This is a genomic window from Myxococcus sp. AB036A, assembly GCF_006547355.1.
Taxonomy (GTDB): Bacteria; Myxococcota; Myxococcia; order Myxococcales; family Myxococcaceae; genus Myxococcus; species Myxococcus virescens.
Map to the genome: position 1 here is coordinate 227,321 of NZ_VHLC01000001.1, position 53,843 is coordinate 281,163.

The following is a 53,843-nucleotide window of genomic DNA, read 5'->3' on the forward strand; positions in this document are numbered from 1 at the left end:
GTGCACCGCTCCACCACGGCGCGCTGGGTGCTGGGCGCCCAGGAAACCCTGCTCCAGCAGACGCGGCAACGGCTCACCGAGCGCCTGCGCCTCACGTCCTCCCAGCTCGACAGCGTGCTGCGCCTCATCTCCAGTCAGCTCGACGTGAGCCTCAGCCGCCTGCTGCGCTCGCGGATGAACGACTGACGCGCGCGTCCCATGGCCTGCCTGGATGAAAACACGTTCGTGGCGCTGCTGATGGGGGGCCTGCCTCCCGCGCGCGCGACGGAGGTGGATGCGCACCTGGACACCTGCTCCGCCTGCCGCCGCATGGTGGCCGAGGCCCTGCGGGCCCAGGCCCCCGACGAGGAACCGCCCGAGGCCACCACCGCGCTGACGAACCCCCGTCCGCCCTCGGGAAAAGGCCCCTCGCTGGAGCGAGGCACCGCGGTGGGCCGCTACCTGGTGTTGGAGCGGCTGGCCTCCGGAGGCATGGGCGTCGTCTACAGCGCCTACGACCCGGAGCTGGACCGGCGCGTGGCGCTCAAGCTGCTGCGCGTCGCGGCCCTGGGCCTGGAGGCGGAGCAGGGCCGCGCGCACCTGCTGCACGAAGCGCAGGCCATGGCACGCGTCTCCCATCCGCACGTGGTGCCCGTCTACGACGTGGGCACCTTCGGGCCGCAGGTGTTCCTCACCATGGAGCTGGTGGATGCGCGGACGCTGCGCCCCTGGCTGAAGGACGCGCCCCGGACGTGGCGACAGGTGCTGGCGCTGTTCCTGGACGCGGGCCGGGGACTCGCGGCGGCGCACGCGGCGGGCGTGGTCCACGGGGACTTCAAGCCGGAGAACCTGCTGGTGGGCCAGGACGGACGCGTGCGCGTCACCGACTTCGGGCTCGCGCGCAACGCCAACCCATTGGACGACGTGTCACCCCTCGCGGGAGGCACGCCCGCGTACATGGCCCCCGAGCAGATGGAGGCCCACGCGCCCGCGGATGCCCGAAGCGACCAGTTCGCCTTCTGCGTCACGCTATTCGAAGCCCTCTACGGCGAGCGCCCCTTCGCCGCCACCACCCCGTACGAGCTGCTGACCGAGGTGCGCGCCGGCAAGGTGCGGGCCGCGCCCCGAGGCACACACGTCCCGCCCTGGCTGCGGCGCGTGCTGCTGCGGGGGCTGTCCGCCAGCGCCATGGACCGGTACACGGACCTGAATGCCCTGCTGGCCGCGCTTCAGCACGACCCGGCCTCGCGCTGGAAGCGCTGGTTGCCCGCGGTGGGCGGCGCGGCGCTGCTGCTGATGGCGGTGGGCCTCACCCACGCAGTGCACGCCAGCCGGGCACGGGCATGCCAGCGCGCCGACGAGGCCATGGCCTCGGTGTGGGGGCCGGAAGCGCAGCAGACCATCGAGTCCGCCTTCCTCGCGACGGGCAAGCCCTTCGCGCCCGCCGCATGGCTCCGCGTGCGGCGCTCGCTGGATGCGTACACCGCGGAGTGGGCGTCGATGCGGACCTCCGCTTGCGAAGCCACGCGCGTGCGGGGTGAGCAATCCGAGCAGGTCCTCGCGCGGCGCATGCACTGCCTGGATGGGCGGCTGGCGGAAGTGGCCGCCCTCACGCAGCTCTTCACCCGGGCGGACGCGGGCACCGTGGAGCTGGCCGCGCGCGCCGCGGAGGCCCTGCCGCCGCTGGGCAAATGCTCGGACCTGGCGGCACTGGCGGCGCGTGAGCCCCAGCCCGCGGACGGCGCCTCCCTTGAACGGGCACGGACGCTGGTGCGGGTGCGAGCCCTGAAGGCCGCGGGCAAGTACACGGAGGCGGTGGCGCTGCTGGAGCCCGTGGTGAAGGCGGCGAAGGACGCGGAGGACCGCCACGGCGGCGCGGACGCCCTGCTGCTGATGGGACAACTGCGGGAGGAGACAGGCCAGCCGCGCGACGCGGAGTCCACCTACTTCGACGCCGTATGGAACGCGGAGGCCGGGCGCAACGACGTGGCGGCCGCGCACGCCTGGACGCGGCTGGTGCATGCCTCCGGCTATGTGCTGGACCAGCACGCCCTGGGCCACCGGTGGCGTGAGCGCGCGGAGGCCGCCATTGAACGGCTGGGCGGTGACGGCGTGCTGCGCGCGCAGCTCCAGGCCCGGGTCGGCGCGCTCCTCTTCGCGCAGGGGCGCTACACGGAGGCTGCCGAGCAGCAGGAGTCCGCCCTCTCGCGCTTGGAAGCCACCTATGGGCCCGACAGCCTGGAGGTCACCGACGTCCGGCTCGAGCTGGGTGCCACGCGCATGGCGCAACTGCGCGCCGACGAGGCGATGCGACTCTTCGAACAGGCGCTGAGCACGCGCCGCGCGGCCCTGGGGCCCAGCCATCCGGACGTGGCACGTGCCCAGTTGGAGCTGGCCTATGCGCACTGGCGCAGGTCTGACGTCGAACAGGTGGAAGCCCTGGCCCGCGGCGCGCTGGAGGTCTTCGAGCGCGCGCTCGGCCCCGAGCACCCGGACGTCGCCTCCGCCATCAATCCCCTGGCCGCGGCCCTCCAGCGGATGAACCGCTCCGATGAGGCGCTGCGGCTCCAGGAGCGCGCGCTGGACATCGCGCTCAAGGTCGAAGGCGCGGACGGCGCGGGGGCGCTCATCACTTCGGGCAACCTGGCCACGCTGATGGCGCGCGCTGGCCGCTCCGAAGAGGCCCTGACCCGCTTCCACACCATGCTCGCGCCGCTGGAGCAGCGGCTGGGCGCCCAGCATCCCTACGTGGCCCAGACGCTGCGGGCCACGGGCAGACTCTTGATGATGGACCAGCGCTACACCGAAGCCCTGCCCTACCTCGAGCGCGCCCGCGCCATCTTCGATGCGCGCGAGGACGATGCCTACGGCTACCGGACGGGGACGCTGATGGACCTGGGCCGCACGCTGCTGGCGCTGCACCGGCCGCTTCAGGCCGCCGAACTCCTGGAGCGGGTGGTGGCCAGCGGAGCCCGGTCGCCGCAGGCGCCCAGCGAGCAGGCACGCGCGCGTTTCTTCCTGGCGCAAGCGCTCTGGGACGCGAAGCGGGACCGGCCTCGCGCGCTTCAGTTGGCGGAGGAAGCCCGTGAGTCATTGGTGACGCTGGGGACGTCAGGACAGGAGGCGCTGGAGGAAGTGGATGCCTGGCGGGCACGCCTGCCCAGGCCCACACACATTCCCGCCGCGCGAGCCCCCTGAATGCCTGACACCCGACAGAGGGTTTCCGGATAGATGCAAAGCGCATTAAAGGGAGAGCGGATGCGAACGCTCTTCATTGGAGACGTGCACGGGTGCGCGGAGGAGCTGGACGCGCTGCTGACGCAGTGCGCCTGGCAGCCGGACGACCGCGTGGTGCTGGTGGGAGACCTGGTGGCGAAGGGCCCGGACTCCGCCGGTGTGGTGCGCCGTGCGCGTGAGAAGGGCTTCCTGGCGGTGCGGGGCAACCATGACGCCCACGTGCTGCGCTGGCACGCAGGCCGTGGGCCGCGCGGCAAGAAGCTGAAGCCCGAGCATCAGCAGGTGCTGGACACCCTGACGCCCGAGGACTGGGCGTGGCTGGAGTCCCAGCCGCTGTACCGCTTCTTCCCCGAGCTGAACGTGGTCGCCGTGCACGGCGGGCTGGTGCCGGGCGTGCCGCTGGAGGCGCAGAAGGAAGACGAGCTGCTCAACCTGCGCAGCATCCTGCCGGATGGGACGCCGTCGAAGCGCGTGGACGCGGGCGCGCCCTGGGCCAGCCTGTGGCAGGGGCCGGAGCTGGTCATCTTCGGCCATGACGCCATGCGGGGCATCCAGCGGCACCCGTATGCGGTGGGGCTGGACTCCGGCTGCGTGTACGGCGGCAAGCTCTCCGCCTACGTGATGCCGGAGGGCCGCATCGTGTCCGTCCTGGCGAAGCGCGCCTACGTGGATGTGGACGCCTCCTGATTGAAGGAAGCGTCCACGCGCGTCATCACGTCGCCGGGGGCCGCACCACCAGCACGGGCCGGTCCGTGCGCAGCAGCAGGGACTGCGTCACCGAGCCCAGCACGGCGCGCTTCCAGCCCGACCGCCCATGCGTGCCCATGACGATGGCGCTCGCGCCCAGCCGCTCGGCCGTCTGCGCCAGCGTGGCCACCACGTCCTTGCTGCCGGGGATGATGCTCAGCCGCACGTTCCGGTCGTTCGCGCTCTTGGGGACGAGCGCCGAGAGCTGCTCGCGCATCTGGGCCTCCTCCTCGAGCGACGGCTTCGATTCCGTGGCGTGCACCAGGTGCACCGTGCCGCCCGGAGCCGTCAACGCGAAGGCATGGGCCACCGCGCGGTTGCCCGTCTCCGAGAAGTCCGTGGCCACCATCACCTCGCGGTACTCCGGCAGCGGCGTGTCCGTGCCCACCGCCATCGCCTGCGCGGGCACGCACACCACCGACATCCGCGCCAGCCGCAGCGCATGGCGCGACACGCTCCACAGCCGCCCCAGCGCGCGGCGGTGGTGCGTGCCCACCACCAACAGGTCCGCGTGCTCCTGCTCGGCCAGGTCCACCAGGTGGTCGGCGATGCGCCCCACGCCCACCTCCACGCGAGAGCGCACGGGCGTTCCGCCCTGGGCCAGCGGGGCCAGCAACTCCGCGCTCTCCCGCTCCAGCACCTGCTGCAGCTCGGGCAGGGCCTCACCGTAGGCCAAGGCCTGCCGCAGCCCCAGGCGGCGGGCTTCCTCCTCGGGCCAGTAGACGCGTCCGCCCACGACGTCCACCCGGCCCCCCTTGCTCAACGTCAGCACCCAGTCGCGCGCCGCCTCGAAGGGCAGGGAGCGGTCCACGCCGAGGAACACCTTCAGGGACCGCTCGCCCCGGACCCACGCCTCCAGCGGTGCAGGGTCGCGCATGACGAGCAGGGGCACCGTCAGCGACTGCGCCATCCGGTCCACCGTGCCACCCTCGCCCCCGAAGGGCGATTCGTCCGCGGGTCGCGATGCCACCACCAGCGAGGCACCCTGCTCCCGGCAGAACCCCTCCAGCATCACCGCCGGCTCGCCGGTGAGGAGCACGGGCTCCACCTTCACCCCCAACTGCTCCAGGCGCTTCGTCTCGTCGCTCAGCACCGCCTCGGCGGACCCCAACAGGGCCTTGCCGAAGGCGCGCACGGAGTCGGGGTTGAGGACATGAACCAGCCACAAGGACGTACCGGCCTTGCGAGCCAGCTCCGCGGCCAGCGTGGAGGCCCGCCGCGCGGAGTCGGAGAAGTTGGTGGCACAGACAATGGACATGGCAGCTCCAGGTTCGAAAGGGCGTGGAGTGGAAATCAACGCGCGCGGAGCACCTGCTCGGCGCGCACCTCGTTCACCAGGGGCTCGCCACGCTCAAAGGCCTGGAGGCTCGCCAGGGTCGTCTCGGCGATGTTGGCGAGCGCCTCATGGGTGAGGAAGGCCTGATGCGACGTGACGAGCACGTTCGGAAAGGTGAGCAGCCGCGCCAGCACGTCATCCTGGAGCACCTGCCCGGAGAGGTCCTGAAAGAAGACGCCCTCCTCTTCTTCATACACATCCAGTCCGGCGCCTCCGATGTGGCCAGACTTGAGCGCGGCGACCAGCGCCTTGCTGTCGATGAGCGCGCCGCGGCCAGTGTTGACGAGCACCACGCCCCGCTTCATCCGCGCCAGCGCCGCCGCGTCCACCAGGTGGCGCGTGCCCGGCGTCAGCGGGACATGCAACGAGAGGACGTCTGACTCGGAGAAGAGCGTGTCGAGCGGGGCGTAGCGCACGCCCAGCTCGCGCTCGAAGGCCGCGTCCGGCGCCACGTCGTAGCAGAGAACGTTGCAACCGAAGCCCTTGAAGATGCGCGCCGCCACGCGGCCGATGCGGCCCGTACCCACCACGCCCACCGTCTTGCCGGCGAGGTCGAACCCCACCAGCCCGTCGAGCGAGAAGTTCCAATCACGCACGCGCGAGAAGGCACGCGGGATGTGACGGTTGAGGGACATCACCAACGCCACCGCGTGCTCGGCCACCGCGTGGGGTGAGTACTCCGGCACGCGCGTGACGCGCATGTCCAGCCGCCGCGCCGCTTCGAGGTCCACGTGGTTGTAGCCCGCGGAGCGCGCCGCCACGAGCCGCACCCCACCCGCGTGCAGCACCTCCAGCGTGGCCGCGTCCACCTTGTCGTTGACGAAGGAACACACGGCGGGGAAGCCCTCCGCCAGTGGCGCCGTCTGGAGCGTCAGGCGCGGCTCGAAGTAGGTGAGCGCATGTCCGAAACGTGCGTTGGCTGCCTCCAGCGCGTCCCGGTCGTATCGGTGTGTGTCGAAGACAGCCACCCGCATGCCCGCTCCCCTGCCCGGCGAGTCATTCTCGCCGCGTGCCACCAGCGTCAATGCAAGGCCTGCTCCATGCAGCCCCCAGCCCGTCGGACCTCGACAGTCGCGCAAAAGATGCGCAGCCAGGGGGCGTGCGGCAAAAGCTGCACGAGCGGCGGGCGCCTGCTCGCCGGGCAGCGGACTTGTGGGAGCGCGCATCGAGACCAGGGCCTAGCTTGAGTTTCAGGCGCCAGTGCCCCTTCGAGCGGAGCCCCCGACATGACCTGGCCGGAAGACACCGCGCTGCTGACGGACCTCTACCAACTGACGATGACGGAGGCGTATCTCGAGGAGGGAATGTGGGACGAGGCCGTGTTCAGCCTCTTCGCGCGCAAGCTCCCGCCCCGGCGGAACTACCTGCTGGCGGCGGGGCTCGACGATGCGCTGAGGTACCTGGAGCACCTGCGCTTCGGCGCGGAGGCGCTGGACTGGCTGGCATCTCGAGGCCGCTTCTCGGACCGGCTGCTCGGGTGGCTCGAACGCTTCCGCTTCAGCGGTGACGTGGACGCCGTCGTGGAGGGCACGCCGGTGTTCGCCCAGGAGCCGCTGTTGGAGGTCCGCGCGCCCCTGCCAGAGGCGCAGCTGGTGGAGACGTACCTCCTCAACCAGGTGCACTTCCAGACGACCGTGGCCTCGAAGGCCGCGCGCGTGGTGACGGCCGCCGCCGGACGCCACGTCATGGACTTCGGCTTGCGGCGCTACCACGGCACGGACGCCGGGATGAAGGTGGCGCGCGCGGCGTACGTGGCGGGCGTGGACTCCACCTCCAACGTGCTGGCGGGGAAGGCGTATGGGATTCCGCTCGCCGGCACCATGGCGCACAGCTACGTGCAGTCGCACGACGACGAACTGGAGGCGTTCCGCGCCTTCGTGCGCGTCCATCCAAATGCCACGCTGCTGGTGGACACCTACGACACGCTGCGCGGCGTGCAACACGTCATCCGACTGGCGCGGGAGCTGGGCGAGGACTTCCAGGTGCGCTCCATCCGGCTGGACTCGGGAGATCTGCTCGCGTTGTCGAAGGCGGCGCGGGAGATGCTCGATGAAGCCGGCCTGGAGCAGGTGCGCGTGTATGCGAGCGGCGGACTGGACGAAGACGCGGTGGAGAGGCTGGTGACGCGCGGGGCGCCCATCGACAGCTTCGGCGTAGGCACGGCCATGGGCGTTTCGTCGGACGCGCCCGCGGTGGACATGGCCTACAAGCTGGTGGCGTACGCAGGGCGGCCCCGAGTGAAGCTGTCATCGGGGAAGCTGTTGCTCCCGGGCGCGAAGCAAATCTACCGGCGGGAGGTGGACGGCGTGGCGCGCGGCGACGTGCTCACGTGCAGGCAGGACACCGCGCCCGGAAGGCCCTTGCTCCAACCGGTGATGCGCGGGGGCCAGCGGTTGCCCGAGGCGTCACCGACACTGGAGGCCATCCGCGAATTCGCGCGAAGCGAACGCTCACGGCTTCCGCCCGAGATTCGCGCCTTGTCCCCCGCCCGGCCGCCCTATCCCGTGGAGCTGGGACAGGCGCTGCTGCGGGCTCGCGAGCACGAAGTGGAGCTGTGGTCCGCGGCGACGTGAGCCTCGGTGATGCGCACGGAACGGAGTCACTTGCCGGCATTTCGCCAAGGCGGTAGGCAACGCCATGGCGACCAAGAAGACCGCTCCACCACGAGCCTCCGCGGCGAAGGCGAAGAAGCCAGGCAAGGCGCCGCCTGTCCCCATCGAGACCGCGTGGCAGGACCTGGAGGCGACGCTGCGGAACACCTTGGGACAGAACGCCGCGGGCCAGCACCCGGCGGACCTGGAACCCATGCACATGACCTTCGAGCATGCGCCCGACCTGAGCTCGCTCCTTCCGGAGGACTATCAGCGCTTCGTCGAGGCCTTGGGCTATCGCTGGGTGACCACCGGCAAGAAGGGCCTGAGCTTCCTGCCCCCGCGCTGGCGCATCCAGGCCTCGGAAGGCATGGGCGAACCTGGACGGCAGTGGACGACCGTCCGGGAGGAGCGCGAGGCGGGCCGGTACACCTACCGCTTCGTGATGTTCGCGTCCGAGGACCTCAATGACGTCAACGGCTACTGCTTCGGCAAGAGCGCGCACGACGACGCGCTGGTCGTCTGGTCCGTGGAAGACAGCCTGCCCACGCTCGAACTGGGGCCCTTCTCGCCATGGCTCACCAAGAAGCTCGCGGCGCTGAGCAAGGGCGCCTCCACGAAACCGAGCGGCAAGAAAGTCCCTTCGCTGGGAGACCCGCTGGGCCTGATGCAGGAGTCTCTCGGTGAAGCCGCCGCGAAGGCCCGCGACCAGGGGGCCGCGGCCATCCTGGACACCTTCCCCCGAGACACGAAGGACATCTTCCTCCTGGGGCGGAAGCTCGGCGTCGTCCCGGAGCTGATCGGCGAGTTCTCCGAGCTGGAGCGCCTGACGCTGAAGCACGCACAACTGACGCAGGTGTCCGGCGCGCTGAGCCGGCTCACGAAGCTGAAACAACTCGACCTCGCCTGGAACCCGAAGCTGGAGACGCTTCCTCCCGAGCTCGGGCAGTTGGAGGGGCTGGAATCCCTCAGCCTGGACAACACCGGCGTTCGCACGCTCCCGGAGGCGGTAGGCCAGCTCACGCGCTTGAGGTCCCTGGGCCTCAAGGCCACGCCCATGACGACCCTGCCGCCATGGCTGTCCCGGATGAGCAGCCTCAAGAGCCTGGACCTCTACCAGACCTCCCTTCCCCTCGAAGAAGTCGAGGCCCTGCGCAAGGCGCTCCCCGAATGCAACGTGGGCTTCCGGACGTGAAGCGCGAACCCACCAGGGAGGCAAGCGACGAGGTCCAGATGACCCCGGTGCGCCTTTCGGGTACTCCTGGGGTGGCTTCCTCTGAGGCCCAACCATCTGCCATGGTGAAGGGCCGTTTTCCGCTGGAGCGCAACATGAGTCGCCATCTCGGCCCCGCCGTCATCCTTGGCTCGACGCTGCTTCTGGGCAGCGCCTGCAAGAAGTCCGAGGACCCCGCCCCCGAGCCCTCCGCCACTCCGCCTCCGGCGCCCACCGAGCCCGCGCCTGGCTACACCCTGTCCTTCCTCGAAGCCGCGTCGCCCTCGGGATGTACTTGGATTCGCCACGAGTCGTCGGGCACACGCAAGCCGCTCGCCACCGTGGACGCGGTGTGCGAGCGGCTCAAGCTGGCCTGGGGGCCGCGTGGTCGGCAGGGCCTGGTGATGGACCGGGGCAACGGCGAGCTGCCTCCGCGCGCCTGGCAGGTGGACTTCGAATCCGGCCAGAGCACCCGGCTGCTGCTGCCCGAGCTCGGCCACACCGACACGCTGGGCTTCGACGAAGCGGGCCACGTCGTCGCGCTGGTGTCGCAGTTGGAGGACCTGCCGCGGAAGATGGAGAGCGGCAGTGAGTACTTCCTCTTCGAGGGCAAGCGCTTCCTCCTCCCGGAGGCGGACGGCAGCCCGGGTCTGGCGCACGCGTACCGCCACGAGGCCGGCCAGTGGAAGCACCTGGAGACGGTGGCCACGCTGTATGAGGTGGACGGTGCCCTGGGCACGGAAGCCCTGGCCACGGCCAGCCGGCTGACGTCCTCCACCTTCAGCCAGGACGCGGACCGGCTCTCCGAGTCGGAGCTGGAGGAAGGCAACGAAGACGCGGCCCGGCTGGACGCGGTGGTGAAGGACCGGGGCCACACGGCCTACGGCATGTGGGTCTCCATGGAGACGCACCAGGGCCCGCTCTACTCCTGGGAAGCCACGGGCGAGCTGCCCACGCTCATGCTCCCGCTGCGCTGGGAGGTGAACGACCGGCTGGTGGAGCCTGAGCAACTGGCGCTCGCGCCCACGTCGACCGTGGCGCTGCGGATGCGCGGACGCCTGCTGCTGGTCTCCGCCGAGCAGGCCGCCCGCGTCTACGACGCGAAGACGAAGAAGCGCATCGCCGCGTTGGAGAACGTCCACGGCACGCGCTTCTGGCCCCAGCAGCGGACCGTCACCGCGGCGGCGCCCGCCAGCACGGTGACGGAGCCGTAGCACCCGCGCGGCGAACTACCCGCCGATGCTGGCGCCCACGACCGCAATCACCGCGTAGGCAGCGAAGAACAGACCACAGGAGAGCAGCGGCACCGCCAGGGCCGCCACCGCCGCGGTGCTCCAGCCCGTGCGGTGCAGGCTCCGGTACGCGTAGATGCGCAGCCCCAGGGCCCAGAAGGGCGCGCCATACATGCCACAGAAGGGAATCAGCCCCATCATGTAGGGCGATAGCGACAGGGCATTGGCGCGCAGGGTGACCGCGAAGGGCCGACCAGTGCCATCCATCCGGAACACGAGGTGGTCCAGCGCGGAGTTGATGAGCGCGACGAGCATGCCCACGGCGGGCACCAGCACCATCGTCACCCCGAACACCCCGACTCCGGCCAGCCGGAACCGGCTCTGGGAGATGTTGTCGCCATCCATCATCTCACGCGGGATGGCGAAGAGGAGGGCCAGGTAGAAGAGCGCCGTGGTGAAGGAGGCGGCCAGGTTGGACAGCGCCACGAAGCCCAGGGAGCTGCCTACCGAACCCTCCGGCCGCGCGCGCTCGAAGGTGGCCGAGGGACGCAGCATCACCGCCACACAGGTCTGCCAGTACGCCCGCAGGGTCCCCAACTCATCGCGCCGGTCCCACGGCAGGGCATCTGCGGGCACGCGGTCATGACACGCTGCGCACAGGGGCTCGTCCCAGGGCCCCTTCCGCAGGCACTGCGCGCACGCGAAGCTGCCGCACCGGCCACACGCATGCAGGCTGAGCAGCTCCGGGTGGACGGCACACACGGGGTCCGCGGAGCCTGGCGTGGCCTCCTTCAGAAGAGACGCACCGCACCACGCGCAGCTCTGCGCGCCTGGGACGGCGAAGGCCTGACAACTGGGACACGGGATGCGCATACGTGCCCTCATCCTCGCATGGGTGCCCGCCGGGGCGTCAGGGTGTCGGCATCACGCTTTCGCCCCACCCCACTCACGCTTAAAGGAGGGACCATGCACATGCCCGGGCTTGTCTCCCTCCTCCTGCTGTCCGCGCCCGTCCTGGCCGCCGAGCCCGCGACGCAGGACAACGCGGCATTCGAAGCCGAACTCCAGCGCAACCTGGAGGCCTTCGAGGAGACCGTGGACCGCAGCCAGCCCATCCCCTGCGGCCGCCCGCCGATGCGCCCCGAGCGAATCAAGGGAGAGGACCTCCAGTTCGCCCCTTCGCGGCTCACCCGCGTCAAGGAGACCACCTATCAGCTCAGGTGCACCTTCCATCTCGACGGGACGGCCACCGACTGCCGGATGCTCAAGCCCGGAGTGGGCCTGGACGCGAAGAACCGCGAAACCATCAAGCAGTGGCGCTTCAAGCCGGCCACCTACAAGGACAAGCCCATCGCGACGACCTGCACCGTGTCCGGCAAGCTGAAGCCACGGCCGGAGAACTGAGCCGCCTCCGCCGGAGTCATGGGCTCCGGCGGTGATGCTCACTTCCCCGTGGGCACCAGCCCATGGTCATCCGGCACGGGGCCGCTGGCGCCCGGCACCTCGGGGACGGAGGGCGCCGGCGCGGCTTCCGGCCTGGGCGCCTCACGCGCCCGCTTCGCCTCACGCAGGGCCGCGGTGGCCGCCGCCTTCCGGCCCAGGGACTGCTCCCGCTTCGCCAACGCATCCCACAATTCGGGCGCATCCGGATGCAGCGCCACGCCCGCGCGCAGCAGACCCGCCGCCACCGCGGTGGACTCCGCGGTGATGAGGCGCTTCAGGAAGTTCCGAGGCGCGAGCGCCAGTGTGCCCTGCGGCGTGGCCACGGCCTCGCGCAGATGCGGCAGCACGGCCTCCTCGGGGTTCGCCGCGAGCAACGCCTCAGCCAGGGCCCAGCGCGCATCCAGGCCCCGGGGATGCAGCTCCACTGCCCGCTCCAACCAGCGCCGCCGCGCCGCGGGCTGCTTGCGCCAGGCGAAGCCCTCCGCGATGCGCAGCAACTCGTCTGAGTAATCCGGATGGAACCCCGGCGACGCGGTGACGGCCTTGCGCAGCGCGGCCCAGCGAGCCTCCGGGTTCTTCTCCTCGTCCAGGCGCAGGCGCTGGAGGTCGGGCAACTGCGCGCGCTTCCAGCTCGCGGCCAGACGGAGCACGTCCGCGCGCAGCGGCTCGCCGATGCGCTCCGCCTCTGGAACCTGCTTCGCGTCACAAGCGGCCAGGTAATCCTCGAAGAACGCCAGCGGTCCTTCGACGGTGTAGTCCTTCAGCCGAGCCGCGCCGTGGACCTTCTCCAACGTGCGGGCCATGTGCGCGCCCACGCGGATGAAGAGGGCGCGCAGACGCGGGTCATGCCCGCTTCGGACGCGCTCCAGCGCCGCCCGGGGGTCCCGGCCAATCTCCTTCCGGTTCAGCATCGCGGACACCTGGGCGAAGGCGCCGGGCAGGTCCGTCTCCTCCGGCAGCACGCCCGGGCCTCGCGTGGCCCACTGGAAATAGGACAGCCCATAGCTGGCGACGCGGCTGAGCCCTTCGTGCACCACCGCGTCCACCGGGTCCGCCACGTAGGCATCGCGGCGGGTGTTGCCCTCCTCCAGCACCTGCTCCATCAATCGGATGGACAGCCGGCGCATGCGCCGCGCCTCGCCCTCCACGTTGGAGGCCAGGGCAATCACCGTGTCCTCGGCGGGGAGCATCATCAGCAGCGTGGTCGTCTCGGGCTGGCCGCCCGCGTGGGCCACCACGTAGTGGCCGCGCAGCGGATACGTCGCGAAGCCCATGCCGTAGTCGGTGAGGCGCCCGTCGGCGGTGGACATGGACGTCTGCATGCGGCCCATCGTCTCGCGCGACACCAGGGTGTGCGCCAGCACGGCGCGGCCGAAGCCCAGCATGTCCCCCACCGTGGCGCGGGTGCCACCACCGGCGAAGCGGCTGGACACGTCGAGGAAGCGCGACGGCTTCAGCGCCGCCCCCTGGACGCGGTAGCCCTTGGCCTGGTGCTCATCGCGCGTGGCGGTGATGTCCAGGTCCGCGTTCGGCATGCCCGCAGGCTTGAAGATGTGCTCGCGCAGGTAGTCGCGGTAGGACTGGCCGGAGGCCGTCTCCACCGCCGCGCCCAGCAGGTTGTAGCCCCACGTCGTGTACAGGTAGCGGGTGCGCGGCTCGAAGGCGAGCGGCTTGCCCGCGAAGGCGGCGATGGCCGCCTCCGTGCTCACCGCCTTCACGTTGCGGGTGGACGCCACCCCGTCATAGGTGGGCACGCCGCTCACGTGGCCCAGCAGGTCCCTCACCGTGACGGGCCACTGCTTGGCCGGATAGGCCGGCACCAGGGTGGAGATGTCCGCGTCCAGGCTCAGCTTCCCCTGCTCCACCAACTGCAGCACCGCCACCGCCGTGAAGGACTTGGTGACGGACGCCATACGGTACGTGGTGCGCGGCGTCGCGGGCAGCTTGCGGCCCACGTCGCGAAGGCCATAGGCACACACCCAGCGCTCCGCGCCGCGTGTCACGCCCACGGACAGCCCCGCGACGGGCCCCTGTGACAGCTCCGCGCGGACGACCGCGTCCAGGGCGCCGCGCACTTTCTCGGAGAAGGCCCGAGGGGACTGCTCGGCGTCGAGGCTGGCGGGCTCACACACCATCCCCAGCGAGGCCCGAGGCGCCGCCAGGGACACGGGCCCCGCGAGCCCCAGGAGCACCGCGGCCCCATACCGCACGAACGCAAGTCTCATGGCGTGGCCTCCGCGCTGGGCTCGGACACCCCGGAGGGCACGGCTCCCGCCCCCGAGGGCGTGGGCATCACCGCCGCGACACCCCGCGCGGGCGGCGGCGTCTCCACATAGGCGCGCAGCAGCGCGTCGGTGACCAGGTGCCCCAACACGTCCAGGCCCGCGCCGCGCGGATGCACCAGGTCGTCATGCATGTAGCCGGACGCATGGAAGCGCGCGAGCGCCCCCTTTCCGCCCATGGCGGCGTAGAAGTCGAAGAAGGCACACCCTTCGGCGAGCGCGACCTCCCGCTCGGCGGCGTTGACCGCCTCCAGCGAGGGACGCTGCGTCAGCGCCTGAGCCTTCGCGCCGGGCCCCTTCACCGCGTCCATGGGCCCCACCAGCAGGCACGCGCTTCCGGGCGCCGCCTCCCGCGCGCGGCGGAGCAGCGCCCGCAGGTCCGTGCGCAGCTTCTCCATGTCCAGGCGCTTCCATTCGATGCGCTTGGACTCGTTGCCCCCCAGGAAGAAGACGAGCAACTGGGGCGAACGCTCCGCGAGCTGGGACGTGAGCGTGGCGCCGTCGATGCGTGCATAGAGGCTCGCATCCGACGAAGGCACGCCCAGCGTGTCCAGGACGATGCCGGGCCGCGCGTGCTGCAACACCACGCCCTGCACCACCGCGCCCTGTCCCTCGGCCACCACGTCCAGCGTCTGTGCGTCCTCGGGCAGCTCGAAGTGGGTGGCGCGCGACAAGCCGCTTCCCGTGGGCTCGGTCCGCGCCAGCACCTTGCCGCCACTGGAGAGGCTGACCGCGCCCGCGCCGGGCACGTCCAGCCACCACAGCGTTCCGCGCGGCTCGCCATCCAGCTTGAAGCGGCTGCGGGCCTTGGCGCTCGTGGCCACGTGATACACGCCGGTGATACCGAAGGCGTGCGGAGGCGCGCGCAGCTCGCCCAGGGTGCGCGGCTGCCACCCACTGCTGCTGGCGCTGGTGCGGCCTCGCCCGCCGTAGGGCGCCATGCGGTCCACGAGCAACACGCCCCGGCCCGCGCTTCCGAACGCCGTGGCCAGGTCGTCGCGCAGGACGTCCACGATGCGGTCCCCGGCAATCAGCGAGTTGCCAAAGGCCTCGATGACGACGGGGCGGGTGGCGGTGCCCGCGGCCAACGCATCCAGCGACGCGAAGAAGGGCGCCAGCGCCGTGCGCGCGCAGCCGTTCCCCAGGGGTGCCACGCAGGGGTCTTCCACCTTCGCACCGGGCGCGCCCAGCTTCTCGGCCAGGGCCTGGACCTCGGCGGTCCGTTCGGGACGCACAGGCATCCGCCGGCGAACCTCTGGTACGGGGGACGGTCGCGGCGGTTCAGCGGGGCGCACGACCGGTGCCTCTGGCGCGGAAGCAGGGGGTGTGGCGGCGCGAGGAGAGGACCCGATGTCACAGGCGGTCAACAGGCCACCGAGCAGGACCGGGAACCAGGTCCGCCGGCCGCTCCGCCCGACTTCCGAATGCGTCATGTAGTCGGCAGCGTAGACGAAAGCCCCTGCGTGCGCATGTTCCCGGCCACCGTCTCCCCGCCTGCTGGAGGAGCAGCCCCAGCGCCCACCCTCCGCGGCCCTGGCAGCGGTGGAGTGGATGCCTGTGAGTCAACGGAAGTCGCGGGAGAAACAGCCCGGCGCAAATGCAAGGTCAAGCCCCGAACATCCTCCCTTCACTTGCGACCGAGATACCCCAAATTATCCGCTCCCTCTTATGGAGAAACGGAACAACAGGGTCGCGAACTGGACGCGGTTGCACCGCCGGTTTGGCGACCACGTGCGCAAGCTTCGGGCGGCCCGGGAGCTTACGCAGGAAGCGCTCGCGGAACGCAGCGACCTCTCCGTGGACGCCATCCGCCGGATTGAGCGCGGTTCGTTTTCTCCGTCCCTGGACACCCTGGGCAAGCTCTCCAAGGGGCTCGACGTCTCCTTGAAGACGCTCTTCCAGGGCTTCGAGCGCGAGCGCTCCAACGCCGTGGCGGAGATCTGCGACTTCCTGTCCCTGCGGTCGGGCCGCGAGGTCGAGCTCGCCTGGCGCGTCATCCAGGCCATGTTCGAGGAGCGCTGAACCGCACAGGGGTTCCCAGGGGGTCAGGACACGCCCATCCGTCCTGACCCTCCGGGGTCCGCAACCCAGACCCCGGGGACTTTTGAGAGCACGCCAACCGCGATGGTAGCGTGCGGCGCCTCATGACCCCGCTGATGAATCGAGTCGCGAGCCTGCTGTGGGCCCTGACGGTCCTCGTGGTGGTGGGCGGCGTCGGCATGTGGGCCTACCGGCATTCGTCGCTGGGCGCCGCCACGTTCCTCCAGGAGGGCGGGCGCTACCTCCAGGCCGTGCTGTCGCCGCTGCTCGCGGGCAGCGTGGCCTTGGCGTTCGGTCTGAGCTACGCCTCCGGCGTGGTGGCTCGCCGCGCACGGCACCGCGCCCCCCGGCCCAAGCCACTGCCCAAGGGCCCCAGCATCTCCCCGCTCGAGGTGCTCACCCATGACACGGCCACCGCCGTCAGGACCCTGCTCAAGGACCTGGGCCAGCGGCTGGGCCGCATCGCCGCGAAGCCGGACCCAGACATCATCGCCTTCATGGGCCAGTTGATGGACGGCGCCATCCGCCTGGGCGCCAGCGACATCCACATCCATCCGCTGGAAGCAGGCACGCGCATCGCGTTCCGCCTGCACGGCGTGCTGGAGGAAGTGCTCTCCTTCCCGCGCGAGCACCACTCGCGGCTCATCAACCGCGTCAAGGTCCTCGCGAAGCTGGCGCTGTACGACCTGGACAAGCCCCAGGACGGACACTTCCCGTGGACCACGGACGACGGCCCCGCGGACATCCGCGTGTCCATCCTCCCCACCAACCACGGCCCCGCGGTGGCGCTGCGCATCGCCCGCACCGGCGTGCGGCTGCCCCAACTGCCGGCGCTCGGCTTCCCCGACGCGTTGCTCACGAAGTACCAGGAGCTGCTCGCGCTGCCGCAGGGCCTCATCCTGGTGGCGGGCGCCACCGGCAGCGGCAAGACGACGTCGCTGTATGCCTCGCTGGGCCACATCCAGCAGTCGCGCGGCGAGCTCACGCGAATCGCCACCATCGAAGACCCCATCGAGTTCGACGTCCCCCTCTTCGCGCAGACGCAGGTCAACGCCGCGCAGGGCTTCACCTTCGCGCAGGGCCTGCGCGCGGTGCTGCGGCAGGACCCCAACGTCATCATGGTGGGTGAGATTCGCGACTCGGAGACGGCGCGCACGGCCATCCAGGCGGGCCTCAGCGGCCACCTGCTGCTCAGCACCATCCACGCCAACTCCGCCGCGGGCGCGTTCAACCGCTTCATCGACATGGGCGTGGAGCCCTTCCTACTCGCCTCCGCGACGGTGGCCACCCTCTCGCAGCGGCTGGTGCGCAGCCTCTGCCCCCACTGCCGCGCGCCCCTGCCCCTGACGCCCGAGGAAGCGGTGCGGCTGGATGCCGCCGGAATCCGGCGCGGGAACTTCTTCGGCCCCGTGGGGTGTGAACGCTGCGAGGGCAGCGGCTACCTGGGCCGCACCGCCCTCTACGAAATGCTCGTGGTCTCCCAGGGCATCCGCGACGCCATCAACGCCAAGGTGCCCAGCTCCCGCATCCAGGAGCTCGCGGTCCAGGAGGGCATGGTGCCCCTGCTGGCCGCGGGCGTCGAACGCGCACGCACGGGCGACACGTCGCTGCGCGAAGTGTTCCGCGTCGTTGGCGGCTGAGCCCTCTCTCCAGGAAGCGACCTCACGTGAACACCCCTCCCTTTCCCCGCGGCCCCGTCACGGAAGCATCATCCGACTCCGATGCCTGGTCCCAGTCACTGATGGGGCGCACCGAGGAGTTGGCCCACCTCCAGGCGCAGACGCCCCAGGAGGCCGAGCCCGCCGAGCCGCCCGCGCCCCAGGCCCAGCCCCGGAGGCGGACCTTCCAGGCACCGCCACCGCCGCCGCCGCCCAGCCCGCTGGCCGCCGTCCTCAAGCTCTGCGGCGCGGCCGCGGGCCTGCTGGCCGCGAGCCTCCTCGTGCTCCCCGCGCTCCGGCAGGCCGGAGAGCCCCCCGTCACCCCGGAGGAGGTGGCCGCCGCCCGCCCCGAGACGACGCTGGCCCCGAGCTTCGACCCACCTTCGGGGGTCCGCGAGGGAGAGGTCCGTGAGCAGCGCGCGTTCATGGAAGGCGCCAGCCTGCTCATGGTCGACTCCGCTCCGTCGGGCGCGACAGTTTCTGTGAACGGTCGAACCGAAGGCACTACGCCGCTGTCGGTGACGCTGGAGTGCGTGACAGACGCGCCGGTTACGGTGAAGCTCACGCGCCGAGGCTTCAGCTCCCTGGAACACACGCTCCCATGCCGTCACGACACCATGACCCAGCTCTTCGGAAGGCTGCGCAAGGGGAAGAGCAGCGCGAAGCCGTGAGCGCCGCGTCCCCTACCGTGCTCGTCGTGGACGACGACGCCGACATCCGAGAGGCCGTCCAGGACATCCTGTCCTTCGAAGGCTACGCCGTGGCCCAGGCCGCCAACGGCCAGGAGGCCCTGGAGCTGCTGACCGGGCCCCACGCGGTGCGGCCGTGCCTCATCCTGTTGGACCTGATGATGCCCGTCATGGACGGCGAGGAGTTCGTCGGCCGGATTCAGCAGGAGCAGCGCCTGGCGGAGCTGCCCATCATCCTCGTCACGGCGAGCGGCCGCGCCCACCTGCCCGGTGTCCGCGCCGTCCTCAAGAAGCCCTTCGACATGGACGTGCTGCTGAGCACGGTGGGCGAACACCGCCACTGACGGACGTCCCCTTCAGGAGCGCCGCTCTCCCATCAACATCGCGGCCACCTGCGGGTCCAACTGGAAGGACTCGAAGAAGCGGTCCGCGTCCTGGGGCGGCTTGCCCTCCGGGTGCAGCAGCAACTGCTGGTAGAGCCGGGGCCCCACCAGGAAGAAGCGTCCGCGCAGGTGGCGCGGGCCGGACACGCCCTCCACCTCCCAGCCCGGGAAGCCACTCAGCACCAGCGGCCGCGCGGACAGCCCGGTGGCGCCCAGCGCCTCCAGCGCCCCGTGGCTGGCTCGGGCCACCACGTCACGCGGGTCCGCCTGGGACACCGCGGCCGCGGGGAAGTCCGTGTAGGAGACGTAGTAGGCGGTATCCACCTCCGGCCGCACGGCGATGAAGGTGTGGAGTGTCACCGCGCCGACATCCGTCTCCTGCGAACGGCGCTCCTCGCTCACCGGCCCGGGAATCGCGACGGAGAAGCCCCCTTCCGTGGACCGGACGACAGGCTCGGCGGCCCGCGGGGCTTCGGGCTTCGCGGCGGCGGTCGGTGCCTGCTGGCGGGAGGCACACGCCCCCAGCCCTCCCAGGGCCAGGAGGGCGGCGAGCGGCGCGGCGCGGCGCGGGGTCTTCATAAGGGCAGGCGACTCCTGAAGGTTGGACCCCGAAGGTACGTCGGGCCTTGCGGGAACGCATCCGCCGTCTACACGCGGACGCGCGCCATGCGACGCTTCGCGCCAACCTGGGGGCAGCCCCCTCAGTGCAGGGTGTCCTCGGGGGACGTCAGCCCCGCGTCCTCTTCGGCATGCCGAACGGCCTCGGTGGCCACGGCCAGCCGCACGCAGAAGACGGAGCCATGGCCGGGCTGGCTCGTCACGTCGATGCTGCCCCCATGCCCCTCGACGATGCGCCGGGCCACCGACAGGCCCAGACCCACGCCCGGGGCGCGCTGACGGGCGTTGCCGGTGCGCTGGAAGGGCGCGAAGAGCAGGCGCATCTCCTCCTCGGAAATGCCGATGCCCTGGTCCGTCACGCAAAGGACGGCCGTGTCCTGTTCGCGGCGCACGGACACCTCCACGGTGCTGCCCGCTGGCGAGTACTTCAGCGCGTTGCTGATGAGGTTGTGGAGCACCTGCTCCAGCCGGGCCGGGTCCGCGCGAACCGGCACGGACACGTCCGGCAGGATGAGACGGAGGCCATGGCCGGTGTCGCCGGAGCGGTAGAGTTCCACCACCTCGCGGGCCAGCTCACGTGCGTCCCGCACCTCCGGGCGCAGCTCCAACCTGCCGGCTTCGATGCGGGTGGCATCGAGCAGGTCGCCCACCATGCGGTCCAGCCGCTCCACCTGCCGCCCTACCAGGGCCAGGGTGCGGTCCATGCGCTCGGGCGTGAGCTGGGCGCGGCTGCGGTCCGACAGGGCTGTGGACAACTTGAGGGCGGACAGCGGATTGCGCAGCTCGTGCGCCACGCCCGCGAGGAACGCGAGCTGCTGCTCCTGCTGGTGGGCCAGGCTGTTGGCCATCTCGTTGAACGTGCGAGCCATGTCCCGCAGCTCGGTGGGCCCGGCCTCCGGGGCCCGGGCGCGCCTGCAGCCCGCGCCGAAGCGGCGCATGGACTGGCTGATGTCCCGCAGCGGCTGGAGCGCCACGCGCCGCAGCAGCACGCTCACGACGAGCACGCCCAACAGCAGCAAGCCGCAGAGCACCACACCCACGGAGTCCGCCATGTTGTTCCACCGCTCCGCTTCCGAGCGGGCCACGCGCGCGCGCTCCACGTTGATGGAGCTGACCTCCTCCAGGCCACCCAACGCGGCGTCCAGCGCCGGGCCCGCCTCCTGCTCCGCGCGCACCGGGTCCCATTGGGCGGAGAAGTAGACGTCCACGTCCTCGCGGACAGCGTCGAGCCGCTGACGCTCCGCCGCCGTCGAGGCGATGCGTCGCAGCTCCCCCATCTGCCGGTACAGTGAGGCCTCCAGTTCGAACCGCGACAGCCCGTCCGGGCCACGGGGCACCTTGGCGGGGCCTTCCCGGACCATCCGGTCATGCGCCAGCAGACCCACCTCCAGCTCCTCGGACACCCGGATGCCCCCGAAGGCGACCCCCAGGGTCGCGGCCGAACGGTCGAGCACGCTCGTCAGGACGATGAGCAGGGTGGCGGCCGCCAGTGTCACCAACGTCAGCACCCCCATGGTGGCGGCGAGCCAGGAGCGCAGGCTCATGGAGCCGCCCCGGGCGGAACGAGGGCCATCTGAAACACGGGGCAGACCCGAAGGGACCTTCACGCACGCTCCTCACGGGGTTCCCAGACACGAGGGCCACCCCCATTGCTGAGAGGAGCAACACCGCCAATGCCCACGGGATTCGCGGACCAGGCAGCAAGCGGGCACGCCTGACCCGTTCCCTGAAAGGGGACATCACCGGATGGCGCCAGCCGTGCTAGGGAGGGGCGATACGTGGCCGGCAAGCGCCCTGGCCGACGAGCGAGAGGTCTCCATGGACATCATCTCCCAGCCGGTACGCACCTTGAAATTCGATGGCTTCTGGCGCTGGCTCCAGGAGCACACGCACTGCATCCTGCGGTGCGGCTCCGTGGACGCCATGCTGTATGACCACGACGACTTCCACTGGGCCCTCCTGGAAGAGGAGCGCCAGCACATCGTGCAGGTCCTCAAGGGAAAGGTGCTGGTGGGCGAGCTGGTCATCCCCGGCCGCGAGGTGACGGAGGTGAACATCGCCCCCGACCCGGACACGGGCGCCCAGGGCCACTTCCTGGTGGAGCTCATGGGCGGGCCCAAGGAAGACCCGCAGGCGCTCTACCACTTCATCATGGCGCACGGCATCGACCCGGCGCCGGGGCACAAGGACCTCAAGCACTGAGGACGGTGCGCTCGATGAGCGTCACCGCGTCGTCCGTCCCGTTGACGTAGGGCCTCGTGCTCCGAGCCGGTCGGGCACGAGCGAGCCCGGCGGCGCGCGTCACCAGCGCCTCCACGGAGCCCGCCCGCTCCTCGGGGCGCAGCCGCAGGGCCTGCCTGTCGTAGAGCCGGGGCCGCGCGAGCGCCACGAAGGGCGTCCCGGTGACGCGGGCCTCCTGCACGGTATTGTACCCTCCCGCGCCGACGAGCACGTCCACGCCAGGGAGCACCGCCAGCGCGGGCCACGTGGCCATGCGCAGGGCCAGGCCCTCCTCCAGGGAAGCCCCGGCCCGGCTGCCCTGCTTCGCGCGCGGCGCGGGCACATCCATCGCCGCTCCGGGCGGCACCAGCCACCGGACCGCGGCCTCTGGCCCCAGCATCGCGTCCAGCCGGGCGGCGATGTGCCCCGCCTCCCCCACTTCCTCGGGGGTGCCACAGCCCATCACCGCCACCAGGGCGCGCGTATCCTCCGCGGGCACGCCCAGCCGCGCGCGGGCCTTGTCGCGGGGCAGCAGCTCGCTGGCACGCAGGAGCAGCCAGGGCGCGGTCCTCACAGCGCGAGGATGGTTCGCGAAGGGCGCGGCCTCACCTGGGACGAGCAGCAGGTCGTACGCGTCCACCGCCCGCGCCAGGCCGTACTGCTTCACGTAGGTGGGATTCACGTCGCGGTGAATCAGCACCTTGCGCGCGCGCACGGAAGGCAGCATCGGCGCCAGCTCGCCTCCGAGCCCCCGGGGGAAGGTGTCCACGACGAACAGGTCCGGGCGCACGTCCGCCAGGCACTGCTCCACCACTTCGCCCACGGCCTCGCGCCCCAGCGCGGGGTTGAGCCGGAACACCTCGACACCGGTGCCCAGCACGTCCTCCAGTGGGAGCCCGCTCGCGAACGGGCTGTTCGTGAGCAGGACGACGGCGTGCCCTCGGCGCGAGGCCGCACGAGCCAACGCGGAGGCGCGGGTCAGGTGCCCCATGCCGCCTCCGAGCGCATAGACGAGCCAGCGGCCAGCCATCAGCTCCCGCCCATGTCCTCCTCGAAGGAGGCGTCGTCCTCGTGGCGGAGGCTCTCGCCGTCAGCCTCGGTGAAATCGTTGGCGTCGTGGGCCCTGCCGCTCCCCGACGAGGCGGAGGCGCCGTAGTACCCGTAGTTGTCGTAGTAGTAGCTCGGGTGGTCCTCGTCCACGCCGCTCCGGTCGCCCGAGTAGTCCTCGTGTTGCCGCGCGCACGTCGCGCAGAGCATCTCCGCGCCCACGGACGTCACGTGCTGCTCACACAGCGGCATCGCGCACTGCATGCACGTCATGGCGGCGGGGCTCCCGCAGCCATGGGAGAACAGGAAGCCCACGTTCTCCTGGCAGACCAATCCACTCATGGCTGGGCCAGCTCCTGGGACGGCGGCGCCTGGAGGTGGAAGAGCAGCGCCATGCGCAGCGGCAGCTCCAGCGCCTCGAAAGCGAGACACGCGGCGGCCTCCGCCGCCAGCAGCGACTTGGTGGCGAGCAGCGTGCGCCCCTGCGCATCACGCAGGGAGACCTTTCCCTCGCGCACCTTCACGCGGGCCACGTCCGCGCCAGCGCCGTCCTGGATGCGAGCACCGTCGTCCTCCGGCCACACGGAGTACAGGAGCGTGCCCTTCATGTCGTTGAGGCGCCAGCCCGGCCCCTGCCGCGCGAGCGTGAACAGCACCTGCCGCTGCTCACCGTCCCGCACGGTGAGCGCCCCGCCCGCGGAGCCGACGACATACCCCAGCGCCACGTCATCCGGGCCGGAGACCTTCAGCGCCGCGCCCTTCCACTTGTAGCGCGCCAGCTCGCGCTCCTCGCCATCCACCAGCTTGGCGCCGTCATCCTTCGGCTTGAGGGAGAAGCGCTCGCGGTCGGCGTCGTCCTTGAACTTGAGCTTGCCCTCGAGGCCCTTCACGTCCGCGGCGGCGACGGGGGCGACAGCGGCCTCCTGAGCGCGAACGGCTCGCGGCGCCTCGGCGTCACCGGGCTTGGAGCACCCGGCGGCGCCCGTGAGCGCGACCAGGGAACAACAGAGAAGGAACCGGCCCATGCCCATCATCACGAAGCCTTCGCCTGCTGACGCAGTTGTCTGGAGTAGTTGAGGACCTGGTAGAGGCTCAGCAGCATCATCACCACCGTCTTCGGCGCATCCACCGCGTCCCCCTGCACGTTGGGCCCGGCATCCCAGTCCTGCTCCACGAGGGTGCGCAGGACCATCCGGTCCTCGCCCAACTGGAGCTTGTCCACGGCGACGTCCTCCGGCAGGCGCATCGCCCGACGGGCCTCCGGCTCGAGCAGCGCCAGGTCCTGGTGACGCGCCGCCTTCACGCGCAATTGGACCTGGAGCAACGCCCAGCTGTCCTGCCGGTGCTTCGTCTTGTACTTGCCGCTGGCGCTGCGCCGGGTGCGCGACCGCTTCATGAGCCGCTGCACCATGGCGATGCGCAGGTGCGTGCCGTCCAGCAGCCGCGTCTGGAGGGAGAACCACGGGTCGCTGAAGTTCTCCGCGTTCCAGCCGCTGGGCGTGGTGTGCTTGCCGAGCAGCTTCTCCGAGCTGTCCGCGGGCGTGAAGTCGAGCTCCAGCCTCACCGACGCGTCAGGGCCGATGTCACGGCGCAGCCGATGGATGACCTGAGAGGCCAGCGTGTACCGCCGGTTCTCCAGGTCCAGGCGCCGGAAGCGAAGGTACACGACGAAGCACCCCACGGTCCCCGCGAGCAGCACGAGGCCCGGCCACAGGGTGAGCCGCTGCGCGAGCGCGTCCTCGAGCCCCTCATCCAGCATCATCCGGTAGATGAAGATGGCGACGGTGGCGGCCAGACACACCCAGGCCGCCTTCCGCCACTTCCGCCGCGACCGCTCCACATCCATGTCCAGGAGGCGCAGCCGCTCGAGGTCTTCCTGCAACTCCCTGATGGGGCCGCTGCATCTGTAGACGCGTTCCTCGCGGAAGCGGTCGATGTTGAATGCCACGGTGAGTCGCGCCCCCTCGGCGGAACGAAAGAAAGGGGAAGCGTAAGGGCCCCTGCCGTAGGGGTCAAACCCTCCTGTTTGCCGGCCCGGCCGAGCCGCGATAGCAACACGAGTGTGTCTCCCCATCCCGGCACCGGCATCGTCTACGCGTCGTTCGACCGCTTCCCTTCGCCCAAGGGCGCCGCGGTGCACATCCGGGCCTTCGTGGAGTCGCTGGGCGCGGCCTTTGGCCGAGTCGACCTGGTCGCGCTCCGGGACAGTCCCACCGCGCCCACCGGGCCGCTCGCGCTGATGGAGGGCGTGACGTACCACCCGCTGGAATCACGCGGGAAGGACCTGATGGCCCAGGCCCTGTCGTTCCGCTCGCACCTGGCGGCATGGTGGCGCGAAAGACCGCGAGCCTCCGTCGTACACGTGCGCTCCATCTTCGAGGGCTACCCCGTCGCCTGCCGGAAGGAAGCGCTGACGGACGCGCTCGTCTTCGAGGTGAACGGCCTGCCCTCCATCGAGCTGAAGTATCACTACCCGGACGTGGCGGATGACGCGGAGCTCTTGCGCAAGCTGGTGGCGCAGGAGGACGTCTGTCTCTCGCGCGCGGACCTGGTGGTGACCCCGAGCACGGTGACGGCGGAGTACCTCGTGACGACCCGGGGCGTGGACCCCTCGCGGGTGCGGGTGATTCCGAACGGCGCCGACCTGGAGGTGTTCCGGTACGCGCCGTCGCGCCCTCGGGAGCCCGGGCGCCCCGTGCGGCTGCTGTACAGCGGGACGATGACGTCCTGGCAGGGCGTGCACCATGCCATCGAGGCCTGCCGGTTGCTGCGGCGGGACATGCCCACGGTGCTGACGCTGGTGGGCCCGCTGCGCCGGCACACACGACGGGCGCTGATGGACCGGTGCGGTGACCTGCTGTTGGAGGGCACAGTGGAATTGTTGGAGCCCCTGCCCCAGGCGGAGCTGGCGGCGCTGCACCATGCCTGCGACGTGGTGCTGGTGCCCCTGCCCTTCAACGACCGCAACTGCGTGCAGGGCTGCTGTCCGCTGAAGCTGCTGGAGGCCATGGCCACCGGGACGCCCGTGGTGGCCAGCAACCTCCCCGTGGTGAGCACCCTGGCGGCGCCGGACGAGGTGATGCTGATTCGGCCGGGCTCCGCGAAGGCGATTGTGGAAGCGGTGAAGGCCCTGCGGGCGGACCCCGCCCTGGGCCCCGCGATGAGCGCGAAGGCACGGGCGCGAGTGGAGCGCGACTTCCCATGGAGCCGCGCGGGCGAAGCCCTGGTGAGCGCCTATGAGGAGCGGCTCGGGATGGCGCGGGCCAGCACGCGACGGAGCACCTCTGCCTCCGCGTGCGCCTGAAAGCGCTCCTCGATGCGCTGACGGGCGGCGTCGCCCATCGCGGCGCGCTGTTCGAGCGGCAGGGAGAGGACATCCAGGCACGCCTGCCCCAGGTGATTGAGCAGGGCCTTGGAGACGATGAAGCCGTTGCGTCCGGCGTCCACGGCCTCGGGGATGCCGCCAGCGTCGCTGGCGATGACGGGCCGGGCACAGGCCATGGCCTCCAGCAAGGCGTTGGGCATGCCCTCCCACAGCGACGGCTGGAGGTAGACGTCACACAGGCGCAGGTGCGCGGCGATGGCCTCCGGTGTGTCCAGCGGCCCGGAGATAAGAATGCGCGCGGCGTCCTCGGGGTGCTCGGCGCGGAAGGCGACCAGGTGCTCGGCGTCGCGCGGCCGCACCTCGCCGATGACGAGCAGGCACGCGGGCCGGACGCGGCGCACCTCGGTGAGGGCGGAGAGCAGGAAGGGCAGCCCCTTCTTGTGCCGGAGCTCACCGGAGAAGCCGAGCACGGCTTCGTCTGGGGCGATGCCCAACCGCTCCCGGAGCGCCGGGTCCGCGGGGCCGGGGGAGAAGATGCCGGTGTCGACGGCGTTGGGGATGACCTCCACGGTTTCGTCCCGCCCCAGGAGCATGCACATCTTCCGGCCCAGGTCCGCGGAGGCCGCGGTGAGGACGCGGGCACGTTGCAGCGTCCACAGCAGGCGCGCGAAGTCGCCCGGAGGGAACATGAGCTGGTCCACGTCATTGCCCCGAGCGCTGACAGTGGAGGCAATGCCCACGGACTCGGCGAAGGCGACGGCGAGGAACCCGGGCGGAGACAGGTAGTGCCCCCACACCAGGTCATAGCGTTGCTTCGCGTGCAGATAGCCGAGCACGTCGAGCGTGTGCTGCATGGACAGGTCCGTGCTGCCGAACAACCCCAGCCGGTGGAGCGTCACACCCCGCGCGAAGGGTGAGACGTCCCCGGCGTCCTCCACCGTCTGGAGCGCGCCTGGCGCCGCCGTGCGCGTCCAGGCCAGCACGTCCACCCGGGCGCCCAGCTTCACCAGCGAGCCCGCGGTGCGCGCACCACTGCGGGCCAGGCCGCCAATGTCGGGAGGAAAGCGTTCAGCGATGAGGAGGACGCGCGGGCTGTCGGACATGGCCGCGCAACGCTACCTCCATCAAGCGCCATCGCCACCCGCAACCTGGGCCTGGAGCCGGTGTCTTGCGTGAGACGCCCAGGAGCACGGCCCCCCTGGGTGTGCCCCTCACTGCCCGAAGCCCCCCAGCGCCGTCCGGCTGAAGCTCGCGGCCCCCTGACTCACCCGCGCGGCGGACTGGCTGAACACCTGGAACGCCGCGCGAATCTCCTGTGCGCTCTGCCCTGGCGTGAGAATCCACTTGTCGTCGATGCCCATCTCGCGGAACACGCGCCGGAAGTCCGTGCTCCCGTCGTTGATGCCCATCGCCGCGACGATGTGATTCTCCGCGCGCTTCAGGTCATTCACCAGCGCCGCCACGTCCTTTGCCTTCGCCGACGTCGAGTGCTGGTCCGAGCCATCCGTAATCAACAGTGTCACTGTCCGCACCGGCACGCCGTTGGCGCTGAACTCCTGCGCCTTCGCCAGCACCGTGCCCAGCAGCACCACCGACTGGTCGTACAGCGGCGTGCCATGGTCCGCCCGGTAGTTCCTGGCATGCATCCGCACCACGTCCTCCACCGGCCGGTACGGGTTCAGCACGAACCCGTTGAGGTAGCGCGTGTGAAAGAGGACGCCGTCCTTCTGCTTGCTCGCCAGCAGCGCGTCCAACACCAGGTTGTGCCCGTCACACACCGTCTTCGAATGCCCGGAGTAGTCGATGCTCCCCGAGTCATCCGGCATCACCGTCACCAGCACCACCTCGCTGGACTGCACGTCCTCCACGCAGACGCCGAGCCCCGCCTGAATCTGCGCGCCCAGGTCCACCACCGTCAGCGCCTGCAATCCCGCCGGGCTCAGCACGCCCTCCGCGTGTGCGTCATCGAAGAGCTTCCGGATGCCACTGCCATTCGCCTTGCTGCTCATGTCCCGTGCTCCTTCTCCCTCTCCCGAGGGCAGGGCTCCGCCTGTCCCGCTCGCGCGAGCGCAGGCGAAGCGATTGCGGTGTGTCGTTGCGCCTCGCGCCGCGAGGCTCAGGCGATGCGCAGGTCCGGCCAGCTCGCCAGCGGGTCCGTGGACTTCACCAGGTGCATCCCCGCGTCCGCGAAGCGCTTCAGCGAAGCCTCCGCCTGCGGAGTGAAGTCCGCCGCGAAGCCCCCCTTGCCGTCCGGCACCGTCACCGACGACATGCAGTCCGTCAGCAGATACACCTTGCGAGCCAGCGCCGCGTCCTGCGCGACAATCTCCCCGAGCAGGTCGTCGATGGAGCTCTTCACGCAGTGGCTCGCCGCCTGCCCTGCAATCACCACCGCGTCCGCGGTCATCAGCGTCTTGAGGAACTGGGTATTGCGCTGCGCCAGCGGCTGGCCGTCATGCCGCCCCAGCACCTCCGGGCGCAGCACCGAGTAGTTCTCCGTCAGCGGATTGCCCCCCTTCACCTCCGCCCACGACTGCATGCCACGCGCGAAGGAGTGGAACAGCCGCGCCTCCTGCACCACCCCCGCCAGCGCGTGCCCGTCGCTGCCCAGCAGGCAGTGCGGCGGCCACAGGTACAGCGTGTACTTGCCCGCTCGCTCCAACTCCTCGCAGTAGTACTTCACCTGCTTGAGCAGCCAGGGGTAGTTGCCACCGCACAGCCACTTCGCCATGGCGGGGTTGGGCCGCGCCTGCCCACGCTCAATCTGCTCGCGCGTCACCTCGCGGTACGGCGTCAGCGGCTGGTCGTCCTGGTCCACCCAGAAGGACGGGAAGAAAATCTGGTATGCGAAGTGGGTGTCGAGCGTCGCCGTCACGTTCGTCAGCGCACCGAGGTTGCTGTAGATGAACTCCGCGATGCGACGGCTGTCATCCACGGCGCCGCGCCCGCTGCGTCCCGCCACGTAGAGCGAGCCCTCCGGGAAGCAGAAGTCCTTCTGCACGTCGATGAGCAACAGGTGCAGGTTGAACGCGTCCGTCGCCGACATGGAGACGTCGTTCGCCGCGCGCCAGCGCTGGGCCTCCACCTGGAGCTTTCCCGCGTCAGGGCTGTATCCGAACTGCCCGGCATGGGCCGCGTCGTAGAACCTCGGAAGCGGAAGCGCCTTCACTTGCGTCTTCATCGTCCTACCTCCTGTGAGGCGTGGAGGCACCCGCTCCACGCGGTTGAGCAACGTCCCTTCAGTTCATTCGCAGCACGGTGATGTCCTGCCGCCCCACCACCGCCAGCCCCTGCCGCACGAGGTAGAGCGAGCAGCCCGCGTCCACGAAGGGCTCGGCATCCGGGAACTCGCGCACTGCCTCCAGGCGGCCCTGCCGAAGCTCCACACGGGTGAGCCCCGTATCGGTGGCGCAGAACAGCGCGTCGCCCGCCGCGCACCGTCCACGTGGCGCGCTGCCCAACCACGAGCCGTCACCGGCCTCCGCCACCGCGCTCGCGCGCACGGCCCCGTCGTGGCCCACCACCACACAGTGATGCAGCGTGCGCCCACCGGCTTCCTCCACCAGGAACAGCCAGGCGGAGGCCCCATCGAAGACACAGTCCACGTCCACGAGCTTTCCCGTGGGCCAGGGGAGCGACAGTCCATCCTTCAAGCCCAGGCGCTCCGCATCGAAGACGAAGGCGCCGCGCAGGCCTCCCGCGCGATGGAAGCCCAACCCGAAGCGTGGCCCCACGAAGAGCCGCGTCTGTCCTTCGAGCACCGCCCCCACGCGCTCCGGCCCCAATGCACCGTCCCGCCACAGCCCGCCGCCCACGGCCCAGTACCGGTGCCGCGCGTTGGTGGCGAAAGCGGACTGGCCCTCCGGCGCATCCACGCCCATGCGGTCCGGGGGCCGGCCGGGCGCCAGCACCGCCACCTCACCGCCCCGGCCCACCAACGTCACGTCCCCTTGCAAGGCCCAGCGCAGCGACGGGTCCAGCTCCCCGCGCAGCACCACGCGTCCGTCCTCGCGCCGGTACGCGCCTTCCGCGTGGTAGAGCCAGCGAAGGATGCCCGCCTCGTTGCTCGCGTGCACCAGCACGCCTCGCGTGGAGAACAACCGCGTCGCCGTCACCTGGCCTCGGACCGACGTCACCGGCGTGGCAGTCGCTGTGGCGTGGGGCTGACACGTCGGACAGGCCGCTCGCGCATGTTCCACGCCGCACGACGCGCAGGGGGTGAAGCGCAGCCCCTCCAGCAGCGGATACGGAAAGACGCCGCGAAGGTCCTCCACGAAGACGCGGTGCAGGTGGTGCAGCACGTCGTCCGGCAAGGTCGCCAGCGGCAGCGCAGGCTTGGGATACTGCACTTCCGGATGGAACACGGTGATGCGTTGGAGCACCCGGCCCGCGGACGTCGTCCGAGCAGCCGCGCTCCTGGGCTTGTAGACGCCTCCGTGCGGCCCCACGCACAGCAGCGACTGCATCACCGCGACGGCATAGGCATACCAATCACTCTCGATGGAAGCGGGGCGGCTGGGTACCAACCCTTGCGTGCCCGTGCTCCCGAGCCGCAGCGGGTCGAGGAAGCGCTCCGTGAACACCGGACAGAGGAACCCGCCGAACTGAAAGCTGTCCGCGTCGATGAGGTACGCCTCCGACGTCCCCGCCACGAGCACGTTGAGGTCGTTGAAGTCCCCCACCACCACGCCCGACGCATGCACCGCGTCGAGCGTCCGATGCAGCTCGCGCAGCAGGTCCACCACCCGCCCGGACGCCGCGCCTGCCCTGCGGAACGACGGCTCTCCGAAGCGCCGCAAGGGCTCCACGCCGTCCAGCTTGCGCATGGCGTAGCCCAGGACCTCGCGCGCCTTCTTGTCCGTCGCCAAGGCCTGGGGCACCACCACCCGGCCGGGCAGTCCTGCAGGGAAGGCGCGCAGCTTGCGCTGGTGCTCGTCCAACCGGACGCGCGCCGCGGCCTGCTCCGCGGGCAGGCCCGTGTAGTCGGGGTGCTCGGGTGGCTTGAACACCTTGAGGGCGCGGCCATCCCCCAGGTCGAACACGTCCGCCTCGCCGCCCTTGCCCAGCGCTCGCGCGGGGTTCAACCGCACCTTCTTGCCTTCGAGCCAGACGTCCATGGCCTCACGCCCTCCCCATGCGGCGGCGCAGCACCACCAGCGTGGTGTCATCCGGCAGCAAGCCCGGCGTTCGCGACAGTTGCTGGGAGGCGAAGTCCGCGCGCACGGCTTCTCGGTTGAGCAAGGCCAACCGGCGGCGCAGGGCATCCGGGTTGGCGAAGTACCGGTCCTCCGTCCACAGCCGCGACAGCGGCCCGACGAGTTCATCCCCCGCAGGCATGCGCGTGGTGGCCAGTCGCTCCAGGTCCGCCACACCATCGGTGCCCAGCAGCAGTGCGTGGACGTCCTCCGTGGGCACCAGGGCCCGCGTGGTCAGCGCGACGTCCTCTCCGTGCATCAACGCATAGGCGAGATAGGGCGGCGCGTTCCCCGGAAACGGCCCGAGCGGATGCACCTCGCCATTGAGCGCCCACACGCCGTCTCCCGCGGAGAAGACGAGCGTCAGCGAGGGCGTTACCACCGCGCCCACCACGGTGAAGAGGAAGTCCCCCATCACCTCCCGCCCCAGGTCCGCCCGGAGCTCACTGAGCAGACACAGCACATCCTCACGAAGGCCTGGGAGGAAGGTGGGCTCGTCCACGCGCTCACCGTCCGCGAGCCGCACCAGCGCGGCCCGCGCCAACCTGCGCGCGCCCAGCTGCGCACCCAGCTCACTGCAGGGCTGGCTGCCACAACCATCCGTCACCACGGCCACCAGGCCATGCTCACTGGCGCGGATGCACAGCGCATCCTGGTTGTTGCGACCCGCTCGGGCGTGCTCCCGGCCCAGCACCGAGGCAGCGGCGACGTCGAAGGGCAGCGCGGACATGGCTCTCCCGTGGCCCTGAAAGGGCACGTGCGGCGAGACAGGCGGCGATACGGCGGCACGCTTCAGCCAGTGGACACCCCACGGGCAGCGGCCTCTCACGAACCTGGGTCGCGCCCATGTTCGTGTCTCAATGACACCAACATAGTGTCCAAATGACACGATGTCAATGTCACGAGCTGCCGGGGCCTCCCTCGAGCCCGCAGCGGGTCAGAGCTCGAAGTTGAAGCCCGCCTTCTCCAACTGCTTGTACTTCTTGTGGTCGAACCGGTAGAGGCGCGCTGCCCGGTGGGAGACGTCCTGCTCCACCTCGTCCAGCTCCTCGAGCAGGTCCATGGCGAGGATCTTCTTGCGGAAGTTCCGCTTGTCGAGCTCCCGCTCCAGGATGACCTCGTACAGCCGCTGAAGCTGCGTCAGCGTGAACTTGGGAGGCAGCAGCTCGAAGCCGATGGGTTGATAGCGGACCTTGCCCTTGAGCCGCTGTAGCGCCGTGCCGAGCACGTCCACGTGGTCGAAGGCCAGCTTCGGCGTATCCCAGACGGAGAACCACGCCGCGTCCCGCGCGTCCGTCGCCGCATGCGGCACATGGTCACTGAGCTTCACCAGCGCGAAGTACGCCACCGTGACGACGCGCCCGCGTGGATCTCTCCCCGGGGCGCCGAACGTGTAGAGCTGCTCCAGGTGGTTCGGCCGGATGCCCGCCTCCTCATCCAGCTCCCGGCGCGCGGCGTCGTCGAGCGACTCCTCCATCCGCACGAAGCCCCCCGGCAGTGCCCACCGCCCGGCGAAGGGCTCCACCCCGCGGCGAATGAGCAGCACCTTCAGGTCCTCGTCATCCAGACCGAAGACGACACAGTCCACCGTCAGCGCCGGCCTGGGGTACTCATAGGTGTAGCTCACGGGTCCCGGCATAGTGTCCGGAACACACCCGGGTCAAGTCGCGGACGGAGTGGCCGCCGGGCCCGCGCGGCCTAGGTCCGGACCATGCGCGACAACTGGCGCCAGTCGACGAGCTGAACGCTCTCCTCGGCCAGGTCGAACTCCAGCGAGCGCCGCATGCCGATGACGTCGCCACCCATCTGGAAGGGCACTTCCCGGTCGAAGTCCATGCGCAGGCGCTGGACGAACCAGTCATGCATGTGGGGCATCGGGTGCTCGCCGCGCCAGAGGCGGAACATGTTCCGGGTGGCCTCGACCACCCCGGCGCCATAGACGCGCACGGACAGCCGGTGGGGCACCGCCTGCGCGAAGGGGAAGGCCTTGAAGCCGAAGCCCCACTCGGGCGTGGTGGCCGCGCCGGCGACGCCCGCGGGCCCTCGGTACAGGAGCGCGCCCTTGTCCCCATGCGGCACGGGCTGCACGGAACCCCGCGCGTCCACCGTGAGGGCGGGGTCGCCCAGGTTGTAGACGGACACCGTCGGGTTGCCCTCGCCGAAGAGGTGGCGAGGCACCGTCCGGGTGAACATGGCGCCCAGGTAGCCGCGCAGGCCAGCCTGGGTGCTGCGCAGCGGACCGGAGGCGGCGAGCTGGTTCTTGAAGTCCTGAATCATCTCCGCGTCCCAGCCGGTGCCGGCGAAGGGGGCCACCTTGCCCTCCACGCGGACCAGGGCGAAGGGGCGCAGGGGCGGCAGGCGCTCGCCCACGGCGGCGATCTGCTTCAAGGCCTCCGCGGGCCGGGGCGCGCCGGTGACGCGGGCCCAGGCGTTGCCGGTGCCCATCGGGAGCACGCCAATGGCCGGCAGGGCCACCCCCGCGGTGCGCAGCTCGTTGAGCAGCCCCGTAATCGTCCCGTCACCACCGCCCGCCAGGAGGAGGGAGGGCGGATTGGGCCGGAGCGTGTCCGAAATCCAGGCACGGGCCTCGTCGAGCGAACGGGTGAGCGCCACGCGTGCCCGGGGCAGGAAGCGCTGGACCAGCCCTCCCATGCCTTCGGAGCCCCGGCGTGCACGCAGGTTGACGAGGACGGCGATGTCATTCATGGCGAGCGGGACTCTCTCCACGCTTTGTCATGGCCCGGTCACGGAGCAGCAACCGGTGACGCGTCGTGACGCAAAAAGGACCCTCATACTCCCAGTGCATGGGCGAAACGGGCCTTCAGCCCCCGTGCCTCCCGCTTCTTTCCGAGGGAGAACGCCGCCGCGGCCACGCCCCCGGCGACCAGCAGCCGGCGCAGCCATTGCTTACCCGCCGCGTGGTGGCCCCCCGAGGTCCCCGTTCCCTCCGCCATCGGACGGAAGAGCGTCCCAGAGGTGTGGCCCTGGCGCTCCTTCTCGAAGTGATGGGCCTCGGTGACGCCGTTCATGGTGCGCTCGAAGGTGCGGGGCAGCAGGCCGTGCATGGCGGCGAAGCTCCGAGCTGCGGGACCGACGAAGACCTCGTGCCTGGGGCTGCGGAGGACCCGGAGGATGGCGCGCGCGACGCGCTCCGGCGTGTAGACGGGCTCCACGGGACGGATGCGCCAGCCGGTGTAGTTGGCGGTGTGTTGCCATAGCGGCGTGTCGATGGCCGCGGGAAGCACGGTACACACGTCGATGCCGGTGCCGAGCAGCTCCTGGCGGACAGACGCCGAGAAGCCGCGCACGGCGTGCTTCGAGGCCACGTAGGCGCTGACATACGGCGCGGCGACCGCCCCAAAGGTCGAGGAGACATTGACCAGTGTGCCGTAGCCCTGCCGGCGGAACTGGGCCACGGCGGCGCGAGCGCCGCTGACAGTGCCGAAGAAGTTCGTCTCCATCACCTGTCGGAAGGCGTCATCCGGTGTCTCTTCGAGACGGCCCATGAGGTAGACGCCCGCGTTGTTGATCCACGCATCGAAGTGGCCGAAGACGTTGCGCGCCTCGTCCGCCAGGTGCTGCACGGCGGCCACATCGGACACGTCCGTGGGCACGACGTGGGCCTGGACGCCGAGCCCCCGGCACTCGCGAGCCAGGTCCTCCAGCGGCTCCTCGCGCCGGGCGGCCAGGACGACGTGGGCCCCCTTCTTCGCCAGGGCCAGCGCGGTGGCGCGGCCAATGCCACTGGACGCGCCGGTGACGACGACGACTTGGTTCTTCCAGGCTCGCTTCATGTCCGCGTTCTCCTTGTCGGGCCGAGCCCCACCGCATGGCCTGAGTTCCCCTCGCGAAGATGGCGATTGCACACAGCGACGCACCGGGTCATCGAGCACCTGGTTGGAGGGTAGGCGGTAGAGCGGCGCGAGGGTCCACGTCCCAGACCGCCGCCGGGGATGGGGGTCCACTGCCGGGACGGGGGGCTGGGCGCGAAGCGGTGCGTCCGCACGGGACGTGGAGGCGGGGTGGCACGCGGGTAAAGGGTGGAGATGGCTCGGCTTTTCGCGGAGCACAGGTGGGTTGGAGGAAGCGGAGCGGGCTTGGTATGTGCGAGCGACTGTCGGGCAGGAAACGGAACGCAACCTGCACTCGGCCCGCGAGCCATGAACATCTCCGAACGCTTCCTTCCGCCGCCCTGGACGGCGGCCGTCGTCCTCCTGTGTGCGTCCGCGTGCATCAACGTGCCGGCCGTCGAGCCCGCACAGGCAGAGGTGCGAATCACCGCGCCGGCGGGAACGGCCTACACGAATGGTGTGGTCGAGGTCCGACTCGACGTGACGGGCCATACGCCGGACCGCGTGGAACTGCTCAAGGACGGCGAAGTGATGGCGGAGCTGGCGCCGCCATACACGTACACCTGGGACACAGCGGGAGAAGCGGAAGGGACGTACCGGCTGGAGGCGCGCGCGGCGCTGGGAGATGTCGCGTACGTGAGCGCGAACCGCGAGGTGGTGGTGGACCGGACGCCGCCGCGAGTGGTGTCACGCGTGCCGGAACCGGGCGCCCAGGAGGTCTGGGTGCAGAGCCCCATCCGCGCCGAATTCTCCGAGCCCGTAAAGCAGAGCACCGTGACGACGGAGTCCGTGCACCTGACAGTGGGCGACGTGGCCGTGGCCCACACGGTGTCCCTGTCGGAGGATGGGAAGACGGTGACGGTGGTGCCCGTGACACAGGTGACCGCGCCGAGCACCGTGACGCTGGCCTTCTCAGGGACAGTGACGGACCTGGCTGGGAATGCCGCCGTGAATCTGGGGGAGGCGTGGAGCTGGGCTGTTCCTGAGTTCGTGCCGTATCCGACGCACTCAATCGTTCCACGCCATCCCTATACGGGAGTTACTGCCTACCTCAAGCTTGGCCCAAGCGGGCACCCTACAGTTCTGACACATCGATTTGATGGTCAGGCCGGGAACCTTTTCGTGAGCCGATGGGATGGCGACTCCTGGGAACAGCTCGGCGGCGGGCTGAAAACGAGTCCAGAAGAATTCACCATCTTCTCCCCCAATCTCCAAATCCTCCCAAATGGAAATCCAATCATCGCCTGGACGGAGAACCTCGGCACAGAGTCAAGCAATTACATTCACGTCGCGCAATGGAATGGCGAAACATGGGAACGACTTGGAGGCAGCGAAGGAATCGTTCCTGCACGACCCCATGCATGGGATGTCGCACTCGCGCTCACCAGCGACGGTCGGCCTGTCGTTGCAACCAACATGGACCCAGAAGACGCCGAGGGCGGTATCCAAGTCTATCAATGGACCCATGAGCAGTGGCAGCGAATTGGTCCTCCTGTGTATGACTCCCTCTACTCAGTACGGACGCCCCAGCTCGCGCTAGACTCTCTTGACAACCCCACGATCGCCCTTGCGCATCCCGCAACTGAGATGCAGGGACGTATCGTCGTTTGGCGCTGGACGGGAAGCGAGTGGGCGCAACTAGGAGAGTCCGTCAACAGCAGCGCAAACCCAACCTCCTATTCCTCCGGTCTCAGGTCACTCCTTTTCAACTCAGCTGACGAACCCATCATCTCCTGGACGGGTAGCAGCACAGGCACACAAGATGACCTGTTCTCCAGCATTTGGTCCAACAACCAATGGGTCTCGCTAGGAACTCCGCCGCGGACGGACGCAACGAGCATCCGAACAGTCCGTGGGAGCACTCTCACCACCAACGATGCGCTCCTCCTAGTGTCGACCGAATATGACACCCTGGGGGGAATGATCAATGTCCATCGCCTAGAGAACAATTACTGGCAGCTCGTATGGAACAGCCGGGCGGCCTTTCCCGGAACGCGAACCTCCATAGGAGCGCACAGCTTCGACGCAGACAGCTCCGGGAATCTGGCATTGACCTGGACCGAGCCAAGAGAAGAACAACACGTCGAAATTGTCGTGTATCGGCGAAACCAATAAATCAAGCCCCAGCCCATCCGCTACGTATCCAAGAGAGTCAAAGATGAGGATCGCAACAGCAATTGTCGCATGCCTTGTGTCCACGACTGCGTACTCGGCCCCCCGCCGCACGGTGGTGGCCAGCGGCGACTGCAAGGACGCGGAGCTGAGCGGGCAGGCCAAGGCATTCCTGGGTGCCCTCGCCTCGCGCCCCGAGCAGGACACCCTCACCGCCAACCAGTTCAGCGACCGGCTCTTCCCACAGCCCACCAAGAGCTACGAGGACCTCCAGCGGCAGCTCGAAGCAGCCCAAGACCAGTTCTACGAAGGCCGCAACGCCAGGACGCTCCAGGCCGTCGACGAAGCCCTGCAGCAGATCACTCGGCTCCCCGTGGGAGACGCCCGCTGGAAGCTCTACGTCGAAGCCCAGCTCCTCCACGGCCTCAACTACCGCGCAATGGGCAAGCCGAAGGAGAGCGACACGGCGTTCCGCAACGTGCTGCGGCTCCAGACCGAGTACCAGCTAAACCCGGACTACTTCGCCCCTTCCGTTCGACAGAACTTCGACAAGCTCCGGAAGGAACTCGCCCAGACGCGCAAGGTGAAGCTGTCCGTGAAGTCCACGCTGCCCGCCGCGGACGTGTACCTGGATGGGCTCAAGCTTGGGCAGACGCCCCTGTCACTCGATGCCGTCCCGGGCACCTATCACCTCACGCTCGTCAAAGGCGCCACCACGAGCTTCCCACGGCACATCCAGGTGCAGGGCACGGAGACGCCGTTACTCGTCGACGTGGCCTATGAGGGCGCTGTCTCCGCGAGCCCCTTCCCCTGCCTCGCCACCTCCGACGGCAACGACGAGCGCACGCTGAGCCATGCGGTCCGGCTGGGCGGCACGCTCGGCGTGGAGGAAGTCATCGTCGTCCGGCTCGAGCGCCCGAGCAGCGGGCCCAAGTGGTTCGCGGCCACCGTCCTCAATGTCGAAGGAGGACAGAAGCTCCGCGAAGGCGGCTTCAAGACCCAGGGCGCGGACGCGCCGGACGAGGCACTCGCGGCGCTGGTCGACTTCGTCACAACCGGCCGCTCACCCTCCAACCTCGTGGTGATGAACGCCAATGGAAAGGCCCCGTGGGAATCTTCCGGGAACGTGGGCAGGAACGGGAGCGCGTCAGCAGGCGGCTTGGACCTGACGGCCCCCAACCTTCTGTCAGAGGGCGACGCGTCGGGGACACGCTCCACCTCCGGACTTCGCACGGCCTCGTATGTCGCGCTGGGAACGGGTGTGGCCGCATTCGGTGGCGCGGGCATCGTCCGGCTTCTTGCCCAGAAAGATGTGAACGCGTTGGAGAAGCGGCTCGACAACGGCCGGATTCTGTCCAGTGACAAGGAGGCGATGGGGCTTCGCGACTCGCTGGTTCAGAAGAGCAACGTCCTCAATGGGTTGCTCGTCGCTGGCGGCGCGGCAGTTGTCACGGGCGCGGTGCTCTACCTCCTGTCTCCTGATTCGAGCTCGGCACCGCCCGTCTCAGTCGGACTCTCCGCGGACAGCCACGGCGCGGCGGCCTCACTGTCTGGTTCGTTCTGACGCACTATTCACGAATCCAAGGACACGCATTCCGCGAGAGGTGGACCATCCGAGTCATTCCACCTCTCGCGCAGGCAAGCAGGCACGTCGAGTGCTGGATAGGAGAGACGCGTCAACAAACACCACCGGGCCATCACGGCGCATAGAGTGCCGCCCATGATGCGAGCCCTCTTCGTCCTGCTGCTGGCCACGAGCGCCTCCGCGGCCTCTCCCCGAACCCTCCGGGTCGACTACTTCCACACCGGGAACGCCACCGAGGAACGGTTCAGCCTCGACAAGGTCGTCATCGAGCCGCTGCCCTGGCCCGGCCACCCGGAACGGGCCATCGACGAGACGAACCTCGGCAAGTACCTCTTCGAGGTCCGAGACAGAAAGAACAACCGGCTCCTGTTCTCGCGAGGCTTTGCGTCCATCTACGGCGAGTGGGAGGTCACGGACGAGGCGCGCAGCAGCAACCGCACCTTCCATGAGTCGCTCCGCTTCCCCGCGCCTGAGCGCCCCGTGCAGGTGCTCCTCAAGAAGCGGGATGCCCAGAATGCCTTCCGCGAGGTGTGGTCGCTGGTTGTCGACCCGAAGGACATGTTCGTCGACTCCTCGTCTCCTCCCGCTCCCGGGCCGCTGTTGAAACTGCTGGAGAACGGGCCGTCAGCGCAGCAGGTCGACCTGCTCATCCTGGGGGACGGCTACACGAAGGCCGAGCACGCCAAGTTCGAGAAGGATGCCCGGCACATGGTGGACATCCTCTTCACCTTCTCTCCCTTCAAGGAGCGCAAGTCGGACTTCAACGTGTGGGGGCTCGTCCCCGCCGCGGCCCAGTCCGGCATTTCGCGCCCCTCCACCGGCGTCCACCGGCGCTCTCCCATCGGCGCCACCTACGATGCCTTTGGCAGTGAGCGATATGTGCTCACCTTCGACAACAAGGCCTTCCGCGAGGCAGCGGCCTTCGCGCCCTACGAGTTCGTGGAGATCCTGGTCAACGGCAACACCTACGGCGGCGGCGGCATCTTCGGGCTCTACGGCACCGTCGCCTCGGACAGCCTGTGGGCGCCCTACGTCTTCGTGCACGAGTTCGGCCACCACTTCGCCGGGCTGGCGGACGAGTACTACACCTCTGAATCCGTCTATGCGCCCGCCGCGGACCGCCTGGAGCCCTGGGAGAAGAACGTCACCGCGCTCCACTCCCCGGAAGACCTGAAGTGGAAGCACTTGGTGTCACCAGGAACACCCCTGCCTACCCCCTGGAACAAGGAGGGATACGAAAAGCATGCCACCGCCGTGCAGAAGCAGCGCGGCCAGATTCGGGCGCAGCGAAAGCCCGAGTCAGACATGGACAAGCTCTTCCTGGCCCAGCGGGACTGGGAGGAAAAGTTCCTTTCCTCACAGAAGTATTCAGGCCGGGTCGGAGCCTTCGAGGGGGCCATGTACGAGTCGAAGGGCTACTACCGGCCACAGGTCGACTGCGTGATGTTCACTCGGGATCGCGTCCCATTCTGCGCGGTGTGTCAGAGCGCCATCTCCGAAGTCATCGACCTGTATTCCGGCCCTCCGGCCAGGTCTCCTCAGGCCAATCCCTGAACGCCTGAAAATCCGGTCACCTCTTGTGTGAAATGCCCATGTCACCAGGAGCGGACATTGGATTGCCCTCCGGTTCAGGTGTAAGGGGGACGCAACCTGCTTCCCATGGAGGGGAACTCATGCAGAGACGATTTTGGCTCCCGGCGGTCGTCACGGCCGTGATGGTCACGATGGGCACGGGATGTGGCGACGAATGCGTTGACCAGTTTGACTGCCGCACGGACAAGGGCACGCCGGCCGCTGGCAAGCAGTGGACCTGTAACTCTGGAACGTGCGAGCAGCGCGACATCTCCCAGGGCTCGGATGCGGGCACCGAGGAAGACGCGGGCACCGACCCGGATGCCGGCGAAGGCGACGCGGGCACCGACCCGGAGGGCTGCACCAGCAATGCGACCTGCGGTCTGACCGAGACCTGCAACACCACGACGAGCACGTGCGAGGACTCGGGCTTTGCCACGCCGGTGGCGACGACCAGCACGCAGATCCAGGCCGTCCGGGATGCGGCGGATGGCGCGCTCGACCCCGCGTTGCCCATCGAGGGTGCGTTCGTCACGTTCATCAAGCCTGCCGTCACGGGCAGCAACGAACTCCCCGGCTTCTTCGTCCAGGCCGAGGCCCAGGGCCCCGCCCTGTTCGTGTCCGACGCGACGGCGCTGGCCGCGGTCGCCGTGGGTGACCGGGTCAGCTTCTCCGTGTCGTCGAAGGCGACCACCGGCGGCCTGCGCTCCGCGGCCACCGTCACCGGGACCACGGTCATCAGCCAGGGCCACCCGGTTCAGAACCAGTCGACCGCCACCCCGGCCGGCCTCGCGGTCAACCGCTCCGCGGACACGTCGGACACGCTGGTGAACGGCCTGGACTCCGTGGAGTCCGAGCTCACCTACCTGACGGGCACGATTGCCGCGGCCGGCAGTGGCATTGGCGCCGGCTACACTGGGTTCCAGATCACCACCGAGGGTGTCATCGCTGGCACCGCCAACTTCCGGCTCCGCGTGCCCACGACGCTCGCCACCGAGCTCGACCTCATCCAGGGCTGCACGTTCACGCTGAACGCGGGCCCCATCTGGCGGTTCGATGCCGCCGCCCAGCCGTCCGCGTTCACGGCCTCCGAGCTCACTCTGTCGGGCTGCGCCGCGCCGACGTTCAAGTCGGCTTCGGCGACGTCGCTGACGGAGCTCGTGCTCAGCTTCAGCCGCAGCATCTCAGCGGCGAGCATCACCAACGCGCAGGAGCAGTTCACGCTCACCGAGGGACTGACGATCTCCGAGTTCCGCGTCGAGGGTCAGCGGGTCATCCTGACCACGAGCGAGCAGACCCCGGGCACCACCTACTCCGTCACCGTCGCGAACACCGTGACGGACGTGGCGGGAGGCTCTGTGGCTTCGGAGGCCAGCACGCAGACGTTCCGCGGCTACCGCACGCCGGCCGTTCTCCAGCTGACCGAGGTGCAGCCGAACGCGACTGGGTCCGGCAGCGCCAAGGACCTGGTTGAACTGCAGGTCCTCACTGCGGGAACCACGGCAGGCCTCATCTTGGTCCAGGACAGCGTCACCGCCAACCCCGGTACACTCGCCAGCTTCCCCGACGTGGACGTCGCGGTCGGCGACATCATCGTGGTGCACCTCAACCCGGTCGACACCCAGGCGAATCCTTTCAGGGCCGAGACCCTGACGAAGGATGAAGCCCCGCGGAGTGCCAATCCCACGCACTACGACACTGCATGGGATTTCAGGGGCATTGGTACCAATGCCATCACCTACTCGAGCCGGATCATTCTCGTGCAGGACGCGGCTGGAACCATTCAGGACGCGGTGCCGTTCCGGACGACGGGGACCCCTCCCGGTGCCTTCCCGGGCCACCTGCAGGCCATTCAGGCTGCCGGCCAGTGGCTACCGGCCGATTGCGAAGGTGCCCCCTGCACCAACACGTCCACGCCTTCCGCCGGTGACGTGTCCGCATCCTGGGCAGGTATTCCGAACAACGCCGATCCCACCAGCAACAGCGTCCGCCGCATCAGCGCGACGGACACCAACACGAAGGACGACTGGGCGGTGGGCGCTCCTTCGTGGGGCCTGCCCAACTTCTAGTCTGACGGCTTCCACATGAAGCATCCGGGCCGCGGCTCCTTGTGAGCCGCGGCCCTTTTCTTTGCCCTGGGTTCGGTAGGACCCTGTGCGCCGTCGTCACGGCTGCCTCTACAGTGCCGACACTTCATCCGTGGGCCCGACTCCTTCGCGGGCCGGAGTCTTCATGCGCGCCCATCACGCCCTGCTCCCCATCCTCGCGCTGCTGCTGACCGCATGTTCTGACTCCGCGCCTCCCCACACTGACGACACCGGACCGGGCCTGGCCATCACCACGGAGGCGCTCCCCGCCGCATCCGTCGCGCAGGCCTATCGCAGCTCCCTCACCGCTTCGGGTGGCACGCCTGCCTATTCGTGGCGCGTCGCGCAGGGCGCACTGCCCTCCGGACTCAGCCTCTCCACCCTGGGCGAAATCACTGGGACGCCCCAATCAGCGGGCACCGCTTCCTTCGACGCGGAGGTCCGTGACTCCCGCGGACGGACTGTTCGCGCCACGTTCGAGCTCGAGGTGCTCAACGCCGGCCTCCAGGTCGCGTCATCCACGCTCCCCGATGCCTACGTCGGCGACAACTACGCCGCGCAACTCGACGCTTCGGGCGGCACAGCGCCGTATACCTGGGCGCTCGCGGAGGGCACCCTCCCATCGGGCGTGCGCCTCGACGCACAGGGGCACATCTCCGGCGTTCCCGCCAGCTCCGGCACCTTCTCCGTCACCGTCCACGTGCAGGACGCCACCGGGCATTCGAGCCAGCGTGTCCTCGCGCTCTCCGCCTTCACCGCGCCCTATCTCGCGAGCGACACGCTCCCCTCCGCCTCGCTCGGAGCGGCCTACTCCACGGAGCTTCACGCGGTTGGCGGGCGACCACCGCTCACGTTCCGCATCACCTCGGGTGCCTTGCCCGCGGGCCTCCAACTGGATGCCAGCTTTGTCCGAGGGACGCCCAGCGCACCAGGAGCCGCCTCCTTCACCGTCGAGGTCCAGGACGCCAATGGCCGCGCGGCGTCCGCCACGTTCAACCTCACCGTCCAGGGCGGCATCACCCTCACCCCCAGCGCGCTACCGGATGCCTATACCGATGCCGCGTATCGACAAGGCCTGTTGGTGATGGGTGGACGCGCGCCTTATGCCTGGGTGCTCAGCGCGGGTTCGCTTCCCGCCGGCATCCGACTCACCAGCGCCGGCCTGCTCGAAGGCACCGCGTCCACGACGGGTACCTTCTCCTTCTCCGTCCAAGTCACTGACGCCGACGCACGCGTCGCCACCCGGGCGCTCGACCTTGTCGTGTACCGGCCTCCGTCCGTGGATGGACCTGCGATTCAGCTCGACGGGTATGTCTCGCAGTCCTTCAGCGCCACGTACTCCGTCACCGGCGGAAAGGCGCCGTATTCGTTCGCTCCAGCCAGCCCCCTTCCCTCCTGGCTGCAGCTCTCCGCCTCCGGACGGCTCTCAGGCACGCCTCCCGCTCCCGGCACCACCAGCGGACAGGCCGTCGTCACCGACGCAAACGGACGGACGGACACACGCGCCTTCACCCTCACGGTCTACGAACTCCCCACCGTCGTCACCACGTCGCTGCCCGATGCGCGCAAGGACCTGCCCTACTCCACCCAACTGCAAGCATCCGGCGGCAAGGCGCCGCTTTCCTGGCACATCGTGTCGGGGATGCCGCCTTCAGGGCTCACGCTCTCAACATCAGGAACCCTCAGCGGCACCCTCTCGGAGCTCGGGTACTCAGCGTTCACAGTCACAGTGACGGACGCCACGGGCCAGCAGGGTTGGCACGCGATGGTCCTCCACGTGCGCACCGCCAGCGCGCCCCTCACAGTGGGCCATTGGAACCTCGAGTGGTTCGGCGCCCCCAACCAGGGCCCGCCGGACTCCACCTCGGAAGGCGGAACGACAGACGACCTTCAGATTGCCCACGCGCGCGACATCATTCGCGAATCGGGGGTCAACGTGTGGGGCCTCGTGGAGATGGTGGACGCCGCGGACTTCGCCACCCTCAAGTCGCAGCTCTCTGGCTTCAACGGCTTCCTCGCCAATGACACGTCCTTCGTCTCCAACGGAACGGCCTACTACAGCAGCGGCGAGCAGAAGCCCGGCATCCTCTACGACAGCACCCTCACGCTGCAGGGGGCGCAGCTCATCCTCACCGAGAACGACGCGGACTTCGGTGGCCGCCCGCCCCTGCGCGTGGACTTCACCACGACCGTCCAGGGCGTGAGCACCCACCTAGTCGTCATCGTCGTTCACATGAAGGCGTTCGACAACGAGACCGCCTACGGACAGCGGCAACGCTCCAGTGCGGCGCTCAAGTCGTATCTCGACACATCCCTGCCCACCGAGCGCGTGCTCGTCATTGGCGACTGGAATGACGATGTCGACCAGTCCATCACCCAAGGCAGCGACGGCGCCCCGCTGCCCAGCCCCTTCGCGCCGTTCGTGGCCGACACGCAGCGCTACACCTTCATCACCGAGCAACTGTCCCTGCGCGGCTTGCGCACCACCGTCGACTATCGCGACGCCATCGACCACACGCTCGCCTCCAACGAGATGGCCGCGAACTACCTGCCCGGCTCCGTCGAAATCCTGCGCCCGGACGCGTGGATTCCCAACTACGGCGACATCGTCAGCGACCACTATCCCGTCATCAGCAGCTACGACCTGGGAGACTCCGGCGGCGACACGGACCCGGAGCCCTTGTCCAACCTCATCATCAACGAGGTCCTGCCCAACGAGCCCATCCCGCCCGGGCAGACCGTGTCGGATACCCATTACGAATTCATCGAGGTGTACAACGCGGGGAGCTCCACCGCGGACCTGTCCCGCTGGAGCCTGTCGGACTCCGCATCCGTGCGACATGTCTTCGCCCCCGGCACCACGCTCGCTCCCGGCCGGGTCTTCGTCGTCTTTGGTGGCGCTCGAGGCTTCCCGGCCGGTACGCCCGATACCGTGGCCGCATCCTCGGGCGGCCTGGGCCTCAACAACGATGGCGACGTCGTCAGGCTCCTCTCGCCCGATGGGAGCAGCGTAAATGAGATGTCCTACGGAGGCACCTTCGACAACATCTCCTTCAACCGATCGCCCGATGCCACGCCCGGCGCGGCGTTCGACTACCACCACCTGATAACCCCAGGGCTCAGCTCATCCCCGGGCCTCCGCGTGGATGGCCGGGCGTTCTGACCCGCTCCCGCGACAGGCGCCTCTGACCTCGGTTTCAGCGAAGTGAATCGAGCGGCGCGCCTGGGCCCACGGTGTCCCCGCGTGGGGCTGACTCGTGCTGGCGCGGTGGTTCGGCACCGGGCCCCGGCATCCCATCCACGCGGTGCGCCACCAGACCTCCGGGACCATCGCCGTAGATGACACGAACCTCGTCTCCCTCGTGATACTCCCGCAGGCCCGTGACGAGCTCGCCCTTCATGAAGAGGCGGGTCTGGTCATCCACTCCGACGTCGTACTCCACGCCGTCATCGCCGCGGATGAGCAGCTCGTTGTCGCCCACCCACTCCACGCGGCCATGGAGCTGGTCCGTGGGCGCTGGCCGTCCCGAACCGCCCTGCCCCGCCCCCAGCGTGCCCACGGGAAGCGAGCCGGAGCCAGGCGCCCCGGATTCTGGGGGCCGCTCGCGTGAGGCCATGAGGCCGCGAAGGACGTCCGAGCGGCCTTCTCGCTCGCTCGCGGATGGAGGCCCCCGGCTCTCGCTCCGCTGGCCGCAACCGAGCCACACGGCGAACAGCCCGAATGCCATCAGCCTCCAACCGCGCGTTGCCCTCATGCGCTCGTGCCCCCCGCGTGTGGAAGTTCATCGCGACGGCCGGTCCGCACCGGCCCGCGCCTGTCTCTTCCTCAACATGCGGATGGCCCTGGCGGCCGAGAACCCAGTGCGTCCCAAGGCGCACCTTGATGGCGACCAGGGAGGCGGTAGAGCGCTCCGTCTCACGGCATCTCAGCCTGCGTGGATGCCTCGACCTCGAACGCACCAGCCGGCCAGCATCCTCCTGAAGCCTGCCCGAGGAGGACCTCCCGCGCGGGTGTGTCAGCGCAACGAAGCCCTCTCGGAGCGGCTGCGCGCCAGTGAAGAGGAGCAGGCCATGCGGCTCGACGAATCACCGCCCTGGTCTCGTTCGTCAGCGCGGATGAGCGCTACGGCCGGGCCGCGTCAACAAAGCGCACGAGGACGGGTTCGGGCTTTCGCAGGAGCAACTCGGAGGGGCTGCCTACGGCGTGCCGAGCCCCTTCGTGAAGCGGAGGGAGCAGAGTTCGAACAGCAATCCATGCGCTCGTCCGAACCGCCGTGCAGGAAGGGGAAGAAGCCGCGCGTCGTCCCACCACTCGACGCGCGCACTCCCGTCGGGGGCACCGGCCAGCCCCCGACGGCCCTCGGAACTACTCGATGGCGAAGATGAGCGTCACCTTCGCCTGCACCCGCTGCTCCTCGGGCTGGATGGGCGTCGCCATCGCGCGGGCATCCGCGACCTCGGCCATCGCGAAGCGCGCCGGGTAGAGCTGCGGCGGCTCCGTCACCGTGCTCGCGTCGAGCACCGCCCCCAGCTTCACGTTCAGCGACGCGGCCAGCACCTCCGCCGACTTGCGCGCCCGCGCCACCGCCTGCCGCAGGGCCTCACCCTGCACCGCCTCCTGGCGGCTCAGCCCGAAGCGCACCGAGTCCACCCGGTTCGCGCCCGCCGCCAGGGCCTGGTCCAGCAGGTTCCCCACCCGCGACAGGTCCTTCACGTGGACGCTCACCATGTTGCTCACCCGGTAGCCCTTCAGCTTCGGCTCCGTCTGGTTCGGCAGCGGCGGCGCGTACTCCGGGTACACCGAGTAGTTACGCGTCTGGATGTCCCGCCGCGCGATGCCCGCGGACGTCAGCGCCGCAATCACCTTCTCCATCCGCTTCGCGTTCTGCTCGCCCGCCGCCTTCGCGTTCGGCGCCAGCGTCTCCACCGCCACGTCGATGAAGGCCTCGTCGGGCTGCGCCTTCACCTCACCGGTGCCTTCCACGCGAATCGTCCGCATGCCCGCCGGGGCCTGCGCACGCGGCGCGGAGACGGGCTGTGGCTGCGCGAAGGCCGTCAGGCCAGTGAGCAACATCGCTGTCAGCAACAGGGGTCGAACAGGTCGAGCGAACATGGTGCCTCCTCAGGAATGGGCCGCTGCGGGTCGTACTGCAACGTCCTTACCCCTTGGAACGGCCGTCAGCGGGTGACATTCATATTCCTCGTGCTCGTGCCCGGAGCGCTCCTTCTCCCTCCTGGAAGAAGGGGCGCCGGACTGGCCGGAATCCTGTCCCGGCGGAATGTCACGGACCGGCGGCTTCGGCGCCGGCCATCTCCCGCACCACCTGACCGGGGCCTCGGCTCGCCACCGAACGCACCTTCGTGGTGGCCTTGCGCCGCGCGGCCCTCAGCGCATCCCGGCCCATGTCCATCACCGCCGACACCGCGCCCACGACCAGGTTGCCGGGCGGCGTGTCCGGCGCCATCGGGTGCGGCCGCGTGGGCGCCGCCTTCCGCGACATCTCCAGCACGTCGCCCATCGTCCGAAGTTCCTGCGGACGGAAGACCTTCTTCAACGCCGGGAAGAGGTCGCTCTCCTCCTGCAGGACGTGCGCGCGCACGTTCTCCATCAACACCTGCACCTTCGCGTCGAAACGCTCGGCTTCCGGGGACATTCCGTCCAGCTCCGCCAGCAGCCACTTCACCACGTGGTGCTCCTCCAGCGAGCGCAGCACGTCCGGCCCCAACTCCTCCGAGCGTGAACGAACCGCGGGGTAGAACACCTGCTCCTCGATGACGGCGTGCACGGCCAGCTCGGTGACCATCTGGTCCACCAGCCGACGCTTCAACTTGTGTGCATTGGGGCCCGCCTTCTCGAACTTCCGGAACAACTGCTCCACCGTCTTGTGGTCCGCCTTCAGCAACGCGATGGCATCCATGGACTCACCTCCCTGAGAGTTCGTTGGCCGCTGGCGTCCTGGCGCAGCGCGGCATGTCGTGGATGGTGGGGATGACGCCGCTTGGATGCGCGAGCGGCGCATGGACGGCCTGGCCGCGCGGCCGCTCAACGGGCAACCCGCCACGCCGCTGGGGATGCGACGGACTCCGAGACTCCCGGGCAATCACCCGTGGGCGTTTCGCGGGCCAATGTCCGTGCCACCGTACCTCGGGAGGATGGGGTGCGCCGCTGGTGGGACTGGGGAAGGGAGAGCACCGTGATGAATGACATCCTGCGCGTCCGGGTCGCGCGCGTGACTCGCGAGGCCGAGGACATCCTGTCGTACGAGCTGGTCGCGACGGAGGGAGGCACCCTGCCCCCCTTCGAGGCCGGCGCCCACCTGGAGGTCCGCGTCCCAGGTCCGGGAGACTTCCTGCGGGCGTATTCACTCTGCAACGACCCGGAGGAGACCCACCGCTACGTCATCGCCGTGGCCCGCGACGCCAAGGGCCGCGGGGGCTCGAACGCCATGCACGAACGGGTACACGAGGGCGACGTGCTGGAGGTGAAGCCTCCTCGCAACAACTTCCCCCTGCTGTTCGCGCGCAGCTACGTGCTGGTGGCGGGAGGCATCGGCATCACCCCCATGCTGTCCATGGCGCGCACGCTCCAGCGCACCGGCGCGGACTACACGCTGCACTACTGCGCGCGCGAGCCCGGCCGCACCGCCTTCCGCGAGCTGCTCTCCCAGGCGCCCTTCGCCGAGCACGTGCGCTTCTCCTTCGACGGAGGGGACCCGGCCCGGGGCCTGGACGTGAAGGGACTGCTGGCCACGCGACTGCCGGGGGCCCGGCTGTACTGTTGCGGCCCCGCGGGGTTGATGAAAGCCGTGCGCGACGCGGCCACCCTGCACCGCTGGCCTTGGGAGAAGGTGCACTTCGAGTCCTTCACCGCCGAGGGCACCAGCGCCGCCACGGGCCGGGAGGAGCAGGGTTTCGAGGTGACCATCCGCAGCACGGGCCAGGTGCTGCAGGTGCCCGTTGGCCAGTCGGTGCTCAACGTGCTGCGCCGCAACGGGGTGCGCATCCCCAGTGACTGCGAGGCCGGGACGTGCGGCACCTGCGTCACACGGGTCTGCGACGGCCAGCCCGACCACCGCGACACCTTCTTCCAGGCGGAGCCCGCGGGTGACCAGCGCATGCTCGTCTGCGTGTCACGCGCCCGCTCCAAGCGGCTGGTGCTGGACCTCTGACACCGCCGGGCCGGGAGCTATGCCGCCCGGCCCGAAGCCTCCCGGCGAGCACGCGCCACTTCGGACCGGACGAGCTGACGCAAGGCTTCCGGGTCGAAGGGCTTCTCCACGCGCGGATTGCCCACGCGCTCCAGGAATGTCCGCGCGGTGGCCGTGAAGGCGCCGCCGGTGATGAACACGATGCGCTCCGCCGCTCGCGAGTCCACCTGCGCGAGCGCATCGTACAGGTCCATCCCGGTCATCTCCGGCATCATCAGGTCGCAGAGCACCACGTCGTAACGGGCCTCTGTCCCGGTCAGCTTCTCCAGGGCCCGCCGCGCGCTCACCAACACATCCACGTCGTTCTCTCGCGCGAGGGTGCGGCGGATGGCGCCACTCACCAGGGCATCGTCGTCCACCACCAGCACGCGGCCTCGCGTTGCCGCCTCGGTCGCGGAGGGCCGTCCATCCTCGCCCACGCGGTCTGGAGGCGGCCCGTCCGCGCTCGCGTGGGTGGACGACGGCGCTCCCTGGGGCGAGCCCACGGTGCCCGCCTCCGAGGACCGTGACATGCCGGATGTGACACTGGCGTCCTGTGCGGCCATCCGCCCTCCGTTCTCCTGGCTCGCCGCCGGGGCGTCGGAATCCACTGCCCGGCCGTCCGTGGACTTCGCCTGTGGAGGCGTGGTGCCCCCCTCAGCCCCTTGCGCCCGCTCCGGAGCAGCGGCCCGCGACGCCGAGTCCGGTTCGCCACGCAGGCGCATCGCGGTCGCGTCGCTCGCCGCCACACCGTGCTCGACAGACACATCGGGCGCCGTTGCGATGTGTCCCGAAGACGCTGGAGTCACAGGCACCGCTGTCCCCGGCACGGCTCGCTCCGACGTCGCGGGAGGCTCCACCGAGGCACCGTCCCCGCCAACCCGCTGCGCCTCCGCCGCAGCCCTCAGCGTCACGCGGAACACCGAGCCCCGCCCGGCCTCGCTGTCCACGGCGATGGTGCCGCCCATGGCCGTCAGGTAGGCGTGGCACAGCGACAACCCCAGCCCCGTGCCCACGCCCACCGGCTTCGTCGTGTAGAAGGGGTCGAAGATGCGGCCGAGCAGCTCCGGCGAAATCCCGCTGCCCGTGTCGCGCACCTCCGTCACCACCCGCCCATCCAGGCCCCTGCGCGTGATGAGCCGCACCTCGTTCGACTCCGCCTGTCCCTCCGGCAGCGCCTGCGCCGCGTTGATGAGCAGGTTGAGGAACACCTGTGCCAGGCGCGCCTCGTTGCCCTCCACGCGCGGCACGTCGCCGTAGTCGCGCACCAGCTTCGCGCGTGGGCGCAGCTCGCCCATGGCAATCTTCACCGCCGAGTCGAGCACCGCGTGCAACTCCACCGGCCCCTGCTTCTCGTCATCCGGCCGGGAGAACATCTTCAAGTCCTGGACGATGCGCCGCACCCGGTCCGCGCCCAGCAGCGCGTCACGCAGCGCCTGATTCACATCCTTCAAGCGAGCGCCCACGTCGCGCGTCCCGTCCAACTCCCGCGCGAGCGCGTCCGCCTCCTCGCTGGCGTGCTCCAGGTTCGACACGATGTACGCCAGCGGGTTGTTGATTTCGTGCCCCACGCCCGCCGCGAGCTGTCCCACCGCCGCCAGCCGCCCCGTCTGCACGAGCTGCGCCTGCGCCTGCCGGAGCGTGCGCATGTTCGCCTCCAGCTCCGCGTTGGCCCGCGCCAGCGCCTGCGTGCGGTCCTTCACGCGCTCCGCCAGCCACCGCTCGCGGTCCTTCAACTGCCCCACGCGCAGCAGGTACACGCTGACGCCCAGAATCCCCACGCCCAGCACGCACAGCAGCCAGAAGCCCGTGCGCTGCCACAGCTTCGGCTCCAACACGACGTCCAGGGACACCGGCTCGGTCCACCCGCCGTCCCGACCCTTCGCCTGGACTTCGAAGCGGTAGCTGCCGGGCCGCAGGCCGTTGTACAGGGCCCGCCGCGACTCCGCGTGCACCCAGGTGTCGTCATGGCCCGCCAGCCGGTAGCGGAAGGGCAGCCGCGCCGCGTCCACCGGCGTGAAGGCCGTGAAGCGAATCTCCAGCCGCGAGGCCCCGGGCTCCAGCTCCACCGGCCCCTCCATCGGCACCGGCGCGCCCTGGACGCGCACCTCTTCAATCCGCACCTCGGGCGGCTGCCGGCTCTCGCGCACCCGCACCGGGTCCACCACGATGGCGCCGCGCAGGTTGGTGAACCACAGCCGCCCGTCCTCCCCCCGCCACGCCGACGGCTGCGTGTTGCCGTTGCACTCCGCGCTGCGCATGCCGTCGCGCGTGTCGAAGTCCAGCGTCGTCAAGCGCGGGCGCACGCCCGCCGCCACGTCCTCCAGGTCACGCCGGGACACGCGGGACACGCCCTTGTTGCTGCTCATCCACAGCGAGCCGTCCCCGTCCGGCACCAGGCTGAACACCGCGTCGTCGTACAGGCCCTGCGCGACGGTGAAGCGCGCCCAGGTGTCCTCGCGCCACCGGCCCAGCCCCGTCTCCGTGCCCACCCACACCGTCCCGTCAGGGTCCGCGTGCAGCGCCAGCACCAGGTCGCCCGGCAACCCGTCCTGCTGCGTGAAGCGCTGGAAGCCCTTCTGCTCACCGTCCCAGCGCACCAGCCCCGTGTCCGAACCGAACCACACCCGGCCGCGCGAGTCCTCCACCATGACGATGATGGGGTTGGTGAAGCCGTGCTTCGGGCCGTACACCGTCACGCCGCCGCCATGCATCCGCGCCAGGCCCGCTTGCGTGCCCAGCCACGTGTCCCCCCGCGAGTCGACCAGGATGGCCGTCACCACGTCGTGCGGCAGCCCCTGCGCGCGCGACACCCGCGTGAAGCGCTGGCCGTCATACCGGTATGCACCGGTGAGGGTGCCCACCCACAGCGTCCCGTCATGCGCCTCGTGCATCGCGGGGATGACGCTCTCCGGAAGCCCTTGCTCGGTACCCACGTGGTGGAACGTGCGGTCCTCGTACCGGAACAGGCCGCTGGTGGTCCCCACCCACAGCGTGCCGCGGCGGTCCTCCAGCACGGCGCTGACCGTCTCGTCGGCCAGCCCCTCGGGAATGCCATAGGTGGCGAAGGGACCGTCACGCAGGCGCATCAGGCCCGAATAGGTGCCCACCCAGAGGTGGCCGTCCCGGTCCTCCAGCAGCGACAGCACCGCGGACTCCGCCATCCACTCCATGCCGGGCACCGGCTCGCTGAAGCCCTTCGAGTTGTGCCGCGTCAGGCCGCCGCGATGCGTGCCCACCCAGAGGTTGCCGTCACCGTCGGCGTACAGCGCGTTGACGGACAGGGATGGCAGGCCATCGTCGGTCGTGAAGCGCTGAGCCACCACGCCATTCCACGAATAGAGGCCCGCCTTCGTCCCCAGCCAGAGCACGCCCGTCGCATCGCGACGCAGCGCCATCACATAGGGCCGGGACTCCGGCCCGGGGAAGGGGAACGGCGCCGGCTCCACGCGCCCATCCACCCACCGGGCCAGCCCCTCCGGCGTGCCTACCCAGAGTGACGTGCCCTCCCCGGGCGTCAGCGCCGTGATGTGGGAGGCAGGCAGGCCATCCGCCACCGTGTACTGGCGCGTCACGCTCTCGCCCATGCGCACCTGCCAGAGCCCCGCGGTCGTGCCCACCCACAGCAAGCCATCCGCCGCCACCAGCGTCTCCACCCGCGCGGTCTCCAGCGGCCCGGCGGCGCCCGGGGCGCGCTCGAACCGGCCATCGCGGTACGCCACCAACCCCTGGCCCGTGCCCACCCACAGCGTGCCCGACGCATCCTCCGCGAGCGCCTTGATGGTGTGGTTGCGCAGCTCCGGCGTATTGCGCTTGTCGAACACGGTGAAGCGCGCGCCGTCGAAACGGGCTAGCCCCTCCCACGTGCCCAGCCAGAGGTAGCCGTCGCGCGTCTGCACCATGGACAGCAGGCTGTTCTGCGGCAGCCCGTCGTCGCTGCGCCACATGTCCTGGCTGTACTGCGAGACACGACGCTGGGGGTCCAGGGCCATGCCCGGCGTGGCCAGGATGAGTCCCACGAAGAAGAACCACCCGATGAACCCCCGCCCGAGAGCGCGGGCTCGCTGCCCCGGAGTGCGCATGTCGCACGCAGTGTCCAGCAGAAACGGCCCAGAGGCCACACGCCGCCGAATTCATCGGCTGTGGAACGTTCAGTGAACGGTCTTGGCGGCAGCGGCGAGGGACCGGCCTCCTCCCCCTGTACAGCCCCACCG

42 protein-coding genes (1 of these 42 cut by a window edge) are annotated in these 53,843 nt (G+C 69.8%); 19 read left to right on the forward strand and 23 right to left on the reverse strand.

Features of this window, described 5'->3' with window-relative positions; genetic code table 11:
* The 3 genes in view from FL344_RS01000 to FL344_RS01010 are tightly spaced (at most 60 nt apart) and all read left to right on the forward strand, a layout consistent with a single transcriptional unit that may run on beyond the window.
* Window positions 1-186, forward strand: partial view of a sigma-70 family RNA polymerase sigma factor gene (locus FL344_RS01000; protein ID WP_141617147.1) — the end only. 714 nt of this gene lie to the left of the window's left edge; only the last 186 of its 900 coding nucleotides appear in the window; its start codon lies off the left edge, out of view; its stop codon occupies window positions 184-186.
* A gap of 12 nt (window positions 187-198) precedes the next feature.
* Window positions 199-3,177: a tetratricopeptide repeat protein gene (locus FL344_RS01005; RefSeq protein WP_141617148.1), complete on the forward strand. Its 2,979-nt coding sequence runs from the start codon at window positions 199-201 to the stop codon at window positions 3,175-3,177.
* 60 nt (window positions 3,178-3,237) lie between these two features.
* On the forward strand, window positions 3,238-3,903 hold the full coding sequence (locus FL344_RS01010; protein WP_141589680.1) for a metallophosphoesterase: 666 nt from the start codon (window positions 3,238-3,240) through the stop codon (window positions 3,901-3,903).
* 25 nt (window positions 3,904-3,928) lie between these two features.
* Here FL344_RS01010 and FL344_RS01015 read toward each other — a convergent pair whose 3' ends face one another.
* Both FL344_RS01015 and FL344_RS01020 read right to left on the reverse strand, forming a co-directional pair.
* Window positions 3,929-5,221, reverse strand: a complete 1,293-nt coding sequence (locus FL344_RS01015) for a universal stress protein (protein ID WP_194862933.1) — start codon at window positions 5,219-5,221, stop codon at window positions 3,929-3,931.
* Window positions 5,222-5,256: 35 nt separating this feature from the next.
* Window positions 5,257-6,273, reverse strand: coding sequence for a 2-hydroxyacid dehydrogenase (locus tag FL344_RS01020; protein WP_141589682.1), 1,017 nt, complete (start codon window positions 6,271-6,273; stop codon window positions 5,257-5,259).
* A gap of 252 nt (window positions 6,274-6,525) precedes the next feature.
* On the opposite strand from FL344_RS01020, the gene FL344_RS01025 reads away from it, so the two are divergent.
* The 3 genes from FL344_RS01025 to FL344_RS01035 all read left to right on the forward strand — a co-directional run bounded on the left by FL344_RS01025 (window position 6,526) and on the right by FL344_RS01035 (window position 10,317).
* Complete coding sequence (locus FL344_RS01025) at window positions 6,526-7,872, forward strand: nicotinate phosphoribosyltransferase (protein WP_141617150.1); 1,347 nt, start codon at window positions 6,526-6,528, stop codon at window positions 7,870-7,872.
* 64 nt (window positions 7,873-7,936) lie between these two features.
* Complete coding sequence (locus FL344_RS38890; RefSeq protein WP_228564658.1) at window positions 7,937-9,085, forward strand: leucine-rich repeat domain-containing protein; 1,149 nt, start codon at window positions 7,937-7,939, stop codon at window positions 9,083-9,085.
* Window positions 9,061-10,317, forward strand: a complete 1,257-nt coding sequence (locus FL344_RS01035) for a hypothetical protein (protein ID WP_141617151.1) — start codon at window positions 9,061-9,063, stop codon at window positions 10,315-10,317. Before FL344_RS38890 ends, FL344_RS01035 begins: the two co-directional genes overlap by 25 nt.
* Window positions 10,318-10,332: 15 nt before the next feature.
* On the opposite strand, the gene FL344_RS01040 is transcribed toward FL344_RS01035, so the two are convergent.
* Window positions 10,333-11,208, reverse strand: a complete 876-nt coding sequence (locus tag FL344_RS01040) for a YIP1 family protein (protein WP_141617152.1) — start codon at window positions 11,206-11,208, stop codon at window positions 10,333-10,335.
* 99 nt (window positions 11,209-11,307) lie between these two features.
* Between FL344_RS01040 and FL344_RS01045 the strand changes: the two genes are divergently transcribed.
* Window positions 11,308-11,739 carry an energy transducer TonB gene (locus FL344_RS01045; RefSeq protein ID WP_228564660.1) on the forward strand — a complete coding sequence of 144 codons (432 nt, stop codon included), beginning with the start codon at window positions 11,308-11,310 and terminating at the stop codon, window positions 11,737-11,739.
* Window positions 11,740-11,777: 38 nt separating this feature from the next.
* Here the strand turns inward: FL344_RS01045 and FL344_RS01050 are convergent, their stop codons facing one another.
* Both FL344_RS01050 and FL344_RS01055 read right to left on the reverse strand, forming a co-directional pair.
* The gene (locus FL344_RS01050; RefSeq protein WP_141617154.1) at window positions 11,778-14,003 is read right to left on the reverse strand and encodes a serine hydrolase; all 2,226 of its coding nucleotides are present in this window, start codon (window positions 14,001-14,003) and stop codon (window positions 11,778-11,780) included.
* On the reverse strand, window positions 14,000-15,493 hold the full coding sequence (locus tag FL344_RS01055) for an SGNH/GDSL hydrolase family protein (RefSeq protein ID WP_141617155.1): 1,494 nt from the start codon (window positions 15,491-15,493) through the stop codon (window positions 14,000-14,002). Before FL344_RS01055 ends, FL344_RS01050 begins: the two co-directional genes overlap by 4 nt.
* 235 nt (window positions 15,494-15,728) lie before the next feature.
* On the opposite strand from FL344_RS01055, the gene FL344_RS01060 reads away from it, so the two are divergent.
* From FL344_RS01060 to FL344_RS01075, 4 genes are all read left to right on the forward strand, one after another.
* Entirely contained in the window at window positions 15,729-16,082 is a 354-nt protein-coding gene (locus FL344_RS01060; protein WP_141589689.1) for a helix-turn-helix domain-containing protein, read from the forward strand.
* 134 nt (window positions 16,083-16,216) lie between these two features.
* On the forward strand, window positions 16,217-17,740 hold the full coding sequence (locus FL344_RS01065; protein ID WP_228564662.1) for a GspE/PulE family protein: 1,524 nt from the start codon (window positions 16,217-16,219) through the stop codon (window positions 17,738-17,740).
* A gap of 26 nt (window positions 17,741-17,766) precedes the next feature.
* Complete coding sequence (locus FL344_RS01070; protein WP_141617157.1) at window positions 17,767-18,429, forward strand: PEGA domain-containing protein; 663 nt, start codon at window positions 17,767-17,769, stop codon at window positions 18,427-18,429.
* A complete protein-coding gene (locus tag FL344_RS01075) occupies window positions 18,426-18,791 on the forward strand; it encodes a response regulator (RefSeq protein WP_141589692.1) in 366 nt (121 codons plus the stop codon). Before FL344_RS01070 ends, FL344_RS01075 begins: the two co-directional genes overlap by 4 nt.
* A gap of 12 nt (window positions 18,792-18,803) precedes the next feature.
* On the opposite strand, the gene FL344_RS01080 is transcribed toward FL344_RS01075, so the two are convergent.
* Both FL344_RS01080 and FL344_RS01085 read right to left on the reverse strand, forming a co-directional pair.
* Window positions 18,804-19,409, reverse strand: coding sequence for a hypothetical protein (locus FL344_RS01080; RefSeq protein WP_090493824.1), 606 nt, complete (start codon window positions 19,407-19,409; stop codon window positions 18,804-18,806).
* A 122-nt stretch (window positions 19,410-19,531) separates the two neighbouring features.
* Window positions 19,532-20,992, reverse strand: a complete 1,461-nt coding sequence (locus FL344_RS01085) for a HAMP domain-containing sensor histidine kinase (protein WP_141617158.1) — start codon at window positions 20,990-20,992, stop codon at window positions 19,532-19,534.
* Window positions 20,993-21,266: 274 nt separating this feature from the next.
* Between FL344_RS01085 and FL344_RS01090 the strand changes: the two genes are divergently transcribed.
* Window positions 21,267-21,650 carry a hypothetical protein gene (locus FL344_RS01090; RefSeq protein ID WP_026114098.1) on the forward strand — a complete coding sequence of 128 codons (384 nt, stop codon included), beginning with the start codon at window positions 21,267-21,269 and terminating at the stop codon, window positions 21,648-21,650.
* Here the strand turns inward: FL344_RS01090 and FL344_RS01095 are convergent.
* From FL344_RS01095 to FL344_RS01110, 4 genes are read right to left on the reverse strand one after another with little or no spacing between them, the layout of a single operon-like run.
* Window positions 21,640-22,698 (reverse strand): hypothetical protein, encoded by a 1,059-nt coding sequence (locus FL344_RS01095; RefSeq protein ID WP_141617159.1) that lies wholly within the window; start codon window positions 22,696-22,698, stop codon window positions 21,640-21,642. The two genes, FL344_RS01090 and FL344_RS01095, sit on opposite strands and share 11 nt — an antisense overlap.
* Window positions 22,698-23,057 carry a hypothetical protein gene (locus FL344_RS01100; RefSeq protein WP_141589696.1) on the reverse strand — a complete coding sequence of 120 codons (360 nt, stop codon included), beginning with the start codon at window positions 23,055-23,057 and terminating at the stop codon, window positions 22,698-22,700. The genes FL344_RS01095 and FL344_RS01100 overlap by 1 nt, the downstream gene beginning before the upstream one ends.
* Window positions 23,054-23,752 (reverse strand): hypothetical protein, encoded by a 699-nt coding sequence (locus FL344_RS01105; RefSeq protein WP_141617160.1) that lies wholly within the window; start codon window positions 23,750-23,752, stop codon window positions 23,054-23,056. The genes FL344_RS01100 and FL344_RS01105 overlap by 4 nt, the downstream gene beginning before the upstream one ends.
* Window positions 23,749-24,663, reverse strand: coding sequence for a hypothetical protein (locus FL344_RS01110; protein WP_228564664.1), 915 nt, complete (start codon window positions 24,661-24,663; stop codon window positions 23,749-23,751). Before FL344_RS01110 ends, FL344_RS01105 begins: the two co-directional genes overlap by 4 nt.
* 114 nt (window positions 24,664-24,777) lie before the next feature.
* On the opposite strand from FL344_RS01110, the gene FL344_RS01115 reads away from it, so the two are divergent.
* Window positions 24,778-26,019 (forward strand): glycosyltransferase family 4 protein, encoded by a 1,242-nt coding sequence (locus FL344_RS01115; protein WP_141617162.1) that lies wholly within the window; start codon window positions 24,778-24,780, stop codon window positions 26,017-26,019.
* On the opposite strand, the gene FL344_RS01120 is transcribed toward FL344_RS01115, so the two are convergent.
* The 8 genes from FL344_RS01120 to FL344_RS01155 form a co-directional block, all read right to left on the reverse strand.
* Window positions 25,950-27,143, reverse strand: a complete 1,194-nt coding sequence (locus FL344_RS01120) for a glycosyltransferase (protein WP_141617163.1) — start codon at window positions 27,141-27,143, stop codon at window positions 25,950-25,952. The two genes, FL344_RS01115 and FL344_RS01120, sit on opposite strands and share 70 nt — an antisense overlap.
* A 108-nt stretch (window positions 27,144-27,251) precedes the next feature.
* Complete coding sequence (locus tag FL344_RS01125; RefSeq protein WP_171410186.1) at window positions 27,252-28,049, reverse strand: hypothetical protein; 798 nt, start codon at window positions 28,047-28,049, stop codon at window positions 27,252-27,254.
* Window positions 28,050-28,156: 107 nt separating this feature from the next.
* Complete coding sequence (locus FL344_RS01130) at window positions 28,157-29,221, reverse strand: nicotinamidase (RefSeq protein WP_141617164.1); 1,065 nt, start codon at window positions 29,219-29,221, stop codon at window positions 28,157-28,159.
* Between the two features lie 58 nt (window positions 29,222-29,279).
* Entirely contained in the window at window positions 29,280-31,157 is a 1,878-nt protein-coding gene (locus tag FL344_RS01135) for a hypothetical protein (protein ID WP_194862935.1), read from the reverse strand.
* A gap of 4 nt (window positions 31,158-31,161) precedes the next feature.
* The gene (locus FL344_RS01140; RefSeq protein ID WP_090493846.1) at window positions 31,162-31,965 is read right to left on the reverse strand and encodes a protein phosphatase 2C domain-containing protein; all 804 of its coding nucleotides are present in this window, start codon (window positions 31,963-31,965) and stop codon (window positions 31,162-31,164) included.
* Window positions 31,966-32,172: 207 nt separating this feature from the next.
* Window positions 32,173-32,862 (reverse strand): NUDIX domain-containing protein, encoded by a 690-nt coding sequence (locus tag FL344_RS01145; protein ID WP_011557111.1) that lies wholly within the window; start codon window positions 32,860-32,862, stop codon window positions 32,173-32,175.
* Window positions 32,863-32,933: 71 nt separating this feature from the next.
* Window positions 32,934-33,941, reverse strand: coding sequence for a diacylglycerol kinase family protein (locus tag FL344_RS01150; RefSeq protein ID WP_090493847.1), 1,008 nt, complete (start codon window positions 33,939-33,941; stop codon window positions 32,934-32,936).
* A gap of 83 nt (window positions 33,942-34,024) precedes the next feature.
* Window positions 34,025-35,029 (reverse strand): SDR family oxidoreductase, encoded by a 1,005-nt coding sequence (locus tag FL344_RS01155; protein WP_141617166.1) that lies wholly within the window; start codon window positions 35,027-35,029, stop codon window positions 34,025-34,027.
* A 366-nt stretch (window positions 35,030-35,395) separates the two neighbouring features.
* Between FL344_RS01155 and FL344_RS01160 the strand changes: the two genes are divergently transcribed.
* The 5 genes from FL344_RS01160 to FL344_RS01180 all read left to right on the forward strand — a co-directional run bounded on the left by FL344_RS01160 (window position 35,396) and on the right by FL344_RS01180 (window position 45,605).
* Entirely contained in the window at window positions 35,396-37,201 is a 1,806-nt protein-coding gene (locus FL344_RS01160; RefSeq protein WP_228564665.1) for an Ig-like domain-containing protein, read from the forward strand.
* Window positions 37,176-38,762 (forward strand): PEGA domain-containing protein, encoded by a 1,587-nt coding sequence (locus FL344_RS01165; RefSeq protein ID WP_141617168.1) that lies wholly within the window; start codon window positions 37,176-37,178, stop codon window positions 38,760-38,762. The genes FL344_RS01160 and FL344_RS01165 overlap by 26 nt, the downstream gene beginning before the upstream one ends.
* A gap of 156 nt (window positions 38,763-38,918) precedes the next feature.
* A complete protein-coding gene (locus FL344_RS01170; RefSeq protein ID WP_194862936.1) occupies window positions 38,919-40,337 on the forward strand; it encodes an IgA Peptidase M64 in 1,419 nt (472 codons plus the stop codon).
* 119 nt (window positions 40,338-40,456) lie between these two features.
* Window positions 40,457-42,424 (forward strand): Ig-like domain-containing protein, encoded by a 1,968-nt coding sequence (locus FL344_RS01175; RefSeq protein WP_141617169.1) that lies wholly within the window; start codon window positions 40,457-40,459, stop codon window positions 42,422-42,424.
* Window positions 42,425-42,587: 163 nt separating this feature from the next.
* A complete protein-coding gene (locus FL344_RS01180) occupies window positions 42,588-45,605 on the forward strand; it encodes a putative Ig domain-containing protein (protein WP_141617170.1) in 3,018 nt (1,005 codons plus the stop codon).
* Between the two features lie 34 nt (window positions 45,606-45,639).
* Here FL344_RS01180 and FL344_RS01185 read toward each other — a convergent pair whose 3' ends face one another.
* The 3 genes from FL344_RS01185 to FL344_RS01195 form a co-directional block, all read right to left on the reverse strand.
* Window positions 45,640-46,170, reverse strand: a complete 531-nt coding sequence (locus tag FL344_RS01185) for a hypothetical protein (RefSeq protein WP_141617171.1) — start codon at window positions 46,168-46,170, stop codon at window positions 45,640-45,642.
* A gap of 638 nt (window positions 46,171-46,808) precedes the next feature.
* Window positions 46,809-47,555 (reverse strand): SIMPL domain-containing protein, encoded by a 747-nt coding sequence (locus tag FL344_RS01190; protein ID WP_141617172.1) that lies wholly within the window; start codon window positions 47,553-47,555, stop codon window positions 46,809-46,811.
* Window positions 47,556-47,724: 169 nt separating this feature from the next.
* The gene (locus tag FL344_RS01195) at window positions 47,725-48,360 is read right to left on the reverse strand and encodes a hemerythrin domain-containing protein (protein WP_141589712.1); all 636 of its coding nucleotides are present in this window, start codon (window positions 48,358-48,360) and stop codon (window positions 47,725-47,727) included.
* Between the two features lie 279 nt (window positions 48,361-48,639).
* Between FL344_RS01195 and FL344_RS01200 the strand changes: the two genes are divergently transcribed.
* The gene (locus FL344_RS01200; RefSeq protein ID WP_141617185.1) at window positions 48,640-49,611 is read left to right on the forward strand and encodes a PDR/VanB family oxidoreductase; all 972 of its coding nucleotides are present in this window, start codon (window positions 48,640-48,642) and stop codon (window positions 49,609-49,611) included.
* A gap of 17 nt (window positions 49,612-49,628) precedes the next feature.
* Here the strand turns inward: FL344_RS01200 and FL344_RS01205 are convergent, their stop codons facing one another.
* On the reverse strand, window positions 49,629-53,711 hold the full coding sequence (locus tag FL344_RS01205) for a two-component regulator propeller domain-containing protein (RefSeq protein WP_228564666.1): 4,083 nt from the start codon (window positions 53,709-53,711) through the stop codon (window positions 49,629-49,631).
* Window positions 53,712-53,843: the final 132 nt, after the last annotated feature.

Bases quoted from the DNA above. Each gene is read 5' to 3' on its own strand.
- FL344_RS01140 (WP_090493846.1), bottom strand. From the start codon at position 31,965: ATGTCCGCGCTGCCCTTCGACGTCGCCGCTGCCTCGGTGCTGGGCCGG.
- FL344_RS01185 (WP_141617171.1), bottom strand. From the start codon at position 46,170: ATGGCATTCGGGCTGTTCGCCGTGTGGCTCGGTTGCGGCCAGCGGAGC.
- FL344_RS01120 (WP_141617163.1), bottom strand. From the start codon at position 27,143: ATGTCCGACAGCCCGCGCGTCCTCCTCATCGCTGAACGCTTTCCTCCC.
- FL344_RS01125 (WP_171410186.1), bottom strand. From the start codon at position 28,049: ATGAGCAGCAAGGCGAATGGCAGTGGCATCCGGAAGCTCTTCGATGAC.
- FL344_RS01080 (WP_090493824.1), bottom strand. From the start codon at position 19,409: ATGAAGACCCCGCGCCGCGCCGCGCCGCTCGCCGCCCTCCTGGCCCTG.
- FL344_RS01150 (WP_090493847.1), bottom strand. From the start codon at position 33,941: ATGAATGACATCGCCGTCCTCGTCAACCTGCGTGCACGCCGGGGCTCC.
- FL344_RS01160 (WP_228564665.1), top strand. From the start codon at position 35,396: ATGAACATCTCCGAACGCTTCCTTCCGCCGCCCTGGACGGCGGCCGTC.
- FL344_RS01175 (WP_141617169.1), top strand. From the start codon at position 40,457: ATGCAGAGACGATTTTGGCTCCCGGCGGTCGTCACGGCCGTGATGGTC.
- FL344_RS01035 (WP_141617151.1), top strand. From the start codon at position 9,061: ATGCAACGTGGGCTTCCGGACGTGAAGCGCGAACCCACCAGGGAGGCA.
- FL344_RS01020 (WP_141589682.1), bottom strand. From the start codon at position 6,273: ATGCGGGTGGCTGTCTTCGACACACACCGATACGACCGGGACGCGCTG.
- FL344_RS01010 (WP_141589680.1), top strand. From the start codon at position 3,238: ATGCGAACGCTCTTCATTGGAGACGTGCACGGGTGCGCGGAGGAGCTG.
- FL344_RS01040 (WP_141617152.1), bottom strand. From the start codon at position 11,208: ATGCGCATCCCGTGTCCCAGTTGTCAGGCCTTCGCCGTCCCAGGCGCG.
- FL344_RS01045 (WP_228564660.1), top strand. From the start codon at position 11,308: ATGCCCGGGCTTGTCTCCCTCCTCCTGCTGTCCGCGCCCGTCCTGGCC.
- FL344_RS01025 (WP_141617150.1), top strand. From the start codon at position 6,526: ATGACCTGGCCGGAAGACACCGCGCTGCTGACGGACCTCTACCAACTG.
- FL344_RS01095 (WP_141617159.1), bottom strand. From the start codon at position 22,698: ATGGCTGGCCGCTGGCTCGTCTATGCGCTCGGAGGCGGCATGGGGCAC.
- FL344_RS01015 (WP_194862933.1), bottom strand. From the start codon at position 5,221: ATGTCCATTGTCTGTGCCACCAACTTCTCCGACTCCGCGCGGCGGGCC.
- FL344_RS01050 (WP_141617154.1), bottom strand. From the start codon at position 14,003: ATGAGACTTGCGTTCGTGCGGTATGGGGCCGCGGTGCTCCTGGGGCTC.
- FL344_RS01060 (WP_141589689.1), top strand. From the start codon at position 15,729: ATGGAGAAACGGAACAACAGGGTCGCGAACTGGACGCGGTTGCACCGC.
- FL344_RS01190 (WP_141617172.1), bottom strand. From the start codon at position 47,555: ATGTTCGCTCGACCTGTTCGACCCCTGTTGCTGACAGCGATGTTGCTC.
- FL344_RS01065 (WP_228564662.1), top strand. From the start codon at position 16,217: ATGAATCGAGTCGCGAGCCTGCTGTGGGCCCTGACGGTCCTCGTGGTG.
- FL344_RS01055 (WP_141617155.1), bottom strand. From the start codon at position 15,493: ATGACGCATTCGGAAGTCGGGCGGAGCGGCCGGCGGACCTGGTTCCCG.
- FL344_RS38890 (WP_228564658.1), top strand. From the start codon at position 7,937: ATGGCGACCAAGAAGACCGCTCCACCACGAGCCTCCGCGGCGAAGGCG.
- FL344_RS01085 (WP_141617158.1), bottom strand. From the start codon at position 20,992: ATGAGCCTGCGCTCCTGGCTCGCCGCCACCATGGGGGTGCTGACGTTG.
- FL344_RS01130 (WP_141617164.1), bottom strand. From the start codon at position 29,221: ATGAAGACGCAAGTGAAGGCGCTTCCGCTTCCGAGGTTCTACGACGCG.
- FL344_RS01135 (WP_194862935.1), bottom strand. From the start codon at position 31,157: ATGGACGTCTGGCTCGAAGGCAAGAAGGTGCGGTTGAACCCCGCGCGA.
- FL344_RS01100 (WP_141589696.1), bottom strand. From the start codon at position 23,057: ATGAGTGGATTGGTCTGCCAGGAGAACGTGGGCTTCCTGTTCTCCCAT.
- FL344_RS01090 (WP_026114098.1), top strand. From the start codon at position 21,267: ATGGACATCATCTCCCAGCCGGTACGCACCTTGAAATTCGATGGCTTC.
- FL344_RS01155 (WP_141617166.1), bottom strand. From the start codon at position 35,029: ATGAAGCGAGCCTGGAAGAACCAAGTCGTCGTCGTCACCGGCGCGTCC.
- FL344_RS01005 (WP_141617148.1), top strand. From the start codon at position 199: ATGGCCTGCCTGGATGAAAACACGTTCGTGGCGCTGCTGATGGGGGGC.
- FL344_RS01200 (WP_141617185.1), top strand. From the start codon at position 48,640: ATGAATGACATCCTGCGCGTCCGGGTCGCGCGCGTGACTCGCGAGGCC.
- FL344_RS01180 (WP_141617170.1), top strand. From the start codon at position 42,588: ATGCGCGCCCATCACGCCCTGCTCCCCATCCTCGCGCTGCTGCTGACC.
- FL344_RS01205 (WP_228564666.1), bottom strand. From the start codon at position 53,711: ATGCGCACTCCGGGGCAGCGAGCCCGCGCTCTCGGGCGGGGGTTCATC.
- FL344_RS01195 (WP_141589712.1), bottom strand. From the start codon at position 48,360: ATGGATGCCATCGCGTTGCTGAAGGCGGACCACAAGACGGTGGAGCAG.
- FL344_RS01170 (WP_194862936.1), top strand. From the start codon at position 38,919: ATGATGCGAGCCCTCTTCGTCCTGCTGCTGGCCACGAGCGCCTCCGCG.